Below are 55,927 nucleotides of genomic sequence, written 5' to 3' on the forward strand. Positions count from 1 at the left end.
GGGAACCTGTGCGGCCGCGGACAAGCCGTCCACGAGCCGATCCAGGTCACCGTCGGCGACCACCTCCTCCGGAATGAGGACGGTGCCGCCGTCCACGCTGAGCAGCGACAGCGCGCGGCCGCCGCAGCCGCGGGCCAGCTCGGTCTGCAGCCGCCGAAGTTTACGGCGGGCAACGACCTTGGGGTCGATACCCGGATGCGTTTCGTCCGGATGGCGCGGCAGGTTCACGGCGAGAACGGCGTAGGCCGAGGCGATCTCGATTCCGCTCTCCCGGGCCATCGTCGAGGTGGGGTGCCCGGACAGCAGAGCCGACACCAGGGTGTGCACGGCCGTGTGATGTTCGGTGACCGCCGCCTGGTGCTCGCGGACGTAGGCCAGCGCGACCGCCGGGGTGATGGTGTCGAGCACCCGCAGCAGCAGCTGGGCGGGATCGTCGGGCCGCTGCTGCGGATCGGTGCCGTTCAGCAGCAGATCGAAGGCCAGTTTGAAGCCCTCGTGCACCGCGTGGTGCACGGTGTCGATGGGTATCCCCTCGCGCGCCCAGCCCGCGGCGGCCTGTTGCAGGAACTCGACCTTGTCGTCGGGCTGGCGGCCCTCGAGCACGTCTATCGTCAGCTCCAGGCAGATCCGGGTCACCGCGGTGATATCGCCGCGCAGTGCGTCACCGGGCAGCGTGGCACACGGGGCCACGTGTGCGGCGAAATGGCCGACCAACTGCCGCGACAGGTTCCGGACATCGTGCCGTGCGCGTCCGTTCATGAGGGCTCCGCAATCGGTGACTCAAGGAACTTGACGGTTCCCAGTAGCGGCCAACCCTATCGACCGGGTGCGGGGCGACGCAACACTGCGACCCGAAAGTACTAGGGGTCCAGTGCTTTCGGTTATCCGGGCTGTGGGTCGGGCGCCGGATGCAGCCGGTGCACGGTGAGTGCGGCGGCGAGCAGACGGGAACCGTTCGGGTCGCTCGGATCGATACCGGACAGTTCGGCGATGCGCCGCATCCGGTAACTGAAGGTATTCGGGTGCACGTGGATTTCGGCCGCCGCAGCCTTGCGGTCCGAACCGTGGCGCAGGTGCGCGTCGAGGGTTTCCACCAGATGCGGGCTGCGCAGCAGCGGTGCGATGCGTTCGGCCAAACGGTCGCGGGCCGGGCCGGGGCGGGTGAGCTGGTACTCCAGCAGGAGATCGTCGAGCCGGTACCCGCCGGTGGGCCGGCCCAGCAGCCGGGCCAGTTCGGCCAACTCGGTGGCCTGCTGCGCGGCCACGGGGACGGATTCGCGTGGAATGCCCGGATTTTCGGCGACGAAGACGTCGACCCCGTATTGGCTCGCGAGTTCGGTTGCCAGTTCCGAGGATTCGAAATGGTCGGATTCCGATCCGGTGGGCAGCAGCGCGATTCCATTGCAGCCGTCGAAGGTGTGCAGGGCGGTCGTGCCGCCGAGCCGGTCCAGGGTGCGCTGCAGCAGGCGGATGCGGCGGCGGGTGAGCAGATTCGCCACCAGCGGTGACTGATCCTCGGGATGCAATCGGATCGACAGCACCGTATAGCGTTCGGCTATCGCGGTATCGGCGCGGGCGGCGAGCTCCTCGGCGGGTTGCCCGCGCAGCAGGGCCGCGCACAGAGCCCGGCGGGCCTCGCGCTCGGCGTTGTAGATCGACTGCTCGACGTCGGCATACGCCTCGACCGTGACCGCGGTGATGTGCATGAGCAGATCCAGCAGCCGATCGCCGAAGGCGACCAGCTCGTCCAGCTCGGCCGGATCGGCGGAGGCGACCGCCTCGTGCAGCACCAGCCGGGCCGAGCCGTGCACCGCCTCCACCAGCAGGCGCAGCGGCAGCCGGTCTTCGGCATGGCGTTCGACCACCGGCACAACGTATTTCGCGACCTCTTCGCGGGGGAACTCGCGTCCCTGGCCGACGGCGTGCAGGAAGGCGTGTGCGCAACCGTAGATGGCGGGGAGGACCTCGACGAAGTGTCCCTCGGGGAGATCCGCGGCCGGTGGGGTGGCGCCCAGCCCGGAGGCGAGGATGCGTTCGGCGAGTTGGGGCAACCGGTCGAGGAGGCGCGCGACGAGTGCGCCTTCCGGCGGGGAGGGTTGAACAGCGACCGACATGGACCGATTGTCGTCAGTCACATGGGGCGGAGCAACTTATGGGTTTCATTGAGCTCCAATTTGTTTCCGGAGACAAATCTCCCGTTCGAAAATGTGACCGCAAGGGCAGTGACAGACCAGGTGGAACCGTCCTAGATTCTTATTCGGAGTCATTATGACTGGCGTCACAATTCGGTATGAGCGATGGCTGAAATCACAAACCGGCGGGTGTTTTCATAACTCGGTTCCGCTCGTGCCGTAGGGGAAGGTTGCAATGAGGCACAGTATTCGGCGCGATGTGGTCCGCCCGGCCGTCCTGGTCTGTACGGCGGTACTTTTCACCGTAATCGGCGCGGGCGCGGCCCACTCGGACGCGGGTATTTCGAGCACTCCGGAAGCGGTCGCCGAGTATGTGGCCGCAGGGCTGCATCCGACGGCGGACGGGCGGTGGGTGGAGCCCATCGTGGATTCCGGAAGCGGATCGGGTTCGGCCGCGAGCTTCGCTTCCGACGCTCGGGTGGAGGGGCCCGAAATGTCCACCTATCCTGCGGCTTTCGGATACGGGCTGACTCACCCGGATGCCGCGCCGCCGGGTGCGAACCGATGGGACTGCACGCCGGGGGCGGCGCATCCGCGCCCGGTGGTGCTGGTGCACGGCACCTGGCTCAATGCCTACGACGATTTCGCTTACCTGTCGCCGCGGCTGGCCCGCGCCGGATTCTGTGTATTCGCCTTCAATTACGGCCGCAGCTCGCTGCTGGACGGCGGCGGCGTCGGCCCGATCCTACCGGGCCGCTTCGGCGTCGGGCCCATCGCGGAATCGGCACGTCAGCTGGCGGATTTCGTGGAACGGGTGCGCGCGGCCACCCATACCGACCGGGTGGATGTGGTCGCCCATTCCCAGGGCGGGCCGGTGACCGACCAATACCTGAAATTTGAGGGTGGCGCCGACAAGGTGGATCGCTTCGTCTCGCTCGGCGCCACCCATCACGGCACCTCGCTGCTCGGTATTGCGACACTCGGCCGGGTCATCACCAATCTGGGCATCGATATGATGGGCTTCTATCGCCCGATCATCGGACCGGCGAATATCGAGCAGGCGGTCGGTTCGGAGTTCGTGACTCGGCTGAATGCGAACGGCGACACCGTGCCCGGCGTCTCCTACACCGTCGTAGCCACGCGCTACGACCAGGTGATGAATCCGCTGGAGTGGGCGTTCCTGCAGGCCGGCCCCGGTGCCACGGTCGAGAACATCACTCTGCAGGACGGTTGTGAGCAGGATATGTCCGACCACCTGTCGATGATGTATTCGCCGCGGGCGCTGTCGATTACGCTGCGCGCCCTGGATCCGGTCGGATATCCGGTGCTGGACTGTTCGTTCAACGCCTGGTTGATCGGCGGCGGTGGGCAGTGACCGTGTCGGCTCGACGGTCCACCCGGCCGCTGCGGCCCGATCTCGACCCGTTCCACCGGCCGCCCTCCGGGTTCGAAGAGCTACCTCCGGGCACGGTGCTGCGCAGCCGGGTGGTGGAGGTGGCGGCGTTCGGGATTGTGCCGCTGCGGGTTTCGGCGTGGCAGTTGCTGTATCGCAGCTGTGATCTGCACGGCGAGCCGGAGGCCGCGGTCACGACGGTGCTGCTGGCCCGCCGCGCCGACCCGGCACACCCGCGCCCGCTGGTCTCGTTCCAATGCGCCATCGATGCCGTTGCGCCGCATTGTTTTCCGTCGTACGCGCTGCGGCGGGGTGCGCGGGCGTTCGGGGCGATTCCGCAAGTGGAGCTACCGCTGATCACCGCCGCGCTGGCCCGCGGCTGGGCGGTGTCGGTACCGGATCACGGCGGCAGCGGCGGGCGGTTCGGGGTGCCGCGCGAACCCGGCTATCGGGCACTGGACGGGATCCGTGCCGCGTTGCGCTTCGGTCCGCTCGGCCTCGGTCCGGCGACACCCGTTGCGCTGTGGGGATATTCGGGTGGCGGGCTGGCGACGGTGTGGGCGGCGGAACTGGCCGCCGAGCACGCGCCGGAGCTGACTATCGTCGGCGCGGTCGCGGGTTCGCCGGTGGGCGATCCGGGTGCGGCCTTCGTGCGCTTGAACGGCACCATGTTCGCCGGGTTCGCCATGGTGTTCACCGCCGGGCTGCGCCGCGCCTATCCACAGCTGGATGCCATTCTGCGCGGCAATGTGCGGCGTCGATATCTGGATCTGCTCACCGAAGCCGAAGTGGCGGCGACCTTTCCGCTGCTGGCCCGGTTCGCGCTGCACAATGTGGACAACCATGCCCACGCCGGGCTGGCGGCCCTGGTCGCGCTGCCCGAACTGCAGGACATACTCGCCGATATCCGGCCCGGCTCGCGCACGCCGACCATGCCGCTGCTGGTGCTGCAGGGCGTCAACGACGAGGTGATCGCGGTCGCCGACGTGGACGCCCTGGTGGAGCGCTATGTCGCGGGCGGTGCCCGGGTGCGCTATCTGCGGGACCGGCTCAGCATGCATCTGCCGCTGCAGTTTCTGGGCATTCCGGTGATGGTGGACTGGATCGCCGACCGGTTCGCGGGTCTGCCCGCGCCCACCGGTACCGAGACGGTGTGGTCGGTCGCCCGCCGCGGGAAATATTGGGGTGGACGGTGATCAACCGCGAGAGATGATGGTGCGCATGGATGCGCACGAGGAACTGATCGATCTCGCCGAGCGGTATTGGGACAAGGTTCTGGAGGCGGCGCCGAGCGCGGCGACCCTGTGGGGGGACCGGCGCTTCGACGACCGGATCGAGGATCTGTCCGAAGAGGCCGAACAGCGGGTGGTGGCGGACTATCGGGATCTGCTGGGCCGGGTTGCGGCAATCGATCCCGGCCTGCTGAACGCGGAGGACAAGGTCACGCGCAGCGTGCTGCAGAACGAACTCGCCTCGGCCATCGGTCGTCTGTCCTGGCGCCCCGTCGAGATGGCCTCCGATCAGTTCAACGGGGTGCATGTCGGCGTGTTCACGCTGGCGCCACAGACCAACGCGCCGACGCCGGAGAATGCGTTCGCGCTGGTCCAACGCTACCGGCAGTTCGGAACCCTGTTCGAACAGGCCGCACAGCGGTTCCGGGCGGGCCTGGCCGCCGGTCGCACCCCGGCGCGTATCACCATCGAGCGCTCGCTGCATCAGCTGGACGGCTATCTGGCCTCCGATCCGACGACCGACCCGTTCGTCACGTTCCCCGGCCCGCCGGATTGGGACGGTGAAACCGAGTGGCGGGCAGCGCTGTCCGAGGTTGCGCGGGAGGTGATCCGCCCGGCGCTGCACAGTTATCGCAACGTACTGGCCGAAGAGCTACTGCCCGTCGCGCGTCCCGACGACAAGGCGGGCCTGTGCTGGCTCGGTGACGACGGCGAGGACATCTACCGCCGCCTGCTGCGCCAGCACACCACACTCGACGATCTGGGCGCCGAGCAGATCCACGAGATGGGTCTGGCCGCACTCGAGCAGCTGCGCGACGAATACGCCCGGCTCGGTGAGCGCCTGTTCGGCCTCGGTGACCAGGCCGAGATCTTCGCCCGCCTGCACGGGGACCCGGCCCTGCACTACACCGAGCCCGCGGAGATCATGGCCGATACGCGACGCGCGTTCGCCGCCGCGAGCGCGGAGATGCCGAACTGGTTCGGCCGCCTGCCCGAACAATCCTGCGATATCGTGCCCGTTCCGGAATTCCTGGCCGCCGACGTGCCGGGTGCCTACTACTTCGCGCCCGCCGCCGACGGCTCGCGGCCCGGCACCTACTTCGTGAACCTCCACGATCCACGGAGCCGGCCGCGCTACCAGACCCGTGCGATCGCCTTTCACGAAGGCATACCCGGACATCACCTGCAGCTGACCATCGCCAACGAGCTGGACCATCTGCCCCGTTTCCAGCGGCGGGAGTCGTTCGCCAACACCGCCTTCGTCGAGGGCTGGGCGCTCTACACCGAACGCCTGGCCGACGAGATGGGTTTGTACGTGGACGATCTGGCTCGGGTGGGCATGCTGGCCGCCGACTCGTTCCGGTCCTGCCGCCTGGTGGTCGACACCGGTCTGCACGCCATGGGGTGGAGCCGGCAGCAGGCCTTGGACTTCATGATCGCCAACGCGCCGATCGGCCGGACCGAGATCGAGACCGAGATCGACCGCTATATCGCGAGTCCCGGTCAAGCCGTCGCCTACAAGGTGGGTCAGCTGGAAATTCTCCGGCAGCGCGCCCGGGTGACCGAACGCCTCGGGGACCGGTTCGACATCAAGGCCTTCCACGATGTCGTGGTCGGCTCCGGCTCGGTGAGCCTGCCCGTCCTGCGGGAGCTGGTCGCCTCGTTGTGAGGGCGGTCCTGACCGGCTCACCGTGACCGGGGGCCTGACCGAGCTCTCTGTGACCGGTCCTGACCAGGAGGTGCATACCTCCCGGTACGGATGCGGTGTGTCCGGCTGCGGCAAATACTCGGCGTGCGGTTCAATGTACTGGTACGACGAGTTCTACCTGCATGCTCCCGCCATCTTTGTGCGTCATCCGGGCGGAGTGGTCATACCGGCATCACCCTCAGCATCCGAGAGGACAATGAACGTGAGCATGGTTCTCGCCGCGGCACACGATATGTATTCCACGGTGCTGGCCCAGGTCGGCAATCCCACGCCGGAGACCCCGCCGGCCGCCGACAAGCTGCTCAAACTGGTCCGGTACTTCACGTGGTTCGTCCTGCTGTCCGGCGTCACCGCCATCACCTACGGCGGCGGCAAGTTCGCCTGGGAGAAGTGGCAGGGCGGCAGCCTGGACTCCCCCAAGATAGTTGCCGGGGCCATGATCGGCGGCGCCACCGCCACCAGCGCCGGAACCATCATGAACGCCGTCATCGGCAGCTGATCCCGGCCAAAAGCAGGCCGGGATAACGAGGGGTCCGCAGGCCGGGGTAACGAACGGTCCGCAGGCCGGGATAACGAGGGGTCCGCAGGCCGGGATAACGAACGGTCCGCGGACCGGGATGGCAAAGGCCCGAAGGTCGGGATGGTGAAAGGGCCTGCGGGCCGGGACGACAAACGGGCCCCTGCGGCCGGGATGACAGGGGACACCCGTCATCCCGGGGAGGACAGGGGGACGCCCGTCATCCCGGCGCGCTCGAGGCCGGGATCAGCCGAGCATGCCCTGCATCTGCTGGATCTCCGCCTGCTGGGCGGTGATGATGCTCTGGGCCAGGGCCTTGGCGTCGGGGTTGGTGCCGTTCGCCAGTTCGGTGTTGCTCATGTCGATGGCGCCCTGGTGGTGCTGGATCATCATCTGCATCCACATGCGGTCGAAGTCCGGGCCCGTGGAGTTCTGCAGTTGGGTCATCTGGTCCTGCGACATCATGCCGGACATGTCGTGGTGCATCGTGGCCGACGGTGCGGGCTTGCCGAAGCGGCGCAGCAGGTCGGCGATCTGCTGCATCTCCGGGGCCTGTGCCTTCTCCACGTTCGCGGCCAGCGTGATCAGCTGTTGGTTCTGGGAGCGGCCCGGCACCAGCTTCGCCATATCGACCGCCTGCGCGTGATGCGGGTACATCATCTGCAGGAACGAGACGTCGGCATCGTTGAAATCGGTGCGGGGCGCGGTGCTGGTCCCGTGATTCATGCCGGACATGGGCGCCGACGAGGTGTTCGCCGACCCGTCGGAGCCGTCGTTGCCACAGCCCGCGACGAGCAGGGCGGCGGCGATTCCGGCGCCGGCCAGCGTGATTCGGGTACGAGAGCCGAACATGGTTGTCCTCCTGAGGAATTGCGAAGTCTGCGGAAAAAGGGCATGCGAAAACCCGCGTCCGCGTGGTTGATCCACGCCGGCGCGGCGGCCCATCAGATCCGCAGAATCGCCAACTCCGCCAGTGAGAGGACCGTCCACGGGGGCGGGCGGGCACGGTGGGACAGCCTGGAGCGCGCGGCCGGACCGTGCGGACGGTCCCGATTGGTGCCGACCCACGCCAGCGCGATGAGTCCGAGCATCAGGGCGAGCGCCGAGAACACGAATACGCACGGATGCATCCCGGCGTGGCCGTCGCCGCAGCCGTCACAGTCCGTCCCGGAGGAGGCCCGCACCGCCGTGTGATCTGCCGGCGCACCGGCCATCGCGTCGTGGGGCGCCGACATATGGTGAGCCGCCGCGCCCGGCAGCGCGCCCGGCTCGGCGGCCGTCGCGTGATGGGTGCCGCCGAACACCGCCGCGTGCATGATCAATACCCCCGCGACCAGCACGAACAGATTCAGCGCCCGCACCGCCGACGAACAGGAGGGGACGCGGCGCGCCCAGCCGACGCCGCCGGTGCGGCGCTGCGGCTGGGTCTGGTCGCTCACGCCGTCAGTCTAAGACCTCCGTTGTCGCACGCGGCAATACCCCCTGCCCGTATGGGAAAACCGGTGGACCCGTCATGGCTTTTCCGTATGGAATAAGCGCGGGGCGGGTGCGTTCGATCCGAATGTTGATCAGAGGGAGAGAGGATGCCGTTGACAGACGCGACCACCACGAAACCCTCGATCGGCTTCCGCTCCGAACGCGGCCCCATTCTCGGCGCCCTGATGCTGGCGACCTCGCTGGTCGCCCTCGATTCCACGATCATCGCCACGGCGGTGCTCACCATCACCGACAGTCTCGGCGGCTTCGCGCAGTTCCCCTGGTTGTTCTCCATCTACCTGCTGGCCCAGGCGGTGACGGTCCCCATCTACGGCAAGATCGCCGACACCGTCGGCCGAAAACCGGTCATGCTGTTCGGAATCGCCGTCTTCGCGCTCGGCTCCCTGCTGTGCGGGCTCGCCACGAGCATGGGGGCGCTGATCGCTTTTCGCGCGGTGCAGGGTATCGGCGCGGGTGCGGTGCAGCCGATGTCGATGACCATCGCGGGCGATATCTACACCATCGAGGAGCGGGCCAAGGCGCAGGGCTACCTGGCCAGCGTGTGGGCCATGTCGTCGGTGCTGGGCCCGCTGCTGGGTGGCCTGTTCTCCGATTATCTGAGCTGGCGCTGGATCTTCCTGATCAACCTGCCGCTGGCGGCGCTGGCGGGCTGGATGCTGATGCGGGCCTTCCGGGAGACGACCGCGCGGCAACGTCATCGCGTCGACTACCTGGGTGCCGGGTTGCTGACCCTGGGCGCCGGGGTGCTCATCCTCGCGCTGCTCGAGGGCGGGCATTCGTGGAGTTGGGGCTCGCCGACCAGCGTCGCCCTGTTTGCCGGTGGGGCCGTGGCGCTGGCGGTATTCGTCGTGGTGGAGCGCCGGGCCGCGAGTCCCATTCTGCCGCTGTGGATCTTCACCCGCCGGGTGATCGTGGCCAGCAGCCTGATCTCGGTCCTGGTGGGTGCGATCATGCTGGGGCTGACCTCCTATGTGCCCACCTTCACCCAGGGGGTGCTGGGCACCGGCGCGCTGGTCGCCGGGCTCACCGTGGGCGCGCTGACGCTGGGCTGGCCGTTGGCCGCCTCGCAGTCCGGCCGGGTGTATCTGCGCATCGGCTTCCGGATCACCGGGATGATCGGGGCGGGACTGGCCACCCTGGGCGCCGCCTCGCTGCTGCTGCTCGGTGAGCATTCGCCGCTGCTGCAGGTCGCGGCGGGTTGCTTCGTCGTCGGTGCCGGAATGGGTTTGATCGCCAGCCCCAGCCTGATTGCCGCGCAGGCCAGCGTCGACTGGTCCGGACGCGGGGTGGTGACCTCGTCGAATATGTTCGCCCGCTCGATCGGCAGCGCGGTCGGCGTCGCGGTGTTCGGGGCGCTGGTGAACGCGAAGGTCGGCGGCGTCGACCATCCCGCACCCGCCGTCCTGTCCCCGGCCGTCCACGGCGTCTTCATCGGCGTCGCCGCCATGGCCCTGATCATGGTGGCCGCCGCCGCGGCCATGCCCCGCCCGCGGGCGGCGACCTCGGCCACCCCGGCGGACTGACCCCGGCGCAGCCATCGTCGCGGTAGATTTGCCGTGAGCGAGCTTGCGAGATCAGTCCATGCCGTACCGAACCCGAAAGGGAACGTCGCAATGACCGATCAACTCGACCCCGTGGTGGCGAAATTCGTCGACGCCGTCAATGCCGGTGATCGCGCCGGCTTCGACCGGCTGCTCGCCGACGGCGCCACCATGTCCGACGACGGCAACGACCGCAACCTGCAGGACTGGGTGCAGAGCGAGATCTTCGGCAGCAACGCCCGCATGCGCATCGACTCCGTCTCCGCGGGCGGGCGCGCCTTCGTCGCCGACTACACCAACGATCGCTGGGGCACCATGCGCACCGCCTGGCGCTTCACCGTCGACGGCGACAAGATCTCCCGCTTCGATACCGGGCAGGCCTAACCCTTTCGGCCCACGTACACCGTCGGGGCGGCCAGGACGAAGATGTCGTCCCGGTTGCCGACGTAGGCGGTGTCGGTGGGGTCGAGCAGGCGGCGCAGGGCGTCGTGGTCGGCGGCGTCGAGCCGGGTTTCGGCGTGCTCGGCCAGGTGTGACAGCCATTCGAGGACGAACTCGCGCACCCGATCGGTCGGCGGTGCGGGGGCGTCGATCAGGTAACCGAACGAGCCGACCTCGGCCAGCCCCGCGTCGAGCAGCGCCCTGTTCCAGCCGATCGGAAGGCGCACCGCGCCTTCCATTCCGGCCCGCATGTCGGCGAACCAGGCCCGCTGCGCGGCCGTCAACCGATCGACGAGGCCGGGTGCGCCGATGCCGAGATCCCAAGGCAGACAGCGGGTTTCCAGCCCACCCTCCTCCACGGCGAGCCAACCCCGATCCCGCAGCAGGCGAACCAGTCCGTCGATTCCGCGCTGCTGGTCCGGCAGGTGGTGCACCACGCGACCGGCCCACACCAGATCCGCGGGCGGAACTCGCGCGGGCAGGTCCTCGGCGGCGGCGTCGCTCAACACCGGCACAACCTCCACAGGGGCTCCCGCATCGTCTGCCGCGGCCGCCGCGGTGGCCGCATCCAGGAGTTCGGGCACCGCCTCCACCAGCACCAGCCGACCACCCTCGCGGGCCCGCAACTCGCGTGCCAGGGCGGCGCTCATCCCGCCCGCGCCCGGACCGACATCGATCACCGTCGCGGGTCCGGAGAGGCGTTCGGCCAGCCGCCGCGCGACCTGTGCTCGTGCGGGTGCGGCGAGTTCGTCACTGCAGCGGAGCGCGGCGAGCCGCGCGGCCCAGTCGATGTGGTCGTGGGTAGCGGAGTGTGCCATGTCCGAACGGTAACAGCGCCGGTAGCGAGGGCGTTGCGTCCCAACGAGTTCGCCGATCCGAATGCGGGAACCGGTTCAGTCGGCCGCGATATCGATGACCAGGCGGGTCGGTTCGGTCAAGGCGGTCACCGAGAACGGCGGACGCTGCGCGTTCACCCCGATGAACGACTGTGTCGTGCCCTCGTAGACGTGGGTGCTGTACACCCCGGCGATACCGGGCGCGCTCGAATCGGTCGCCGGATCGGGTCCGGCGTATTCGGTCGCCCCGCTGTCCCACGGATACGCCGAGCCGAGGATCTGCACCTGCAGGATCGAACCTCCGGCCACATCCAGCGGTTTGCCGCTGCCGTCCTGTACGGCCCGGTCGGTGTACTGCACCCGCCAGCCGGGGCTCCCGATCCCGCCGAGTTCGTAGACCACACGGTCGAATCCGGCGTGATGGCCGATGCGGATGTCGGTCACCGTCAACCGCGCGTCCAGAGACGGCGTGCCCTGCGCGGGCGTGGTGGCGGTCGGTGGGGGCGTTGCGGTGGCTGCGGCCCGGTCGGACGAGTTGCGCGCCGCCGACTGCGGGGCCGGATCCGAATCGCCGTCCGAGCAACCCGCCAGCAGCGAAATCGCCGCGGTCACTGTCATGAGCAGCCTGTTACGCATGGGGCAGATGGTATGTGGAGTTACTGCCGGGGTGGGCGCGACGACACGGCAACGATCTAGCACACTGTAGATGTGCAGGAGGTCGACGACGTGCTGAGCCGGTTGCGGCGATACCCGGATGTGGAGGCGGTAAACCTGTATGCCGTCGACGCCGCCGACCGGCTGATCCTCGATGTCGCCGCCGAGGCCCTCGCCAAGGCGGGCAGCGGTCACGTTGCGGTGATCGACGACGGATACGGCGCCCTCACCCTCGGCGCCGTCGCCGCCCACGATCTGCGCGACATCCGCGTGCACCAGGATCTGCTGACCGGCGAACTGGCCCTGGCCAACAACGCCCGCGCGGTCGGCCTCGCCGACCGCTATGCCGCACATGCCCTGGGCCGCCGGCTGCTGGAGGATGTGAAGGTGGTGCTGCTGCGGCTGCCGCGGGCGCTGTCCGGGCTGGCCGAGATCGCCGATGCCATCGCGCGATACGCCGATCCGGACGTCGAGGTGTTCGCCGGGGCGCGCGACAAATACCTGACCCCCGCGATGAACGAGGTACTGGCCGAATCGTTCTCGTCGGTGCGGGCCAGCCGCGGTCGGCAGAAGTCGCGAATTCTGTTGGCGCAGGAGCCCAAACCGCTCGGCGACCCGCCCTATCCGGTGCGCAGGCAGATCGACGAGCTCGATCTGGAGGTGGTCGCGCACGGTGCGGCGTTCTCCGGGTCGAAGCTGGATATCGGCACCCGGTTCCTGCTCGGGCACCTGCGCCGCATGAAGCCGGACGCCCGCGACGCCATCGATCTGGGCTGCGGGACCGGCATACTCGCCGTCGCTCTGGCCAAGGCGCGGCCCCACGTTAGCGTGGTCGGCACGGATCAGTCCGCCGCCGCGGTCGCCTCCGCCCGCGCGACCGCCGATGCCAACGGGGTTGCCGACCGGGTGCAGGTGCTGCGCGACGACGCCATGGCCAGCGTCGCCGACCACAGCGCGGACCTGGTGGTGTGCAACCCCCCTTTCCATGTCGGGGCGGCCGTGCACACCGGATCGGCGATCAAAATGTTCGCCGAGACAGGCCGCGTGCTGCGGCCCGGCGGCGAGCTCTGGACGGTCTACAATTCGCACCTGAATTACCGCGGCGTGATGGAACGGCTGGTAGGCCGTACCGATGTGGTGGGCCGCAATCGCAAGTTCACGGTGACGCGGTCGGTGCGTGGTCTGCGGGACGCCCGGCGGGAGTAGGGTACGAGAGGTACAGTCCTCTTTGTCCGATTTTCCGCCGCCCTCGGGAACTCGTTCCGATCGCGGCACGTTGGATAGTCTGAACGGCCACGACAGACGTGGATCGCGACTTCGGAAAGGCACGAGAACGGTGCGCACCTCAAGCAACCCGATCTTCAAGAACCTGCCGCAACAACAGCAGGGCGGCGGATACGCGGGATTCGGTTCGGCGGCTGCGGGCGCCGGACAATTCGCTCAGTACGGCCAGCAGCCGTACGGCTATGAACAGCAGTATCAGCCCCCGCAGGCTCCCCCGGCCGCGCGGCCGATGACCATCGATGACGTCGTCACCAAGACCGGTATCACGCTGGGCGTGCTCACCGTCTCGGCGATCGTCTCCTACGGGCTGACCGCCGCCAACCATGCGCTGGCGCCGCTGTTCGTGCTGGTGGGTGGTCTGGTCGGCCTGGTCCTGGTGCTGGTCGCGACCTTCGGCCGCAAGCAGGACAATCCGGCGATCGTGCTCAGCTACGCCGTGGCCGAGGGCTTGTTCCTGGGCGCGCTGTCGTTCATGTTCACCAATGTCGCCTTCGGCGGGGTCGGTGGCTCGGGCCTGATCGCCCAGGCGGTACTCGGCACCTTCGGCGTGTTCTTCGGCATGCTGGTGGTCTACAAGACCGGTGCGATCCGCGTGACGCCGCGGTTCACCCGGATGATGTTCGCCGCCATGATCGGCGTGCTGGTCCTGATGCTGGGCAACCTGATCGCCGCGTTCTTCACCCCCGGCGGTTTCGGACTGCGTGACGGCGGCGCCATCGCCATCATCTTCAGCCTGGTCTGCATCGGCATCGCCGCGTTCAGCTTCCTGCTCGACTTCGACGCCGCGGATCAGCTCATCCGCGCGCAGGCGCCGGAGAAGGCGGCCTGGGGAGTGGCCCTGGGCCTGACCGTCACCCTGGTCTGGCTGTACGTGGAGATCCTGCGCCTGCTGAGCTACTTCCAAAACGACTAGTAGCTCGGGCAATTCATAGGGTGGCCACCGGAATTCCGGTGGCCACCGGCGTATCCGGGGTCGGTTGGTGCAGGATGAATATTGTGGGCGACGCCGTGAATGGCACCTGGCCGGTCGGACTTCCGAAATCGTTGGACTATCCGGACGTCCCGGTGGGCGCGATTGTGGCGGGTGCGGCGCGGCGTTTCGGCGATCGCCTCGCGGGGATCGCGTCGCGGTGTCGATACCGAACTGCGTGGAATTCCCGGTCGCCTATTACGGCATTCAGTTGGCCGGTGCAGCCTTCGTTCCGGTGAATCCGCTGTTGCCGGCCGATCGGATCGCCGCGCAAGTGGCCGACGCGGACGCAGCGCTGCGAGACCGGCTGCGGTGACCCCGCCGGTCGACGGTGACAATAGGTGTTGACACCAAGGGAGGAGTGGTCCCGCATGCCGTATGTCAAGGCCGTCGACGGTGCACGAATTGCCTATCAATGCGCGGGCGAGGGCTTCCCGTTGCTGTTGCTCGCCGGTCAGTCGAACAATCATCACTGGTGGGACGCCATTCGGGAGGACTTCCACGGCACGCATCGCACCATCACCTTCGACTATCGGGGCACCGGTGACAGCGACAAGCCCGATATCGTCTACAGCACAAAGGGTTTCGCGGATGATGTGATCGCGATCCTGGATGATCTCGGGATCGAGCGGGCCGACGTGTACGGCACGTCGATGGGCGGGCGGGTCGCGCAGTGGGTGGCGGCCGCGCATCCCGATCGGGTGCGGGCACTGGTCCTCGGTTGCACCTCGCCGGGGAGTAAGCACGGCGTGGATCGCGGCAACGAGATCCGTCACCGGCTCGCGGATCCGGCGACGGCCGAGCGGACGCTGCTCGATCTGATGTACACACCGCAGTGGCTGGCAAAGACCTCCGGGCCCTACAACACCCTCGGCGATCCGGCCATGCCGTACTACGCCCGCCGCCGCCACCTCATCGCCAGCCATCGTCACGATGCCTGGGATGTGTTGCCGGACATCGCGATTCCCACGCTGGTCGTGCACGGCGGTGACGACCGCTTCAATCCTGTCGAGAACGCGCCACTGCTGGCCCACCGCATTCCGGGCGCGCGGCTGGAGATCATTCCACGCGCCCGGCACGCCTATTTCGAGGAATTCCGTTCCGTGGCAAGCCCTTTGGTGTCGGAGTTCCTCACCTCGGTCAGCTGAGGCGCTCGACGATCATCGCCATGCCCTGACCGCCGCCGACGCACATGGTCTCCAGGCCGAACTGCTTGTCGTGGGTCTGCAGGTTGTTGAGCAGGGTGGCGGTGATGCGGGCGCCGGTCATGCCGAAGGGGTGGCCCAGGGCAATGGCGCCGCCGGAGACGTTCAGCTTGTCCAGATCCATGTTCAGCTCGCGCGCCGAGCCGAGCACCTGCACCGCGAAGGCCTCGTTGATCTCGTACAGGTCGAGATCGTCGATGGTCATGCCCGCGATCTTCAGGGCGCGGCGGGTCGCCTCGATCGGTCCCAGGCCCATGATCTCCGGCGACAGGCCGGACACGCCGGTCGAGACGATCCGCGCGAGCGGGGTCAGGCCCAGGTCGCGAGCCTTGGTGTCGCTCATGATCACCAGCGCCGCAGCGCCGTCGTTGAGCGGGCAGGCGTTACCGGCGGTGATCGTGCCGTCCGGGCGGAACACCGGCTTGAGCTGCGAGACCTTCTCGTAGGTGGTGCCCGGGCGCGGGCCGTCGTCGGTGGAGACCACGCTGCCGTCGGGCAGGGTCACCGGGGTGATCTCCCGCTCGAAGAAGCCGGACTTGATCGCCTCCTCCGCGCGGTTCTGCGACCGCACACCCCAGTGATCCTGGTCCTCACGGGAGATGCCGGTGAACTGGGCGACGTTCTCGGCGGTCTGGCCCATGGCGATGTAGATGTCGGGCAGCTGGTCGAATTCGCGCGGATCCTGCCAGTCGTTCGAGCCGCCTTCGGCGCGCTTGGCGGTGCGCGCCTCGGCCTCGGCGAACTTGATGTTGTGGGTGTCGGGCCAGCCGTCGGAGGTGCCCTTCGGGAACCGCGACACCGTCTCCACTCCGGCGGAGACGAAGACATCGCCCTCGCCGGCCTTGATGGCGTGGAAGGCCATGCGGGTGGTCTGCAGTGAGGAGGCGCAGTAGCGGTTGACGGTGGTGCCCGGCAGGTAGTCGTACCCCAGCTGAGTCGCCACCACCTTGGCCATGTTGAAGCCGCCCTCGCCGCCCGGCTGGCCGCAGCCCAGCATCAGATCGTCGATATCGGCGGCGGCCAAAGCCGGCACCTTGTCCAGTGCGGCACGCACCATCTGGGTGGCCAGGTCGTCCGGGCGCATGCTCACCAGGGAGCCCTTGCTCGCGCGGCCGATGGGGGAGCGCGCATAGGAAACGATGACGGCCTCGGGCATGAGGACTCCTTTGTCGATGGCGAACGACCAAGCGGCCGCTCGGTACAGCGGTGGGGAATTCTCCTTCGAATCTACGTCGCCGCGACCGACCGAGGAACACCCGGTATGCCCGAATCGCGCGCCTCGAGCAGGCGCAGCAGCGCCGGGAGCAGATGGTTGGCGGCCAGTTCGTAACCTGCGGCCGAGGGGTGAAATCCGTCGGCGGAGAACAACACCTCGGGTGTGGTGCGGAAATCGCGGCCGAGCAGATCGCCCATGGGCACCGGGCAACCGCCCGCCGACAGGGTCGCCGCCGCCTGCGCGCGGGCCAAGCGCACGCTCCAGCCGTGCACGATGGTGCGCAACGGTTGCGGAATCGCCGCCACGGTGCCCAGATCCGGGCAGGTGCCGACCACGACCACGCTGCCCGCCGCGTGCAGTCGCGAGACGGCCTGCCGCAGCCGCTGCGCCGACCGCAGCACCGAATGCTTCTTCGTGACGTCGTTGGCGCCGATCAGAATCACCGCGGCATCCGGCGGCGGACCGGCCACGAACATCGCATCGACCTGCCCCGCCAGCCCTTTCGAGGTGGCCCCCGATATCGCCTTGGTACTCAACCGAATTCGCCGCCCGGTCGCCTCGGCCAGCCCGCGCGCGATCCGCACCCCCGGAACCTCCTCGGCGGTGACACACCCGACTCCCGCCGCGGTGGAGTCGCCGAAGATCATCAGGTGCAGATCGAACGGCACACCGGCCCGCCACGGCTCGGGCGCGATACAGCGTGCCGTATAGACACCGTCCGCCTCCGGCGGTTTCGACGTATCCCGCCCGATCACCGTCCGCGCCGCCTGCGCCTGCGACATGAGCAACTTGTTCGTCGCCCACCACGCGGTGGTCGCCCCAGACCCCGCCATCACCGTCGCGGCCCCGGTGACCGCAAATGTGCGCCACGTTCTACCCACAGCGACCTGCTCCTCCGCCTCTCCGCGCTCTAGGCCATACGAGTCGAGTGCCGCTCGGGTTGCTCACAGGTCCTGCGTTGGGCGCGCGCTGGGATCTGGGCGTACCCGACGAGTTACCCATGTACTCGCGAAATCAGTCGTTCCGACTCGTGCTGCATATATCGTGCCCGATCCGACCACCGTGAGCACCCCCTTCACCGCGCACGTCCAGATGCCTGCTACTGAGGGGGTGGGGCGGGGACGTCGAAGGTGGCTCGGGCGGGGGCATTGAGGTTGGAGGTGGAGACGGTGGCCTCGATGCGGCCGGGGCCGGTGTCCTGGAATTGGGCATAGAGGATGCTGCCGTAGATGCCTGCTACCACGTTCAGGCGATATTCGCCGGTGGCGCCGGTGTTCAGGTTGCGCCAGGCGACGGTGGTGTCCACGTCGCAGAGGGGGGCGAGGGGGTATTGGCCGGGGCCGATGCCCTGGATCGGCAGGGCCTGCACATTGAGTACGGCGCGGCCGGGGAAGTCGGGACTGGTGTCGGCCCAGGTCCGGATGTTGCCCCAGCAGAGGCCGCCGTAGTACAGGCTCGGCGTCTGCGGGAATTCGACGGTCTGCGCGCTCACGACGGCAGACGAGGCGATCGCTGTCGCGGCCCCGAGGGATCCGAGCACGACAGCGGCTTTGCGAGCGGTCTTCGGCATCCTCACGCGGGCGATGATATTGGGAATTCAGACCCGCGTCGCGGTATGTGGGCGCGCCGCGCCGTGAACTGGACAACATTTCCCACCCCGTCGGGACGGCCGACCCTGTTCTGCGACGATAGGTGTATGCGCATCGCGAACCATGTCGTCGACCTGATCGGCAACACCCCACTCGTTCGGCTGAACTCCGTGGTGGGTCCGGACTCCGGCCTGGTGGCGGCGAAGATCGAATACCTGAACCCGGGCGGCAGCTCCAAGGACCGGATCGCGGTCAAGATGATCGATGCCGCCGAGGAGCAGGGCCTGCTGCAGCCGGGCGGCACCATCGTCGAACCCACCTCGGGCAATACCGGTGTGGGGCTGGCGCTGGTCGCCCAGCAGCGCGGGTACAAATGCGTCTTCGTCTGCCCCGACAAGGTGAGCGAGGACAAACGAAATGTCTTGCGCGCCTATGGTGCCGAGGTGGTGGTGTGCCCGACCGCGGTGCCGCCGGAACATCCGGACAGCTACTACAGCGTCTCCGATCGGCTGGTGCACGAGATCCCCGGCGCCTGGAAGCCGGACCAGTACTCCAACCCCGGAGGCCCGGCCAGCCACTACGAGACCACCGGGCCCGAGATCTGGCGCGACACCGACGGCAAGGTCACCCATTTCGTCGCCGGGGTCGGCACCGGCGGCACCATCACCGGCGCCGGCCGCTACCTCAAGGAGGTCTCCGGCGGCAAGGTCAAGGTGATCGGCGCCGATCCGGAGGGTTCGGTCTACTCCGGCGGCAGCGGCCGCCCCTACCTGGTCGAGGGTGTCGGCGAGGACTTCTGGCCCAGCGCCTACGACCCGAACGTGCCCGACGAGATCATTGCCGTCTCCGACGCCGACTCCTTCGATATGACTCGCCGCCTGGCCCGCGAGGAGGGCCTGCTGGTGGGCGGCTCCTGCGGTATGGCCGTGGTCGCGGCCCTGCAGGTGGCCGAGCGCGACCCCGACGCCGTGGTGGTCGTGCTGCTGCCCGACGGCGGGCGCGGCTACCTGTCGAAGATCTTCAACGACCAGTGGATGAGCTCCTACGGCTTCCTGCGCTCGCGCCTGGACGGCAGCATCACCGAGCCGACCGTGGGCGATGTGCTGCGCGGCAAGTCCGGCGCGCTGCCGGATCTGGTGCACACCCATCCGCAGGAGACCCTGCGCGACGCCATCGAGATCCTGCGCGAATACGGCGTCTCCCAGATGCCGGTGGTCGGCGCGGAGCCGCCGGTCATGGCGGGCGAGGTGGCCGGCAGCGTCAGCGAGCGGGATCTGCTGTCGGCGGTGTTCGAGGGCCGCGCGCACCTCACCGATCCGGTGTCGAAGCATATGAGCGAGTCGTTCCCGCTGATCGGTTCCGGCGAACCGGTCTCGGCCGCGACCAAATCGCTGGAGACCACCGACGCCCTGATGGTCGTCGAGGACGGTAAGCCGATCGGCGTGATCACCCGTCACGACCTCCTCGGATTCCTCAGCGTCCCAGGCTTGTCTGCGCGATAGCTGAACCGCCATCCGGAAGCTGAACCGAGATACTTCCGGATGGAATTAATCGAATTTCCCTCCTAATAAAGGGAAATCGCGGATGAGTGCCGAATCACGAGTCCCGACAGTCGAGATAACTGGTTTGTTACCAGAAGTTCATCGGCATTGGCGATCATGATGTAGATGACTCGGCGGCAGGCGTTGGTGTGGGTGTTGTTGTTGGCCGCGGTGCTCGGCACCGCGGAGGTCTTGGGGCGGATGGGTTTTCCCGCTCCGGCGATGATCGTGGCGCTGATCGTGGGTGCCGGGCTGGCATTGACCGGCCGGCTGCCCACACCGCTGCCGCGCAACGTGTCGGTGGGCGTGCAGGCCATGCTCGGGGTGCTGATGGGTAGCTACCTCGAGGTGGCGCTGCTGGGGTCCATCGGCTGGGCCCTGGTGCCGGTGCTGCTGGTCACCGTCGCCACCCTGGGTCTCAGCGTGCTGGTGGCGGTCCTGTTCGCCCGAATGGTGAAGATGGACCTGCCGACCGCGACGCTGGGGATGATGGCGGGCGGGTCGGCCGCCGTGGTGACGTGTGCCGACGAACTCGACGCCGATCCGCGCCGGGTGGCGTTCATGCAGTATCTGCGGGTCGGCTTCGTCGCGCTCACCGCGCCGATGCTGGCGACCGTCCTCGGCGACGGTGACGGTTCCGGCTCGGCCATCGTCGGCAGCGTGACCAATCCCGATCTCCCGGCCTGGATGATCGTGGGCCGCGGCGACCAGGTGGCCGGGCTGTCGATCGCAATCGTGTTGTGCCTGGTGGGAATTCGAGGCGGCCGGTGGCTGGGGCTGCCGAATGCGGCGCTGCTCGGTCCCATGTTGCTCACGATGGCGCTGACCGCGGCCGGGGTGAGTCACGGTTACGCGCCCACCCATCTGTTGAAGCAGTTGCTGTTCGTCTTCATCGGTTTCGAGGTCGGGACCCGCTTCACCCGATCGGTGGTGCGGGAGATGGCGCGGCTGATCCCCGGGATGACGGCCGCCGTCGTGGTGCTCTCCGGGCTGGTCGCCGCCGTCGCGCTGAGTCTGGCGCTGTTCCTGGATCTGGAACTGTCGGACCTGTATCTGGCCACCACGCCCGGCGGCATCAATGCCGTGCTGGCCGCCGCCGAGGGCATGAATGCGAATATGCCGCTGATCACCAGCGTGCAGAGCATTCGCTTGGTGCTGATGGTGCTGATGCTGCCGCTGGTCATGCGCATGCTGCGCCGGTGGGCGCCGCAGCCGGTCGAGTCCGTCCCGGCGGGCGATGCCGATGTCCTGGCCGACCTCGAGTTCGAGGCCGACGGCGCGCTGGCGAATGCGCCCGGCGATCGTGCCATGCTCCCCGCTGCCGGTTCTCGCTGACGCCTGCCCCGGGGAGGTCCTCGAACACCTGCCCGAGGAGTTCTAGAACACCTGCCCGAGGAGTTCTCGAACACATGCCCAGGGCTTGCCCCTGGGCCGTGTCCGAGCCGTTACCGAACAGGTGTCACAAGACCTGAAAATACGGGCAAACGACCCTGGTCCAGCGCGACACGGCGATTTTTTCCGTGATCCATGCCACTGTCCGGACCCTGCCGAATGCGCTGGTCAGCGGTTTATAGCCAGCGTGGACGGGCAAGGGGGCGGGGGTGAAACGCCGTTTGTTCACCTTCGGTTCAGTTTACGTTAACCTACCGCAATCATCCTGTGACCTCGTTGGAAACAGACCTCAGGTCTGAAAAGCACGAGGAGTAGTCAACGCTAATGCGGAACACGATCGCGTCGGCGGCGCCGCGGAGCGCCGCAGCCGCCGGGCCGTCCGGCCACTACTGAGTCGCGTCGTGTCGACGGGGAGTTCGTCTCTCCCCGGTCCCATACCCAATAGCAGCCAGCGCTTCGGGTGAGTCCAGAAAGGGGCCCGCCCTGGCTTCGCGCTGCCTGCTGCCGGCCGGCGACGGCCGACAGAGAGTAGGAACCACGTCGAATGTCGAAGTCTCCCAACAGCAGTAGAGCCAAGGCGGTCGCCCGGACCGCCGGATCCGCGGCCCTCGCCCTGACCGCCCTCGCGGCCGTGACCACCGCCGGTGGGCAGCGGACCGAGGCGGTGCAGCCGGTCGCGCTGGCGTCGACGATCGCCGACTCCGCCCAGCCGGCCGGACCCCAGGCCGTCCCGGCCGCAGCCCCGGCGCCGATGCCGGCCCCCAAGCCGCTGCCGATCCTGCCGCCGCCGCCCCCGCCGCCGCCGAGCTACCCCGACAACCTGGACGGCTGGATTCACCAGGCGCTCGACATCATGTCCGCCCATGGCATTCCGGGCAGTTACGACGGCATCTTCCGCAACATCATGCGGGAGTCCACGGGCAACCCCCGGGCCATCAACCTCTACGACTCGAACGCCGCCGCCGGCATCCCGTCCAAGGGGCTGCTGCAAGTCATCGATCCGACCTTCCGCGCCTATCACGTGGACGGGACTTCCTGGGATATCTACGATCCGGTCGCCAACATCGTGGCCGCGTGCAATTACGCGGCGTCGCGCTACGGTTCGATGGACAACGTCAGTTCGGCGTACTGACTGGCGCTCACAACAATATGGCAGCAAAATCGATGCAAACTACAGATTGGTGTGATCACCGCAGGGTATAACCGCCCTTGTAGCAGTTCTGGCAAACCGTCCGGAGTGGCTAGATAGCGAAGGGATGGGTCGTGTACACCTCCAGTTTGGCTATCGATTTCCAGCAGGGGATGTCCAACGCGTGGAGTTCCATCGCCACGTTCGTCCCCAAATTCGTCGGATTCGTGGTGATCCTGGCCGTCGGCTGGATCATCGCCAAGGCGGTCGCGAAAATCGCCGACCGCATACTGCGCCGAATCGGATTCGACCGGCTGGTCGAACGGGGCGGCATCCAGGACATGCTGTCGCGCAGCCGGTACGACGCCACCGATATCCTGGTGAAGCTGGTGTACTACGCGATCCTTCTGATCGCGCTGCAGATCGGCTTCGGCGCCTTCGGGCCCAATCCCGTCAGTGACATGCTCAATGGCGTCGTCGCCTGGCTGCCGCGGGCCGCGGTCGCCATCGTGATCGTCTGTATTGCGGGCGCCATCGCGCGGGCGGTCATGGATCTGGTCGCCAATATGCTCAGCGGCCTGTCCTACGGGCGGATGCTGGGTCGGATCGCGGCGGTGTTCATCTGGGGCGTCGGCATCATCGCCGCCCTCAACCAGATCGGTGTGGCCACGTCGGTCACCATGCCGATCCTGATCACCGTGCTGGCCACCATCGGCGGTGTCCTGGTGGTCGGTGTCGGCGGCGGTCTGATCCGTCCCATGCAGCAGCGCTGGGAGGGCTGGCTGGACACCGTCGAAGGTGAGATGCCGCAGCTGAAGGGGCACGCCGAGGCCTATCAGCGCGGGCGCGAGGACGCCGCCCGGCAACGCCAGATGCAGCGCGAGCAGTGGGCCAGGGGCGAGGGCAGGGGAGAGCCCGCCGGTCCCCGATGGGCGCCGCAGATGGCCGGTGCGAGCGGTTACGGCACCGAGCAGCAGCAGATGGGTGGCGGGGGAGGCTACGGCTCCGGTCAGCAGATGGGCGGCGGAGGCGGCTACGGCCCCGGCCAGCAAATGGGCGGCGGAATGGGGCACGGCCCCGAACATCGCGGGGAGCCCGATTACGGAATGCAACAGGGCCCCCGCGAACACCATCACGGCCATAGTGGCCCTCAGCAGGGGTACAACACCGGGCCGCAACAGGGCTACGGCGGTCCGGGCCGCGGCGACCGCGGTGACTCCGGCTACGGGGACCAGTCCGGCTACGGACACCCGCCACAGCGCCGGTGACCCCCTGTCGTCCCGGCAAAAAGCGCGCCGGGACGACAGGGAATGGGGAGGGAGAGGGAGTGTGGAGGGCCCGGGACGAGAGGGTGTGTGGACGGCCCGGGACGAGAGGGAGTGTGGACGGCCCGGGACGAGAGGGAGTGTGGACGGCCCGGGACGAGAGGGAATGGGGACGGCCCAGGACGAAGGGATTACGGACGCACGCCGGAACGACGGTTTACCAACGTCGTTCCGGCGTGCTTTTTGCCGGAATCAGGACTTTTGCGCGGCCAGCATGCATACTCCGGCGAGGCGGAGTTGGAGCCAGTCGGCGCTCAGCCAGCCGTCGGGGTCGCGGGGGGCGTGGAGGGCGGCTCGGCCGGAATGTTCCAGGAGGCCGCGGGCGTAACCGGCCAGCAGGACGCTGCCGGGGACGGTTGCCGAATTCTCCACGCCCAATTCGAGAATGTCGCGGACGGCCGCGGCGTGCTGGTCGAGGGCTGCCGACACCGCGGGGGCTTCCTGGGCGGCGGCTAGTGCCGGGGCTCCGTGGGAGGAGTGCAGGCGATTGAGGGTCTTGCGCGCCGACACTTCGAGCAACGCGGAGCCGAGCAAAAACACCTGGTCATACTAGCAATTCGGCAGCATCGCCAGCACTGTGATGTTTCACAAGGCCGCGTCAGCGAAATGCCTTGGACCCGGTGAGCGCCTCGCCCAGCACCAATTGGTGGACCTCCGCGGTGCCTTCGTAGGTGAGCACCGACTCCAGATTGTTGGCGTGCCGCAGCACCGGATAGTCCAGGGTGATGCCGTTGGCCCCCAGAATGGTCCGGCATTCCCGAGCGATCGCCAGCGCCTCGCGGGTGCTGTTGAGCTTGCCCGCACTGACCTGCTCCGGCCGCAGCGCGCCCCGGTCCTTGAGCCGGCCCAGGTGCAATGCCAGCAGCTGCCCCTTACCGAGTTCGACGGCCATATCGGCCAGCTTGGCCTGGGTCAGCTGGTAGGCGGCGAGCGGTTTGTCGAACACCTCGCGGGTGCGGGCGTAGTCGATCGCGGCGCTCAGACAGTCGCGGGCCGCGCCCAGCGCGCCGAACACGATTCCGAAGCGCGCCTCCGACAGGCACGCCAGCGGTCCGGCCAGTCCCTCGGCGCCCGGCAGCATCGCATCCTCGGGCAGCCGCACCCCGTCCATATCCAGTTCCGCGGTGATCGAGGCCCGCAGCGACAGCTTGTGGTGCATCTCGCGGGCGGTGAAACCCGGCGAATCGGCGGGCACCAGGAAGCCGCGGATGCCGTCCTCGGTCCGCGCCCACACCACGGCCACATCGGCCACCGACCCATTGGTGATCCACATCTTGGATCCGTCCAGCACCCAGTCCGAGCCGTCACGCTTCGCGCGGGTGCGCATGCCGCCGGGATTGGAACCGAAGTCGGGCTCGGTCAGCCCGAAGCAGCCCAGCGCCTGTCCGGCCGCCATCTCCGGCAGCCACCGCTGCTTCTGCTCCTCCGAGCCGTACTTGTGGATGGCGGTCATGGCCAGCGATCCCTGCACCGAAACCATGCTGCGCACACCGGAATCCACCGCCTCGAGCTCCAGGCAGGCCAGGCCGTACTCGGTGGCCGAGGTGCCCGCGCAGCCGTAGCCCTCGAGATGCATGCCGAGCAGCCCGAGCTTGCCCAGCTCCGGCGCCAGCTCGCGGGCCGGGAACGTGCCCTGCTCGAACCATTCGGCCACATGCGGGCGCAGCCGCTGCTCCCCGAACACCCGCACGGTCTCGCGGATCTGACGTTCGGTGTCGGTGAGCAAGGAGTCGATGGCGAAGAGCTCGTCTAGGGTGACCATGACCCCACACTATCGGGCGACCGACCCGGACGATGCCCAGTTCATCGCCCGATCCGGCATCCACTGGTCACGCACGGTTCACGGGCCGGAGGGATCGCAATCGGACGCAGCCCATAAACTCAGCCCGCATGACCGACGATCAGCTGGGGTTCTCCACACGGGCCGTGCATGCCGGATTCGATCCCGATCCGCAGACCGGCGCGGTGAACGTGCCGATCTACGCGAGCTCGACCTTCGCCCAGGACGGCGTGGGCGGGCTGCGCGGCGGCTACGAGTACGCGCGCACCGGCAACCCGACCCGCACCGCGCTGGAGGCCAATCTGGCCGCCCTCGAATCGGGGCGGCACGGGCGGGCCTTCGCCTCGGGCATGGCGGCCTCGGACTGTCTGCTGCGCGCGACGCTGCGGCCCGGCGACCACCTGGTGATCCCCAACGACGCCTACGGCGGCACGTTCCGGCTGATCGACAAGGTGTTCACGCAGTGGGGCATCGAGTATTCGGTCGCGCCGGTGTCGGATCCGGATGCGGTGCGCGCGGCGCTGCGGCCGACGACGAAATTGGTGTGGCTCGAGACGCCGACCAACCCGCTGCTCAATATCGGCGATATCGCCGCGCTGGCCGATATCGCGCACGGTGGCGGCGCGAAGCTGGTGGTGGACAACACCTTCGCCTCGCCGTATCTGCAGCAGCCGCTGCTGCTCGGCGCGGACGTGGTGCTGCATTCGACCACCAAATATCTGGGCGGCCACTCCGATGTCGTCGGCGGCGCCCTGATCACCGACGATCCGGAACTGGACGCGGCCTTCGGCTTCCTGCAGAACGGTGCGGGCGCGGTGCCCGGCCCCACCGATGCCTTCCTGACCATGCGCGGGGTGAAAACCCTTGCGGTGCGGATGGATCGGCACTGCGACAACGCCGAGACGATCGCCGGTTTCCTCGCCGATCACCCGGCCGTCTCGCAGGTGATCTACCCGGGCCTGCCCGAGCATCCCGGATATGCGGTGGCGCAGAAGCAGATGCGGCGTTTCGGCGGCATGATCTCGGTGCGTCTGCACGGCGGTGACCGGGCCGCTCGCGATTTCTGCGCGCGCACCCGGATCTTCACGCTCGCCGAATCGCTGGGCGGGGTGGAATCGCTGATCGAACACCCGGGTGCGATGACCCACGCATCGACCGCGGGTTCGGAACTGGAGGTGCCCGCGGATCTGGTGCGGCTGTCGGTCGGCATCGAGGACATCGGCGATCTGCTGGCCGATATCGAGCAAGCCCTCGGGTGACGCCTCGGGCGGCGCAATGGCCGGAAATGTGACGAGGCGGCCGCACCCTAGGGGATGCGGCCGCCTGGTCCGGTCGGTCGGGCTCGGGTCGGCGACGGTGCTGCATCCGCCGCCGGAGGGCCCGAGCGCCCTGCCGGAGACGTCAGCTGTGGTAGGGCTCCGCGCTCACCAGGGTCACCTTCATGGTGTTGCCGTTGGGCAGCGTGTACTCGCGGGTCTCGCCGACCTTGGCGTCGATCAGCGCGCCACCGAGCGGCGAGTTGGGCGAGTAGGTCTCCAGGTCGGAGCTGCCCAGGCCCTCCTCGCGGGTACCGATGAGGAACGTCTCGGTGTCGGTCTCGTCGCCGTCGTAGTAGACCTTGACGACCGAACCCGGCAGTGCGACACCGGAAACCGAGGGTGCCACGCCCACCTTGGCATTGTTCAGCAGCTCCTGCAGCTGGCGAATGCGAGCCTCCTGCTGGCCCTGCTCCTCGCGCGCCGCGTGGTAGCCCCCGTTCTCCTTCAGGTCGCCTTCTTCGCGGCGTTCGTTGATCTCGGCCGCGATGACCGGACGGTTGGCAATGAGCGCGTCGAGTTCGCCCTTGAGCCTTGCATGCGACTCCGGTGTGAGCCAGGTCACGTTCGTCTCAGTCATCTCGATCACTCCCTAGTAGTTGTTCCCGGCAAGCCGGGATTCCCTGATTCCGCCGCCGTACACCTCCTGCCGGAGGCGCACGACAGCAGTGGACGGCTAGAGCGATCCCTGGGGGATGTCCTCTCGAACCCCGACAGGCCCTGTTCCGCAGGCACCTGAATGCCCGGAACCGTCAGCGCTGGCCGCCAATGCAGCAAACACGGCTCCGAACTCCGGAACCGTGTATCGGCCCATTTTAGCACGATTTACAAATTCGCAGGTCAGGGCCGCCTCCCTGCACTTCAGGCCATACCCGTTGGGTGCCGCGGTAGTCGCGTAGAGGCCTGCGTCAGGCGGGTGGCCGGATTCCGGGCGTACCCGACAAGTTACCTATGTGCTCGCAAGATCAGGCGTTCTGTCGGCGTGTCTTCAGTCGGCGCGCAGATAGGGCGGGACCTTGCCGCTGCAGCCGTAGATGTTGCCGTTGGCGGGGCGGGCGGTGCTGCGGACGGTCGTGGTCAGCTCGACCGTACCGCTGGTCGAGGCCGGGATCAGCACTTCGCGGCGGCCGACCTCGGCGCCGTCGGTGTCCATCGCGCGCACGAAACAGACCACGGGCCGGTCGGGATGTTTGCGGGTGAGCTTGAAGTGGACCTCGACGGTGGAGTCGTTCACCAGCGTGTAGCCGAGTTGGTCCGGCTCGATATCCTTCGGGCCGTACTGGCGATATCCGACATAGGCGACGACCACTCCGAGCACGATCACCACCGCGCCCAGCGCGAACGCCGTCCAGCGGCGGTTGCGGCGGGGTCGCTGTCCGTAGCGGTCGGCTACCCGGCGGGCGGCCTCGGGACCCTCGAGACCGGACCGGTCGGTCGCCTCGCTCATGATCTGGTCGCTCCCGGGGGGTAGGTCGGAACAAATGAAGGTCGAATGGAACTATAGGGAGTGGAGATCGGCGCGAGCGGTCGGGCCCGCGCCGCCTGACTCGACACCCGCGGCCGAGAGCGATGAGGTGAATACGGTGAGCGACGAGGTGAGTTGGACGTGAGTGGACTTCGCCTCATGGCGGTACATGCCCACCCCGACGACGAATCCAGCAAGGGCGCCGCGACGACCGCGAAATACGCCGCGGAGGGCAACGACGTTCTCGTCGTCACCCTGACCGGCGGCGAACGCGGCTCGATCCTCAATCCGGCGATGGATGTGCCCGGCATCCTCGACCGCATCGAGGAGGTGCGGCGCGAGGAGATGGCCGAGGCCGCCAAGGCACTCGGCGTGCGCCAGCACTGGCTGGGGTTCGTCGATTCCGGCCTGCCCGAGGGCGATCCGCTACCGCCGCTGCCGGAGGGCTGCTTCGCGCTGGTGCCGCTGGAGGAGGCCACCGAGGCTCTGGTGCGCGTGGTGCGCGAATTCAAACCGCACGTCATGACCACCTACGACGAGAACGGTGGCTATCCGCACCCGGACCACATCATGTGCCACAAGGTGTCGGTGGCCGCGTTCGAGGCGGCCGGGGATCCGGAGAAGTTCCCGGATGCCGGTGAGCCGTGGACGCCGCTGAAGCTGTACTACGACCACGGCTTCAGCATGCAGCGGTTGGAGGTGTTCGCCGCCGAGTACGAGCGGATCGGCGAACCGTTCCCGATGCAGGACTGGCTCGACCGCATCCGCAGCGTCGCCGCCGAGCGCGGTGACGTCATGTCCCGGGTGACCACCCAGATCGAGTGCGCGAAGTACTTCCCGCAGCGCGACGACGCCCTGCGCGCGCACGCCACCCAGATCGACCCCAACGGCGCGTTCTTCGCCATCCCCCTGGAGATGCAGCAGCGGCTGTGGCCCACCGAGGAATTCGAGCTGGCCCGGACCCGGGTGCGCACCGAGATCCCGGAGACCGATCTGTTCGCCGGTATCCGCGAGGCCGAGGACGCCGATGCCCTCGCCGAGGACGCTCGCGCGATCGAGGACCCTGCCCGATGACCTTCGCCCTGCTCGCTCAGAGCACCACCAACCCGACCGGCCCGGAATTCGGCAAGGCCTCCCCGCTGGGCCTGGTCATCATCCTGGTCCTGCTCGCGGGCACCGTCTTGCTGATCCGCTCGATGAACAAGCACATCAAGGGCCTGCCCGCGGAATTCTCCCCCGAACACCCGGAACCGGACCAGGAGGCCGACGAGGGCACGGAACCGGGGATCACCCACCGCGACGAGGAGACTCCGGAAGACTCGTCGGACGAAAAGCCAACGAAACCATCGGCATCCGCGAAACCCGATAGTCCCGCCTGACTTCCCAGATCCCGGCACGTACCCGACTTCCTTGTTCCCGGCACGTACCCAACTTTTTGTTCCCGGCACGCTTTCGGCCGGGATCAGAAGCGGGGGTCGTGGGTGCGGTGGCGGCAGATGTCGCAATCGCAGTCGAAGTAGCCGATGCCGGCGCTGCCGTGGGCGCCGCGGCGTTCGGCCTCCTCGAGGTCGGCGTACCACGGCCGGCGTACCGGTGCGGGTCGAGGGGTAATGGTGTCCTTCATGTCTCTGACATACCCAGTCGGCGGGGTATCGATTGGTTACGGTTCGGTACGCGCGAATGTGCAAGGCTGGATGTGTGAACCTTCTCGGTGATGCGACCTCCCCGTACCTTCGTCAGCACGCGGACAACCCGGTGCACTGGCGGCCGTGGGATGCGGCCGCGCTGGCCGAGGCGCGCGCCCGGGACGTGCCGATCCTGCTCTCGGTGGGTTATGCGTCCTGCCACTGGTGCCATGTGATGGCCCACGAGTCGTTCGAGGACGAGGCGACCGCGGCGCTGATGAACGACAACTTCGTCTGCGTGAAGGTGGATCGGGAGGAGCGGCCGGATCTGGATGCGGTCTACATGACCGCCACGGTCGCCATGACCGGTCAGGGCGGCTGGCCCATGACCTGTTTTCTCACCCCGGACGGGGAGCCGTTCTACTGCGGCACCTACTACCCGAAGGTGCCGCGCGGGGGTATGCCGTCGTTCACGCAGCTGCTCAGCGCCGTCACCGACACCTGGCGCAACCGCCGCGACGAGGTGGATCAGGCGGCCGGGCAGGTGGCCGAGGCGCTGCGCTCCCAGTACGACGGGCTGCCCGACAGCGCATTGACCGTCACCGCCGAACTGCTGGGACATGCGGTGGCCACCGTGCTGCGCGATGTCGATGAGCGCTATGCCGGATTCGGTGGCGCCCCGAAGTTTCCGCCGTCGGCACTGCTGGAGGCGTTGCTGCGCCACTACGAACGCACCGGTGACGACCAGGTGCTGCAGGTGGTGTCGCGGACCACCGAGGCGATGGCCCGGGGCGGCATCTACGACCAGCTGCGCGGCGGCTTCGCCCGGTATTCCGTCGACGCCGCCTGGGTGGTGCCGCATTTCGAGAAGATGCTCTACGACAATGCCCAATTGCTGCGCGCCTACGCGCATTTGGCGCGCCGGGCCTCCGATACGCCCGGTGCGCAATCGGTTTCGTCGCTGCCGTGGCGGATCACCGAGGAGACCGCGCAGTTCCTGCTCGACGACCTCGGCACGGCCTACGGCGGATTCGCCTCCGCCCTGGACGCCGACACCCAGGTGGAGCCGCACGGTCCGGGCGTGGAGGGCGCCACCTATGTCTGGACACCCGCGGAGCTGACCGCCGAACTCGGCCCGATCGACGGCGCCTGGGCCGCGGAGGTTTTCGGCGTCACCACGGCCGGCACCTTCGAACACGGCACCTCGGTGCTCACCCGATATCGCGATCCGGAGGACACCGCACGGCTCGAGCAGGCCCGTAAGAGGTTGCGCGAGGCCCGCGCCCGCCGACCCCAGCCGGATCGCGACGACAAGGTGGTCACGGCCTGGAACGGGATGGCGATCACCGCCCTCGCGGAGGCCGGTGCCGCGCACGGCCGCCCCGACTGGGTGGACGCGGCGGCCCGTTGTGCGCGGTTCCTGGTGGACCGGCACATCGTCGACGGCCGCCTGGTCCGTGCCTCGCTCGACGGCGCCGCCGGTGCGGCCGCCGGTGTGCTCGAGGACTACGCCTGGCTGGCCACCGGCCTGCTGGCGCTGTATCAGGCCACCGCCGAGGCCGAGTGGCTGGAGCGGGCGCAGCATCTGATCGACGCCGCCGTCGAGCATTTCGCCAATCCCACCGAGCCAGGCACCTGGTTCGATACCGCCGACGATGCCGAAACCCTCGTCACTCGCCCGCGCGATCCGCTCGACGGCGCCACGCCCTGCGGGGCGTCCGCCTTCGCCGAGGCGCTGCTGACGGCCTCGGTGCTCAGCGATCCGGCGCGGGCGTCGCGGTATCGGGAGCTGGCCGAGCAGACCCTGGCGCGCGGTGCGATCGTGCTCGCACGGGCGCCGCGCTCGGGCGGGCACTGGCTCGCGGTGGCCGAGGCCGCCCTGCGCGGACCCCTGCAGGTCGCAATCGCGGTGCCCGACGGGGGCGATGCCACCGAATTGAGTGCTGCCGCCCGCTGGTTCGCGCCCGGTGGATCGGTGGTGGTTGCGGGGCCGCGGGATTCGGCGCCGCTGCTGGCCGCGCGCCCGCCGGTGTCCGGGCGGACCGCCGCCTACGTGTGCCGCGGCTCGGTCTGCGATCTGCCCGTCACCAGTGCCGACGAGCTGCGGGTATCGCTCACCTCACGGCCATAGCGGAAGGGTATGGCAGTAGGGGTCGCTCGGCCCGGTCGCTTGCCGACCCGCTGTTCGCCCGGCAGGATGACCTCGCCAACAGCAATTCCCAGGTCATCGATACCGCATGCGCAGGGAGCCCTCGTGAGTAAGCCACGTCGTCAGAACCGTTCCGTCCTGCTGTCGCCGCGCGCCGCAGTGGCGACGGTCGCCGCCGCGGCGGCGGTGGCATCGATCACAGCCGTGGGCGCCACCACGGCCGCCGCGCGGCCGATCGGCGCCTTCGATGTGGGCGGTGCGATCGAGGCCGAGTACGACCGGGCCGGGGGTTTCGCGACCTTCGGCAATCCGATCTCGCCGGAGTCCGATGCCGCCCGCGGCGGCAAATTCCAGGTCTTCGAGAAGAATATCTCGATCTACTGGTCGGTCGGCACGGACGCGCATTATGTCGGCGGGTTCATCCGCGACAAGTGGGGGTCGCTGGGCTGGGAGAACAGCCCGCTCGGCTATCCGATCACCGACGAACAGAAGGCGCGCAAGGGCGACGGACGCTACAACCTGTTCGACGGCGGCTCGGTCTACTGGTCGCCGAAGACCGGCGCGCACGCGGTCTGGGGTGCCATCCGCGACACCTGGGTCAGCAACGTGGCCGAGGCGGGCCGCTACGGCTACCCGACCAGCGACGAATACGACTACCAGGGCGGTAAGGCCCAGGACTTCCAGGGCGGCCGGATCACCTGGCATCCGTGACGCGCTCGGTCGGCGGGATATCGGTCCAGCAGTCGGTGGGTTCCTTGCGGCCGCGCAGCTGAATCGTCTCGTACAGCACCCATTTCCCGCGTTCGTGTTCGGCGGCGGCGTCGATCACGGCCCGGCTCACCAGGATTCGCCGTGACACGTGTTTGGCCTCGGCGGTCAGGCGCGCGGCCTCGTTGACGGCATCGCCGATCACCGTGTACTCGAGGCGGGTGTCGGTGCCGACGTCACCGGCGAACACCAGCCCGCGCGCCACCCCGATGCCGATATCCAGTTCCCCGACGGCGGCCACCTCGTCGCGGATGCGCCGGGCCGCGCGCAGTGCGGGAGTGGCGTTGTCGCGCAGGGCGATCGGCGCGCCGAAGATGCACAGCGCCGCATCGCCCTCGAACTTGTTGACCAGCCCGCCGTTGTCCTCCGTCGCCGAGACCACCGTGGCCAGCAGGCGATTCAGTTTGGCCACGAATTCCCGCGGTGCGAGTTCGGTGGACAGTTCCACCGAACCCACGACATCGACGAACAGCGCGGTGACGATCCGGACGTCGCCGGTGAGGTCCAGCCCGCCCGCCAGGGCGCGCTCGGCCACCTCGGTGCCGACGTGGCGGCCGAACACATCGCGCATCCGTTCCCGCTCGCTCAGGTTGGTGGCCAGCTCGTTCACCGAATGTTCCAGCCGCCCGATCTCGCTGGCGCTGCCGACCGGCACCCGGACGTCCAGGTCGCCGCGGGCGATGCGGTCCAGCGCCCGGCGCAGGGTGCGCAGCGGCGCGGCGACCGCGCGGGCCAGGGTGGCGGTGGCCAGCGCGCCCACGGCGAGCCCCACCAGGGACATGTAGATCGCCGTCCGGATGCGGTCCTCGGCGTCGACAGCCGGGTCGGCGAGCACGACGATGAGCATGAGCAGTGGCATCGCACCGGCCACCGCCCACGACACCACCAGCCGGTTGAGCACTGTGGAACTCCAGTGCATCGTGCCGCCGAGCACCGCCGAGACGATCGGGATGACAGGGCGGGTCAGCCGGTCGACGACGAGGAAGGTGAATCCGGCCGATTCGAGTGCGCCCAGGGTGAACATCGCGGCGATCACCGCCGTCGCACGGGCAGGGACGACGTGGGAGAAGATGGCGGTCACGATGGCCACGCCGGGTAGCCAGATGGCCAGCGCGCGGGCGGTGATCGCGATGGGCACGTTCAGCAGCCGGCGGGCCTCCGCATCGCTGGGCCGCCGCCCCTGATCGAGCCAGCCGAAGTAGCGGAAACGGTCTCGAACGGCGAGCACGATGCCGACCACCGCGCCCAGCGTGGGATAGATCGCGGCCTGCCCCAGCGCGGTGACCCAATCCGGACCGAGGCGGCCGAGAAACCCGCTGAGCCACAGCTCGGTCACGATCACCCCGAGCCCGCCGAGATTGCAGGCCAGCACCACCGCCGACAGCCCCCACGGCGCCCGCAGCGCCCACAGAATCAGGCGGGCGATCATGTCGACCAACGGGTCGCTAGGGCGTCAGGCAGCACGAATCAGCAGCATAGAACCCGAATGCCGACCACCGGCCTTTTCCCGTGATCTTGCGCGCCCTCGTGCCCGGCACGCCCTTCACAGGAGCACGACCAACCAGACGGCGATGTAGTGGCACAGCGCGGCCACAACCGTTGCCGCATGGAAGAACTCGTGATGGCCGAAGGTGCTCGGCCACGGATTGGGCCATTTGGCGGCATACAGGATCGCGCCACCGCTGTAGGCGAGCCCACCTATGAGCAGCAGCACCATCGGCGCCACCCCCACGTTGTGCGTCATCGTCGCCGCAACCGGCACGATCGCCCACCCCAACAGCAGATACAACGGCACCCCCACCCACCGCGGCGCCGTCGGCCACAACAACTTCAACCCCACCCCACCCACCGCCCCCGCCCACACCACGGCCAGCAGCGTCGCCCCTGTCCGCCCCGGCAACCCCAGCAGCGCGAACGGCGTATAACTACCCGCAATGAACAAGAAGATCATCGAGTGATCGATGCATCAGTCAAGCTACCTATCTGTCTTGCCTGATCAGACGGCATTTCTACCACTTCAACCCCCATTGACGCTTTTCGCTACGGGCCGCTGAAGACCCCCAAGACTCGGTTGTGACCAATACACCCGAAGCTTGGGGGTCTTCGCACCCTACCGCTCAGGCGGCATCCGTCGTACGGTCCAGCGCCTCGTGCGGCCCAATGGCAGGGGGCGCGGCATTCGGTCTGGCTGCCTCCATTTCAACGGCCCGGAGCGTTCTTCGCTGCATCGAGCACGATCGGGCGCGTGATGATCGCATCTTGCCGTGCCCGTCTTCCTACACGCTCAGACGTTGCCCAGACCCGCGGCGTTGGGGCCTTGTATCAGCAGCGCGACGACGTGGATGACGAGCTGATGCAGTTGGCGGAGTCTGAGGACTTCACGATGAAGCAGAAAGCGGTGATGAGTGCGAAGCTGAAGGCGAAGCGCGAACGCCTGGATGCGGGATCCAGCATGCACAGGAGAAGGACGTGATTCCGCACCTGATGGCGTCCGATAACGTTGTCGCCGAGTGGGAGTCGCCAAGTGTGTCGGTGAAGGCGAAGATCATCGCCCCATCCATGATGGTGACGGTGTTGCCGATCCAGGGGCGGAGGAACGGCGCACCATTCGACCTGAAGTTCGTTCGGATCGAATGGAAACCGGCCGCCTGGGCTGTCGTGAGATCGTTGGAGGCGTGAAACCCCCAAGTTTCGGAAACTTGGGGGTTTTCGCATTCTACTTCTGTGTCTGCGATATGGACCGTTACCCGGTGACGGCTTGCCACAACGCTAACTCAAGACATCACCAACGGACCGGGAGCCGATGATCGACCTTCACATTATCCTCGGCGACTCCCAGCCGAGCCTCGGCCACCTCCACGAAGATGTCTTTCTTCACCCGGAATATATCCTCGTCGAACCAGACCACGGTGAAACCGACCGTGCCACTGCCGTCCTCGTCGATATCGACCTTCACCAGCCGGATCTCGCACGGCACCGCCGCTCCGCGGCGGGCTGCCGCGCGCCTGCATGTGTCGTGGGTGGCTTCGATCTCGCTCAGGCAGGTACCGACACCGCCGATACTGGCCAGGGCGAACTCGACGGCCGATTCGGCGACGACGTCCCGGTCCGACGGCAGTTCGTCCGAGAGCCCGACCGAGACACCGGACAGATCCTCGAACGGGTCGGTCACATGCATACCCACCATGCGGCCCAGCGATTCGAACGACGGTGTTGCAACGGTCTGTGACAAGACAGTCTCCTCCACGGTAGTAATCGGACACTTCCGGAACTTCCCGCTCATACTGCCAGCACAGCCCGCAGGCCGCATCGCTGGGGGTGCCACTCAAATAGTGCTTACGACAACCAAATTCAGCACTCAGGCATCACGCCCGGATCCTTCACCATGATACCGAGGCGCTCGGTCAGGGTTGCGTGACAACAAGATTTGCTGGCTGAGGTTTCGATAAATACTGGTAACGAGACTCGCGATGAATGAGACGAAGATCACGCGGTGGCTGGGTGTGCAGCCAGAACCTTTGCCCTCTTCGTGTCGCGCCAATGGGCGCGGTTTGGATAGCGGAGGCCCCGAGCTTGAGGGTAGGGCATCCACCGAAGGGCGATGCTGACTGTTAGACGGCGGAGATCGGCTTGCGTTGTGTGCCTGTGGTTTTGACGTGGTTGACGATGTCGGACAGCCCATCAGGAAGATGGTTGCCATTCCTAGCAACTGCCCGATTGCTCGCTTGCCTCATTGCTTTGAACTAAGGGTCGAAGACATCGTTGACATCTTGAGTCGGGCGATATTTCCAGTGTTCACAAGGTCTTTGCTTGCGGTTGGTGGGTGTGCTGGTGGGTGATTGCGGCCCATCCGTAGCAGGTGATGCCGACGCAGGCGATCACCCAGGTGGTCTGGTGGCTGTCTGGGTATCCGATCCCGGGGTGGGTGTAGTTGAGAATGCCGACGATGACGACGGAGAACCCGCCAAGCCCGAGAAGGATCAATGACAGCTGACTGCCTGCTGGTCGTGGGTAGACGAGGATCGCCGATGCGAGCGTGACGAAGCCTGTGATCAGGATGGTCGTCGCGATGAATGCCGGGTAGATGCTGGGGATCAGGTCTGTGGTGGTGCCCAGTCCCAGGCCCAGGTAGATGGTGATCGACATGGCAGCGAGAACCGCTGTGGCTGCCTTGATCCATGGTGTGACGTGATTGACCGACCATATGAGGGAGATGTGGACGCAGACCCCGCACATGGCGACTATCCCTGCGATCTCGCCGCACCATGCCATGACCGCATTTGCTCGACCGATGGTCGTTGCGGTGATCATGAACAGCAGACGGAGGGCCTCTATCGCGGTGTACACGCTGAGCGCCGCCTGAGCGAAGGTCATCGACCTGCTTTGTGTGCGTTCCGGAGTGCCGCGCCGCCCGTAGGCGCCCGCAGCAGTGGATGCACTGGCCACGATGGCGGCTACCAATCCCACGATCAACCGAGTAAACCCTTTCTCGCCTTTTCCCGTCGGCTGCGCCACGAGGACGCCTCCCGCTCCGCATCCTTGTTAGTTCCGGACGGAATCTTATTCGTATCCATCGGTTTGGATGTTTCAGTCGAATCCCATTGTGCTGGACCGGGTTCACCAACCCGACCCTTGAGTTCCTGGACAGTGTTCTCGATGAGGTCGAGGAGGTGGGTCGTTGCTGCGGGTCGGACGTCCAGCGATCTCGCTGCCTCGATGATCTCCCCTGGCGTCACATGCCCTGACCAGATCAGGGCGAGTACGGGGTTCTGTTCGAACGCATGTGCGAATGCTATCACGGCGTCGGACGGGGGCTCGTCAATTTTGACGTGGCGCCGGACGTAGTTCGCATCGCGACCCATTCGAGCGCCTACTGCCCGCTCGGAGCCGCCTTCTGAGATCGTTTTGAACCAGTCGCGCCAGTTCTGGGGTGTGTTCATCAACCTCAGTGTGCCTCACTTTTGATACATACGCAATCCCTCTGAACTGCGCATATGCGCAGTCGCGACTCGAATCGGCGACTCAGATTTGATGCATCGTGGTTGCGCCTTCATCGTTCCCGGTGGTTAGCTCGTTGCCAGATCGGACGGGCCGGACACCGGCCGACGACAGAGAGGGGACGAGGGATGCGGATCGGGGCGACAACGGTTCGGCTCGATGTCGACCTGTTAGACGTGTTGAAGGCGTTGCACGGCTATACATCTGACGAGGAGCTGGCCAGGGTTCTCGGGGTCAGCCGGGCGACGTTGCACAGAGTTCGAGGGGGCGCGGAACCGAGCGGATTGCTGATCGCGAGCATGGCGCTGGCGACGGGGAAGCGGGTTGATGAGGTTGTTCAGCTCGTTCCGATAGGACCGAAACGACCGGCAGCGTAATGAAGGGAGCCCCAGTGGCACACATCCCGGTTCGAGTCCGGGAGGGGCGCGACGAAAACCCTGATCAGGGTTAGTCATCTCTTTTGATCCTTTGGAATTTCATTATGGCTACTCCCTTGCCGAAAACGGCTCTGAAAGACGGAGGGTCTTACGCCACTGTCAAGCGCTCGCCGGGCCGCGATCTGGCCGGTCAGAGGCAGTTTCGCGCCAGATCGCCCACCGTAACGCACAACCCGCGAGAGGACCCGCCGCATGCACAACCGCGAACCACAGGTTTCCTGCCTCAAAGACAGCGAACGCCGATCCAAGCCGCTAACCGACGAACAGCGGGAACGTATCCTCACAATCCTGCGAAGTTCTCCCACGTACCCACACCGGGTAACTAAATCCAATTAAAGACCAAGCCCTAACGCGGTGTTTTAGCCGGTGTTCGACTCCCGGCTAGGGCGCAACCCTATTTCTTCACTCCCTGCAACCCGTCCTTGGCGGAGCTATGTCCGGAGCAGGTGAGCGTGTTCTTTCATAACTCCACAGTGTGACGCCTACTAACACTGCTTATTCAAGCTTTGAGAGGCCAGAGTATGGGACGGCAAATAATGCAACCCTCGCCGGTCCTAGACCGCTCCTTATGCAGTGGGAGCGAGGGAAACGGTTCTCTCGAAGGAAATTCGTACGGTGAACTGTGCGGATTCTCCCTTTGGCACTCGGGAAAGACCGAGGAGCCTTATCCACTCTCGGTAGTGCTGCCCGTTCGCAGTCGGGCCTAAGGCGCTTCCAATAATAGGAGGGAAAGAGTGAGATTCGCTCAAGAACAAATTGAGGCATTGGACAGTGCGGCCGCCATCGCGGCGAACTATTATGCCGCTACCGGTGACCTCTCCGCATGGCGGCTAGTTACCGACTTGGCTGACTTCCGAATCGTGGCGATCAACGCTCGTGCAGTCGAGGCGGTTTGAATGACCGACTACAGCGTCTTGCGTGACCGCTGGGGGAGACCATTGCTCTACCCACGGGATGACCTCAGCTACGAGCTTTACCGCCAGCACAAGGCCGCTGGCGTCATCGAGCGAGAGCCCTACACACGGGCGAGCACCATGGCCAAAGCCTTGGATGATCAGTCCGGCCTTATCGGCTGGGCAAAGGCCATGGTTGCTATCGGCCTGGTCAAGGAACGGTCTCTAGGTGCTCGTGTGGCGTCCCTGCTGTCCCGAGACGGGGCCAACGCCTATGCCAACAACAAGACCGCCTTGCGGGACATTACGGAGAAGGCTATGACGGCCGCGGGTTCGGGCCGGGCGGCAGACAGCGGTACAGCGTTCCATGAGTTCACAGAGATCATTGATGATGGCGGCTGGCCTGAGTACATGCCTTATGAGGCTGAGGGCCCCATGCGGGCCTACGCCGATCTCATGCAGAAGGCTCGCGCTCGGGTTCTCGACAAAGAGCCCTTCCTTACGGTTGATGAAATTCGGGTAGCTGGTTCCATGGACAAGCTCCTGAATGTCGACGGTATGGTCATGGGCGGTGATGTGAAATCCGGCGTAAACAACAGCAAATACCCGCTAGGTGTGACGTGTCAGTGCGCTATCTATGCCCATGGCGAACGCTATAACCCTGAGACGGATGAGCGCTCACCGCTCCATCCTGATATCGACCTGAAGCAGGCTGTTCTTATCGAGATTCCTCGTGAGAAGAACAAGTACGGCAAGTTCGAGGCCGCTATGTACCTGCTGGATATTGATTACGGCTGGGATGCCGTTCAGCTTGCCCTTGATGTGAGGGAAGCTCGCAAGATTCCGAAGCTGAAGCGAATCGCCTGATGTTCGAGCTATCGCTCATGGTCCTCATTCTCTTCATGTTGTTCGTTGTCTGGATCGCTACGAAGGATCAATATCTACGATGAACGTTTATCAGACTGTCGCCGAGGTTATGCGCGAGGTTGGCGCGGTCCGCAAGGATCAAAAGAACCTGGCGCAGAAATTCAGTTTTAGAGGCGTCGACCAGGTAGTGAACGCCTGTGCTGGCCCTATGCGTAACCATGGCCTGATCGTCGCGCCCATCGGTACGAACTTGGACGTTCGGGAGATCACCAGCGGCGGCGGCAAGCGTCAGGCTTGGGTGACGGGCACAGTTCAGTACGGGGTGTACGGCCCCGAGGGCGATCGTATGGCCGACCCGATCGAAGCGGGAACCGAGGCAACCGATTTCGCCGACAAGGCCACAGCCAAGGCCATGAGCGTTGCCTACCGCATCGCGCTGTTGCAGCTATTCAACTTGCCGACCGACGACCCGGACCCGGATAGCGAGTACGTCGAGCGGTCTGCGACCAAGAAGGAACCTCAGCCCGGTAGCCCTGCCGCTAAGGCACGTGAGATCGACGCCAAGAAGAAGGCCGCGGCCAAGGCCAAACCGAATGATACACAGGTTATTCGAGACAACATCTTTGCTGAGTGCAAGGCGCGGAACCTAAGCCCTGATGACCTGCGCGCCAAGTGGGCAGAAGTCGGCGGTACCGGCAAGATCACCGAATGCACCGATGAAAGCCAGCTTGCCGCGCTGTTGTCGGCAATCATCCTCAACGGTGACGAGTGATGCGGTACGAGCACATCGCAGATGTCCCGGACGGAATGACCGTCTTCAGCGGGCCCGCACCGATGCACATCTATCGACGGTGGCCCAAGGCCGTGGCCGGCAAAGAGTACGAGTTCGAGCGCCTAGACCGCGCCAAAGGGCCAGTTCAGCTTGTCACTGAGCACCAGGTGCAAGCGTTCGCGCCGTTCCATCAATACAAGGATTGACCATTGAGCCACATGGAGGATTGGCGAAAACGCGGCGTATGCGCCAATGACAACCCGCACCTATGGGACGTGGACTATCTCCCGCCCGCAACCAGTGAGGCAGCGAAGCGGGAACGGGCCCGGATCGCTCGCGACCGCTGCGCAGGCTGCACGGTGTTCCGTGAATGCGCTGAGGATGCCGTTAGGCCGATGCGTTCGGTTGACGGGTTCCCTTTGCATACAACGGGAGTGATTCGCGCGGGGGTGATCACGTGAGCGCGCTTGCCGAGTTGGCGGCAATCGCTGGCGTGGAAGCGCCGCGGATTCGCAAGTACAAGCCACTGAACCCGTGCCTTGACTGCAAAAGGCCGATGATCTCGCGTGCCCGCTGGCGGGCCGGTGAGCGTGACATTAGACCGCATGCGGGGCGTGGCCTGTGCCAGCCGTGCTACGACAAGCGCAAGAGCAAGGGTCTTGAGCTGCCCCCGAAGGTTTTGCCGACCTATCGCAATTGCGTGAAGTGCGCGATACCGCTACACAGCAGCGCCAAGCGCCAGGTCGCAGGTACGCGACGCCACGCTGCTAGGGGCCTGTGCAGCGTCTGCCACACCAGCGATTCCGGCAAGCCCGCGATCGAGCGCAAAGAAGAGTCCATGGCCAGAGCTGAGGCTCGGCTACTTGCGTGCTCCGACTGTGAGCGTGCCTATGGCACTCCGACTGTAAGCGCCTGCGCGAGGCCGGGTGTCGTACGGATCGGAAACATCGGTTTGAACTTGTGCCGTCGTTGCGACTCGCGGCGCATCACCAGAGAAGGAAAGAGGAAACGTAAGCATGCTGAAGCGACTCAAGGCAGTAATTGACTCCGGCGCAACAGCTGTCGCCGAAGGCGGAGTGATCGAAGATGCATCGGACTTCGAACCGTTCACGGTCAAGGTTCCTACCGTCGTGTTCGGCTACGGCCTGAGCCGCCAGGCTCTCGCCCTGTACGTCGAACTGCTGTGGGACATGGAGGAGATGAGCACCGACGGCGAATCGGTGAAGCTGTACAAGCAGGCCCTTGCCAAGCGTGCAGGAGTCCGGAACGGCAAGAGCGCCTATCGCTACCTCGACGAGCTGAAATCTGCCGGATGGGTGAAGCGGTGGGAGAACCACCAGGGCTACGTCCGTGTCTGGGTGCGTACCTCCGAGACTGACAGCCCATTCTAGGGAACGTCACTGTCAGACAGAGCGATACGATAGGCCGCGGTTACCTGCGGTAGCCACCTAAGGAACACATTGGATGCCTTCGAGAAAGTCATAGAGGCATTCGAGTCTCAGGGTCTAATAGTTCATCGGAAGTCCGATAACCAAGCAGATGCGCAAGCACCCGGTCATTCGGGTAGTGATCGCTCGGTGTCTATCCGGAAGATCACCGGTCAAGTTCTGCTGCATTCATTCTCGGACCCAACAGACCGAGTGCTAGAGCTAGTGGGGCTATCCCCTAAAGACTTGTTTGACTCCCCGGCAGGGGTTCAATACAAGTATTCAGACGGTCGGATAGTCAAACGTAAACCAGGCAAAGAGTTTTCGCAGTCGGGCAACGTCCAGGGTACAGCTCTCTACAACGTGGAAGCTGTTGAAGACCACGTGATCACGGTCTACGTGTGTGAGGGCGAAAAGGACGTAGAAGTACTGCGATCCGTTGGGGCTGTAGCAGTCTCGGGCGCTATGGGCGCTGGCAAGTACGCCAAGTTCGATTGGTCGCCCTTATCCGGCAAAGCCGTAATCATCATCGCCGATAAGGACGACAAGGGATTAGAGCATGCTATCGGTGTGGCCCGCGAATGTCGACAGGCTTACGCCCGGTCGGTCCAGATTGTGGAAGCTGTAGAGGGCAAGGACGCCGCAGACCACATCATGAGCGGTCATAGCCTCACTGATTTCCGGCCGGTCAAGGTCAAGCCGCAACTGCTGGCCGGATACAGCGACATGGGTAGCGTCCTCCAGTCCGGGAAGTTCGTTCGGCCTAAGCCAACAATCCTGTCCCGCGAAGACGGCGCATCCCTGTTGTACCCCAATGCTGTTAACACGATCTTCGGCCTACCCGAGGGCGGCAAATCGTGGATTGTGTTAGCGGCCATGGCTGAAGTACTGAAACAGAAAGATGGAAGGTGTCTCTACATTGATGCAGACCATAACAGCGCTCCGGCTCTGGCTTCCCGCCTGTCGATGCTGGGCGTGCCTCAAAGCGTGGTTACGGATAACTCTCGGTTTCTCCACGTAGAACCGGACTCCGGCGATCATCTGATGGAGATCGTTGCGGACATGCACGAGTGGGGTGCCTCCCTGATATGCATTGACTCGGTGGGCGAGATCATGCCGCTACTCGGCGCGTCGAGTATCGACAATGACGACTACACACGTTGTCACGCAACGGTTTTCAAGCCTCTGGCCAAGACTGGCGCGACTGTCGCCCTGATCGACCACATCGGCAAGGGTGAGGCTGCGGCTAAGGGTGGCCCTATCGGCGGCTCGGCGAAGCTGCGGGCTATCGACGGCACAGCGATCAAGGTTGCAGTCCGGCGCGCATTCGCGCCCGGCAAGGGTGGCGCTGCCTGCCTGTCCATCGTCAAGGATCGCCACGGCGAGATCAGGCGCCGCTGCGAGAACGACTACATAGGCGATTTCGTCATGCGCCAGGACGCAAATCGCATCGAATGGAATATCACCGCGCCTACTGTGCGGTGGAACGTTTAGAAAGGGCTCACGCCTCATGGGAACTCTGAACATCGGCCCCTCCAAGGGCTTCATCATTAATACCCCGGAGCTTGCTTTCAGCGCTTCCGGTACCGCGTACATCCGTCTTGCAATCGCCCACTCCTTCAACAAGAAGGTGAGCGAAAGCGAGTGGGAGAAGCAGGACGAAATCATCGTCAACGCAACCGCTTTCGGATCTCTTGCCGAGTACATCGCTGAGCAGTTCGACGGCGGTAAGTGCGAGATCGAATGGTCCGGGACGCTGAAAGAAGAAGAATACGAGCACAACGGCGAGACCCGTAAGAGCAACAAGGGCAAGATCCGTACGGTGTCGGGCCCGCTGCCGAAGCGTGGCGGCAACAGTGGCGGTAACGGAGGTGGCTGGGATGTCTAAGCCTGACAAGTTGGATGAGGCCCTGAACAACCTCGCCGAGATCATCGAAAGCCCCGGCGTGAGCGAGGACGCAGCGTTGCATGCCGCTGCAATGTCCATGGTCGCCAATGAGATTCGGGAGCTGCGCCATGCGGTGAACGACATCAGTGCAGCGATCACCTACACCAATTTCTGATTAGACGTCATCCGACGTTGCGGAGGGCATCTGTCAATCAGGTGCCCTCCCTTTTCATGCCTGAAAAGGGGTTTCACCATGGCAACAGTGCTGTTCGTTGACGGCACGTGGCATGTCGATACCAGTCGACCGGACAAGCTCGGCATGCTCCGATCGGTGGCTGACGCTCTACTGCCAGACATCGAGCGCGAGACTGTTCTCTACCCGGCTGTCTACGGCTGGCCCACCTCATATCGGGACTCGGTGAACGAGGGAACGGCGAACTTGCGCCGGGCTATCGACCTCGCTGAGGGTCCGGTCTACCTGGTCGGCTACAGCCAAGGCGCGACGATCGCGGGGGAGCTGGCGGAGCATACCAAGGTGTCGCGGACCTACCTGTTCGCCGACCCGCACCGCCCGGCCCGCCGCTACGTCGGCGACGTTGACCCCGGAGGGTGCGGCCTCGCCGGGCCCCGGTGGCGAGACGCAACCGTGCACTACTTCGCGCTTCCCGGCGACCCGATCACCGCAGCCCCCATGGATAGCCCGTTGCGGGACCTCGCAGATTTCACGGATGCGATGGGGCCCAACGCAATCGAGTGGTTCAGCGTCGCGGCCAGCAAGTTGCTTACCGGCGATTGGCAGAACTCCATCCATCGGCCAGAACGGTTCGGAACCGAGATCGAACGCTATCGGAAGGCAGCCGCAGACGCTCAGCGCTACCTGAACGGCTGGCACGCCGAGTACTGGAGGCAGATCGTTCCAGGAACAAACGTCACGTTCTGCCAGTGGGCCGCTAACAGCATCAATTTCTTGGAGGGCTGATGCCAGACCCGATCAACCCGAGCCATTACAAAGGCAAGAATGGCGCACAGCTTATCGACTTGATCGAACACCTTCCCGGCAATCGCTACAACGCTGCGAAATACGTTGTGCGCGCGGGAGACAAGAACCCTAGCAAGCTGGTTGAGGACTTAGAAAAGGGGTTGTGGGCTTACCTCCGCGAGTTCTACCGCCTAGGAGTCACCAAGTTCAATCCGGCAGAGCGCGGGAGCGATAAGCGGCTACGAGCCTTTCTGGAATGGCAGGGCCCGGAACCGAGCGGGAGCGAGGAGCGGAACAAGTGAGCAGAGCTAGGACTGTCGCCGAGTTCCATAAGGCGTTCGAGCATCCCGTGAACACGCGGGTTGACTTCCCGGACGAGGCGACCGAAAAGCTTCGAATCAAGCTCTTGCGCGAGGAGTTCAGGGAGTACCGGGACGCTGTTGCAGCCGGAGACATGGTTGAGATCGCAGACGCGCTAGCCGATATGGCTGTGATCATCGAGGGCACAGCCCTTGCCTACGGCATCCCGCTTGAAGCTGCGTTCCGAGAAGTCATGTGGTCGAACATGACCAAGCTCGGTGAGAACGGTAGACCGATCTATCGCCGAGACGGCAAGATCGCGAAGGGCCCCGCCTATCAGCCTCCGGATATCGAAACCGTTCTCCGCTTGCATGGTTGGGAAGGCTAACCCTTTCGAGGGTTGGACCTGCGAAGGGCAGTTAGGGCTATTTGATGGCACCGAGAACGAACGGCGGCGAACGAGTGCCGCCGAAACCCTCAGGCGCGCCATTGGTAAGCACGCCGAACAGGCAGCCGGACCAATGGCTACGTAGTGGGAAGTTCCTTCACCCGCGGACGCCTGATCTCATTAACGCTCTGCGTTGGGAAGGGAAGATGTGAACTGATGCCAAACGCTATGAAGCGCAAGGGCAGCGCTTTCGAGCGTTCCCAACGCGACTACGCGAGAGCGAACGGGTTCCCGCACTGCGAGGGCACAAGGGCGGGCTATCAGCGCGACGCCGGAGACAACCACCTAGACCCGGTGAACGGCCTCGGTGTGGGAGTTATCCAGCAGTGCAAGAACGTCCGCGCTCCGCAGTGGAGTAAATGGGCTGAAGACCTGGAGGCGCAGAAGCGAGAAGCTAGGGCGGACTTCGCATTTCTCACATGGAAACGCCAAGGCGTCGCCGATCCAGGAGAGCAGTTCGCCCTTATGCCCGTTCGGGAGATTCTGAAGCTATTCCGGCTTGCCGGATATGGGGAGGGCTTGCCACACGATGAGCGACCTTGACGAACTCATGGAGCTGGTCCTAGACACTCCGGATGTTGTGTACTTTCTGCGTGCGCAGATGTACGCCAACGGCAAAGCTTCGGCCGGCGCCGACTGGAGCGACAAGGAGCGGGAGGCGGCCGACAAGGTGACGGCTCACCGAGACCCGCGTAAGGCACCGTGCAACCTCGGTGCGATGGATGCCGCAGACCTTGAGTTCTCGACACTGGCCAACTGGGCAGTAGCGCTACAGCTCCCGTTTACGGGCCCTGTGTGGCGTTCTGGGGGCCGAATCGTCGGGCTCGCAGGTGACAGCACCGTAGCTCTGTGGGAGATCGTTCGCGGCGTGCAGCTCCTAGCACGCGAGGGATGGCCCGGGGAGACAAGGATGCTGGACGATATGCGGCGCGTCCGCAACGCGAACCGTAAGCAGTGGGGAGACCTTGACCTACTGCTGATGTGCGATCGCGGTAAGGCTCCTGAGTCCTACTCTGAGCCCGGATTGTTCTGATAGGCAGATGGACGAAGACCCCCTAGGGATTAGCTCCTTAGGGGGTCTTCTATTTCTAGTGACTAGTTCACTAGAACACTCGGCCATCTGAACACACTGGAGGATAAAGGAGGCTGGCACGCGTTTATGTGGCTCAATCAGCATGAAGCCATGCGCCTAACCCGCCGATCACTAGCCACGCTCTACGCTTGGAGAGCGAAAGGTTGGGTCAAGACAGCAAAGACAGTCAGCGGACGCAGGGTGTTCGACAAAGCAACTCTATTGAAGGCGTTAGAGCTGGCCGCGGAGGCGAAAGCCAACCAGAGGATTACCGCTGGCGCTGGGCGTGGAAATCGTGGCAAGTGGATAACATCGAAAAGTGCACTAGAGAACGGAACCCTACCTTTGCTTTCGTACGATTGATTCAGGCCCTTAACCGGTACCCACGAATACAAATATGATGCGACCGCAGTTGGACCGTCAGTCGTGGAGGCTTCGATAGCGTCATCCGGGAACCTTACGCGGTTAGCGTAGCCCAACAGTCCGAGAATGACGCGGCAGAGGAGTAGTGCCAACCCTGTCCTCTTGCAGGGCAGGGTCTTTCTTACCCTCGATACCCGTACTAGCCCAAAGGAAACCGATATGCCCTTGTTCCTACAGCTGATTCTTTGGCTGTATTCGGTCACCCAGCTTGCAACCGGGTCAGCTAACGCCTGAATCGACAGCTAAGACAATCCTAGCTCAACGGGTAGAGCGGTGGTCTCCAAGGCCATTGGCCGGGTTCAAGTCCTCGGGAGCCTGCAAATGAAAAGACCCCTAGTCGCCTGGGTCTTCTTGTTCCCGCTGGTCGCTACATATGGGAATGTAAACCATCCGACCCGGATGCTAACCTAGGCCGCGGTTACCTGCGGTAGCCACGAAGAGAAACATTCTCTTCAAACAACCTCCTAGGTCCACTTCTCAGGGGGTTTCTCCATATAGGTGGTGGTTTGCATAGGGAAACCATCACGACTACGCTTATCAATCGAATCAGGCGATAGAGTCGGAATCATCCATAGCGCAAGAGCGCTAACAATCAAGGATGACAACGGATGCCACATATGGAGTAGGGAACTACGCAAAGGATATCCCGTATATCGCTACCGCAGTCAAGGTCGATCCGTATCAGTATCCGTCCATAGGATCGTATTAGAAGCGCGGTTAGGCTATGAGCTAGATTCCAACGCCTGTCATCATCGCTGCGGCAAATCGGCATGTATCAATCCTGATCACTTACAGCTAGTCACCAATGCCGACAACAACGCTGAAATGCTGGCACGCAAGTACTACGTATCCAGGATCAGGGAACTAGAGCATGCGCTATCGGTGGTCTCACCCGAGCATTGCCTACTGAGGGCAGCATAGTCCCTTCCAAATAGATCCCCTCTGTATGGCGCCTTCTATGCAAGCGCAATCTCTATCCATTCGCATTCGAATGAAATACATGTGCATATAAGTAGGTGATATCAAATCAATGAGCAATAAGAGCAACAAAGGTTTGAATCATCGAGCATACGTGAGAGCAACAAAGAAACTCCGCAAAGAATCGCAAGTGTGTTGGATATGTGGCCAGCCGATTGACGTCACACTGCCACACACAGACCGCATGTCCTGGACTGCGGACCACGTGACGCCAAGGTCACTAGGTGGTCACCTACTCGGCGAACTGAGAGCCGCACACAGAGCATGCAATGCCAGTCGAGGCAATCGAGCTAACACGCTCGCTGATCGCATGCCAACATCACGCGCTTGGTAGCTGCGTGCCTTTATAGGCCACGCTCTTAGCTTTGCCCTAGACCTCTATAAGTTGAACCGCGATAGGCGCGCAGCGTTGATCTGAGCCTGTGCTCTCGGTGTGCCTGGGCAATGAGTCGAAAGGGTAGGGGAGTGACCCCCTAACCGCGCTCACGCGCGCACCCTCAGGCACAGTCGCCAATATCGCTCGCAACAGGGGGAGGGGGGCATTCTAAGCCTCCCTTCTTCTCTTCCTGGCGTTAGCTACCCGAGCGGGCAGAAAGGGCGCGAGGAGCGCGAACAGCGGCCATAACAATGGCCTCTCGCTGCTTCGACCCACTGTTTCCCATAGTTCGAAGATAGCAGGTCATAGGGGGTTGTCGCAACGTGGAAAAGCCCCGCCTACTTGATCTCTTCAGCAAGCAAGGCGGCGCTGGACTTGGCTACCATCTCGCCGGATATGAAGTGGTCGGCGTCGATATAGAGCCTCAGCCCAAATATCCGTTTGAGTTCCATCAGGCCGACGCTATCGAGTTCCTAGAGGACCATCACGCGGAGTTCGATGCCTTCCACGCTTCACCGCCCTGCCAGGCATTCTCGAAGACCAAGAACCTCGGTGGACACGAATATGACGACGTATTGGAGTCTGTCCGCTACGCATTCCGGCGCTTAGCCGGCACTAGGCCATGGATAATCGAGAATGTCCCTGGTGCTGACCTGCGTAACCCGGTCATGGTGTGCGGTTCCATGTTCTACGGGGTGCAGGTCTATCGACATCGGCTGTTTGAGTCGAGCTTCCCTATTACGGTGCCAGCTCACCGCGGACATCATTTGCCGGTTACCAAGATGGGCCGGACCTCCAAGCCGGGGGAAATCATCCAGCCCGTAGGCAACTTCATCGGCACCGAGCGAGCTAAGGCCGCTATGGGTATCGACTGGATGACTCGCGAAGGGCTACGAGAGGCAATCCCGCCCGCGTACACGCACCTTATCGGCGAACAGATGCTCAGCCACACCAACACGGAAGCGCCACAGCAGGCGGCCCTGTTCGCAGCGTAGGGAAAGAAATCTCATGACCAACCCTCACCTACAGACCATCGTCGCTTTGCGCGACCGACTTATTGAAGCCATGGAAACGGCGTCGCCCGGTGTCCTGCCGCAATACGCGAAGCAGATTCGGGACCTCTCGAAAGAGATTGATGAGATGACGCCGAAGGAAAAGGAGGCTACCGAGATTGATAGCTTCCGAGATGAGTTCAACAGCGCATAGCGTCTATGGTCGGCAAGAGCCGCTATGGTCGGTGGCGAATCTGGAGAACACTAAGAAGGCCGAAGCGGCTATCAGGTTCGTTGCAAGGTACGGGCTTGATCTAGATCCTTGGCAAAGGCTTGTCTTCACCGCGTGGCTATCGTTCCGCCCTAACGGCAAGTACTCGCACACATCGTGTGGTCTATCAGTTAGCCGTCAGTCAGGAAAGAGCGCCCTACTCGAGGCTCGTGCGCTTGTCGGCATGGTGCTTCTGGGTGAGCGGATTCTCTTCACCGCGCATTCTACTAAGACCGCCCGAACATACTTCGCTCGGCTTAAATCCTTCTTTGAGGATGAAGAGAACTATCCCGACCTAGCGAAGATGGTTCACCCGATCCTTGGTATCAAGACCGCTACCGGGTTCGAGGCTATCTGGCTGAAGAATGGCGGGAGCCTCCAGGTAATCGCCCGCTCTAAGGGCGGCGGACGTGGTTTTACCGTTGATGTTGTCCTGTTCGATGAGGCGCAGGAATGTTCCGATGAGGCATTCGAGAGCATTGGCCCTACCACGTCCGCGGCTCCACTCGGGAACTATCAACATATCTTCTGCGGCACGCCTCCGAACGAGGTCATGAACTCGGAGGTCTTCACCAACTTCCGGGACAAGGTTCGTTCAGGGTCAGCTGTTCGGGCGTGCTTCCACGAGTGGGCTGCGCCGGAAGGCGCTGACCTGGACGACCCGCAGAGCTGGGCTCAGGCCAATCCCGCGCTCGGCTATCGCCTGGACTGGGAAGTTCTCGCCGAAGACCGGGCGAAGTACAGCAATGAGGGTTTCGCGCGTGAGCGGCTTGGCATGTGGTCGGCTGCGGTTACCGCGTCGGTCATTGACGCTGATTCTTGGGGGCGTGTCGCTGATGGCGCGTCGCTGGTGCTTGATCCTGTGGCGTTCGCCGTCGATATCAGCCCGGACCGGTCTCAGGCGTCTATCGCTGTGGCAGGAGTTCGTGAGGATGGGCTCTATCACGTTGAGCTTGTGGACAATCGGGCCGGTACAGCGTGGATTGCGCCGACGCTAGCGCGGTTGGTTGCGCAGTGGTCGCCATGCGCGGTTGTGGTTGATGGGCCTGCCGCAACGGTGGTGCCAGAGCTGGACGCGCTTCGCGTACCGGTCATCAAGACTGCGGTATCTGAGTTCGCGGTCGCGTGTGGCCTGTTCTTTGACTACGTGATGACGGGCGCTGTCCGTCACCCCAATCAGCCGCTTCTGAATGCGGCTATCGACGCTGCCCGTAAGCGGCCTATCGGCGACTTGTGGGCGTGGTCCCGCAAGGACGCGGCCTCGGACATCACGCCTGTAGTCGCGTGCACGCTGGCGCTCTTTGGCTATATGAATGGTCGCCCTCTCCGGAAGAAGAAGCGTAGCGGCCGGGGAAAGGTATTGGTGTTGTGAATGGCTGAACTTCTGCGGCTAGGGCGTCTGTCCAACGATGAAGAGGTCTCGTTCAATCGGAACCTGAATCTGATTGATAAGCACCTGTCTTCGAACGCGACGGCTCAGGCTTACTACGAGGGTCGGCAGCGTGTTCTGAATCTGCGTATCGCTGTCCCGCCTGAGCTTGAGGCCAAGCTCATGACTGCGGTCGGTTGGGCCGGTACTGCGGTTGACGTGCTGGAGGAGCGCCTAGATTTCCTCGGTTGGGTTGCGACCCAAGGCGATTACCACTTGGACGAAGTCTATCAGGCGAACGACTTGGACGCGGAAGCAAGCAAGGCTCACCTGGATTCGCTGATGTTCGGGACCGGGTTCATCGCCGTGGGGTCGGGTGACGTGACGGAGTTGGAGCCTCACCCGCTGGTGTCGGTGCTCTCGCCACGGACTACGGCCGGGGTGCGCGATGTTCGTACGCGTCGGCTGCGGTCGGCGGTCACGCGGTTCTGGGATGACGAGCTAGAGGACTTCACGTCCGCTCGGCTGTATGTGCCGGGGCAGACGATCTACCTGTGGCGCGGCGAGTCGGGGCAGGAGCCTTGGCAGGTCTACTACCGCGACGAACACCACATGGACCGGCTCCCGGTTGTGCAGATGCCGAATCGTCCTACCGCGTCACGGCCCTATGGCCGTTCGGAAATCACTCGGGCTGTCCGCGGAATCACTGACAACGCCGTGCGAACGATCATGGCAATGGAGATGAATCGCGAATTCAATTGGGCTCCAAGGCTTTGGGCTACCGACGTGTCGGAAGAGCAGTTCACTCGGGCCGATGGTTCGACGGTGACCGGGTGGGAAGCCGTAATCGGCCGGATGCTCGCGGTTCGGCACGATGAAGACAATCCGGAAGCTCAGCCCAAGGTCGGGCAGTTCGACCAGGGGAAGCCCGCGCCGTACCTGGAATACCTCCAGGGCCTCGCTCAGCTACTCTCGGCTGAATGTGCCATCCCACCAATGTATTTGGGCTTTGCGACCGATCAGGCTGCGTCAGCGGACGCTATCCGCGCTATGGAGGTGCGGTTGCTGAAGCGGGCGGAGCGCCGTCAGCTCACGTTCGGCAAGGCGTGGCTGGAAGTGGCCCGCCTGGCGCTGCTGGTGCGTGACGGGGCGATCCCGAAGACTTTCGACACGGACGTGTATTTGGATTGGCGCGATGCTGCCACACCTACGCGCTCGGCTGCGGCCGCCGAGGCGGTGAGCCTTGTTCAGGCGCAGATCCTTCCGCCCGATTCCGCGGTGACCTATAAGCGCATCGGCCTCACTGCGATGGAACAGAAGCAGGTTGAGCAAGACCGACGCCGCATGGTGGCTGTTCAGATGATGCAGACCGCACGGGAGCAGGCGAACGCCAGTCGGCAGGCCGATCCTGGGCTGTCGGCCAAGGCGGACAGCAATAAGCCCATGCAGGCGGCAGCGTGATCACTGCCGACGACGTACAGGAGTTCCGGCAGACGCTGAACGATCTCAACGTGATGCTCGCGCGGGATATCCGCGATGCCTGGAATGTGTCCATGGCGTTGAGTGAGGGCCGATCGGCTCGGCGACAGTTCTGGGAGATGTACCCGGATGTCGTGGGGCCGCATCTGGCTTCGGTCGGTGAGGTCACTGCGGCTTGGTATGACTCGCTGGGTGCGCCGGGGGCGAAGTATCACGCCTCTGTGCCTGCCCTGCCGAGTGATGCTCAGCTTCGGTCGGGCGCGGCCTGGGCGATGAATCAGGGCGGCAGCGGCGGCCAGCTCGGCGACGCGAAAGCTCCTGGCGCCGGCCGAGGCAGGGCCGCTGATGCCGGTGTGGACTCGGCGATTGCACGTCAGGCCGTGATGGAGGCCGCTATTGCTGCGGGCGCTACCGCTGAAGAAGCCGTAGCCGAAGCGATGGCCGCTGAAGCCGCTACGACCGGCGTTGCCACCGAGCAGGCGCTAACAGAAGCGATGTTCAACGCCATGCTTGGGGTCGCTCAACGGCAGATGTTCAATCAGTCCCGAAACACGGTGCGGTGGAACGCGAAGCATGAGCCCGGTACGCGCTGGGCCCGGTACGCGTCGGCGAATGCGTGTGCGTTCTGCCGGATGCTCAGCACGCTCGGGACCTGGGAAGGTGAAGGCTACTACCGATCCGAGAGCACGGCCTTGTTCCGACGCCGTGACGGCGAGCGCTACCACGACTATTGCCGCTGTATCGCTGTCCCTGTCCGGTCCGGGCAGACCTACGCGGAACCTCCTTGGATGGATGCCTGGCGTCAGGAGTACAAGGACGCGTCAACGCTCGCGGACTCGACGGATCGCAAGGACCTTATGAAGGCGTACCGGGAGTTGGCGGCTGCTGCGAAGCAGGCGTAATCGGTTGCGGCTGTTGCGGGTTGTAGGGCTGCGGTGCCTGTGCGTAGTAGTTGCGCGCCATGTCGCGAAGCTGCTTGGTCTCGTTGTTCGAGCGCTTCACAACAACCGTGATTACCGCCCCGACCACGACCACGAACAGCAGGAACGCTAGTCCGAGTGGTCCGATATGCACGCTTCCGATTGTCATGCGGCGACAGTATCAGCCGCTTCTTAGCGTCGGCAACTAGATAGTAACGCTGGTTGACGCTTACAGACTTCCGCCTCACGCCCGGCGGAGATAACTCACTCATAGGGCGGTCATTACGAGCAGGGCTCGGGAAAGAAGAATAGAACTCGAATGTCTGACACTACTGTCGATGTCACTCCGGTCGATGAGGGTAAGAACGATTCGTTTACGCCCATCACTTCGCAGGCTGATCTGAATCGCATCATTCAGGAGCGCGTCAAGCGGTACGCCGATTACGGCGACCTGAAGAAGAAGGCGGCGCAGTTCGATGCGTATCAGGCTGAGCAGAAGACCGAGCTTGAGAAGGCTAACGATCGCGCGACGGCGGCTGAGGCTCGGATTGCTGAGCTGGAGGTGTCTTCGACGCGTGCGCAGGTTGCAGCGGCTAAGGGTGTGCCTGCTGAACTGCTGACCGGTCGCACGGTGGAGGAGTTCGAGTCTGCCGCCGACGCGATTCTTGCGTTTCGAGATGATGGCCGCGCCCCTCGCGCTCCTATGCCGGACCCGATGCAGGGTGCCGGTACTGAGGATGCAGGTACGGGCGGCGATTGGCTGTCCAGCATGATTCGCGGCTAATTCAACTAATTACCTAAACCAACCCGGTTCCCGATTGGGGCCGGGTTTTTTCATGCCCAAATTCAGGAGTTAGAAACCCAATGGCTTTCGATAAGATCATTTCTCGTCCGGGCGCTGGCACCGGCACTATGCCATCGGATCGGTTCACCGTTGTTCCGGAGCAGGTTGTCAACGAGGTTGTGCAGCTGGCTACTCAGTCGAGTGCACTTATGCAGCGCGCCAAGCAGATTCGCATGTCTAGCAAGACCTACACTCAGCCGGTCCTTTCGTCGCTGCCTGAGGCTCAGTTCATCAATGGCGAACCTACTGAGCCGCTGGCCGCTACTGGTCAGGACAAGCGCGGTCTGAAGCCGACCACGTCGATTAAGTGGGAGCCGCTGACCATGACCGCCGAGGAGATCGCGGTTATCGCCCCGATCCCGGATGCGCTGGTCGATGACGCGTCTATCCCGCTGTGGGAGCAGGTCCGCCCGCTGATCGCTGAGGCTGTGGCCAAGAAGCTGGATGAGGCGGCCATCTTCGGTATCGGTGCCCCGGCGTCGTGGGATAAGACGCTGCTGTCGGCGAATGTTGCTGACACCGTTGATGCTTCGCAGTTCACCGACTACGCGGCGGCTGTCGCCGAGGCAGGCCGCCGTCTGGGTGTTCAGGGTCTCGGCATGACCGGCTTCATCTCTGAGCCGGGCTTGCAGTGGAAGCTTGCGACCGCGCGGGACAACGTGGGTCAGCCGCTGTACGTGCCTTCGATCAACCAGGGTGCGCCGGGCACACTGTACGGCCTGCCGCTGAACGAGACCAACAACGGCGCGTGGCTGAACGGCGCGAGCAATCAGCGGATCATCGCGGCCGACTGGTCGAAGGTTTATCTCGGCGTCCGCCAGGACGTGACTTTCAAGCTGTTCGACCAGGGCGTGATCTCTGACGACCAGGGCAACGTGCTGTTGAACCTGATGCAGAACGATGCCAAGGCGCTGCGTTGTGTCTTCCGCGTCGGTTTCACTGTGGCGCAGCCGATTTCGCGCAAGCTGGACAAGAACGGCAGCCCGATCAAGGTCAAGCCGGTCGTTTCGATCAACGGTGATCCCAAGGCGCAGGTCACCAACGTTACGGGCAGCGTGAACACTGCCGCCAAGGCGTAAGGGTTCCTCGATGGCGGTGACGATTGATCCCGCCGAACTGTCGCCATTCGCGCCGGACCTTGACAAGGCGAAAGCCGCTCTCATGATTCAGGACGCTATCGCAATGGCATCCGTTGTCGCGCCTTGTATTTCGGAGATGACCAATCGGGATTCTGTGGAGTACAAGGCCGCGGTCGCCATCATTCGCGGTGCGATCATCCGATGGCATGAGGCAGGGTCCGGCGCGGCGGTGCAGCAAGGTGCGGGCCCGTATCAGCAGACGATTGACACCAGGCAGCCCAGGCGCGGAATGTTCTGGCCGTCCGAGATCAGCGACCTACAGAAACTCTGCAAAACCTCGCGTGCCCGCGCGTTCACTATCGACATGACGCCTATGTCGGCTAAGACCAGCAGGCACCCGCTAGAGGGCG

63 protein-coding genes, 1 tRNA gene and 1 pseudogene (2 of these 65 cut by a window edge) are annotated in these 55,927 nt (G+C 64.9%); 45 read left to right on the plus strand and 20 right to left on the minus strand.

All coding sequences use genetic code 11. From position 1 onward, the window contains the following. Positions 1–759, minus strand: partial view of a PucR family transcriptional regulator gene (locus tag IU452_RS20050; RefSeq protein ID WP_195110619.1) — the 5' portion only. 429 nt of this gene lie to the left of the window's left edge; only the first 759 of its 1,188 coding nucleotides appear in the window; the start codon lies at positions 757–759; its stop codon lies beyond the left edge, outside the window. Positions 760–881: 122 nt separating this feature from the next. Then, positions 882–2,114, minus strand: a complete 1,233-nt coding sequence (locus IU452_RS20055; RefSeq protein WP_195110620.1) for a PucR family transcriptional regulator — start codon at positions 2,112–2,114, stop codon at positions 882–884. A gap of 253 nt (positions 2,115–2,367) precedes the next feature. Between IU452_RS20055 and IU452_RS20060 the strand changes: the two genes are divergently transcribed. From IU452_RS20060 to IU452_RS20075, 4 genes are all read left to right on the plus strand, one after another. Continuing rightward, a complete protein-coding gene (locus IU452_RS20060; RefSeq protein ID WP_195110621.1) occupies positions 2,368–3,507 on the plus strand; it encodes an esterase/lipase family protein in 1,140 nt (379 codons plus the stop codon). Next, positions 3,504–4,721 (plus strand): lipase family protein, encoded by a 1,218-nt coding sequence (locus IU452_RS20065; RefSeq protein ID WP_324192712.1) that lies wholly within the window; start codon positions 3,504–3,506, stop codon positions 4,719–4,721. Before IU452_RS20060 ends, IU452_RS20065 begins: the two co-directional genes overlap by 4 nt. Before the next feature lie 25 nt (positions 4,722–4,746). Further along, the gene (locus tag IU452_RS20070; protein ID WP_228818274.1) at positions 4,747–6,426 is read left to right on the plus strand and encodes a DUF885 domain-containing protein; all 1,680 of its coding nucleotides are present in this window, start codon (positions 4,747–4,749) and stop codon (positions 6,424–6,426) included. 247 nt (positions 6,427–6,673) lie between these two features. Then, positions 6,674–6,964 (plus strand): hypothetical protein, encoded by a 291-nt coding sequence (locus IU452_RS20075; RefSeq protein WP_195110798.1) that lies wholly within the window; start codon positions 6,674–6,676, stop codon positions 6,962–6,964. Positions 6,965–7,228: 264 nt separating this feature from the next. Here the strand turns inward: IU452_RS20075 and IU452_RS20080 are convergent, their stop codons facing one another. Further along, on the minus strand, positions 7,229–7,834 hold the full coding sequence (locus tag IU452_RS20080; RefSeq protein ID WP_195110622.1) for a DUF305 domain-containing protein: 606 nt from the start codon (positions 7,832–7,834) through the stop codon (positions 7,229–7,231). A 92-nt stretch (positions 7,835–7,926) separates the two neighbouring features. Then, complete coding sequence (locus IU452_RS20085) at positions 7,927–8,421, minus strand: DUF6153 family protein (protein ID WP_195110816.1); 495 nt, start codon at positions 8,419–8,421, stop codon at positions 7,927–7,929. Between the two features lie 144 nt (positions 8,422–8,565). Here IU452_RS20085 and IU452_RS20090 point away from each other — a divergent pair, with 144 nt between their 5' ends. Both IU452_RS20090 and IU452_RS20095 read left to right on the plus strand, forming a co-directional pair. Further along, on the plus strand, positions 8,566–10,002 hold the full coding sequence (locus tag IU452_RS20090) for an MFS transporter (RefSeq protein WP_195110623.1): 1,437 nt from the start codon (positions 8,566–8,568) through the stop codon (positions 10,000–10,002). A gap of 90 nt (positions 10,003–10,092) precedes the next feature. Then, complete coding sequence (locus IU452_RS20095; protein WP_195110624.1) at positions 10,093–10,404, plus strand: nuclear transport factor 2 family protein; 312 nt, start codon at positions 10,093–10,095, stop codon at positions 10,402–10,404. Here the strand turns inward: IU452_RS20095 and IU452_RS20100 are convergent. Together IU452_RS20100 and IU452_RS20105 are read right to left on the minus strand one after the other, a co-directional pair. Continuing rightward, positions 10,401–11,279, minus strand: coding sequence for a class I SAM-dependent methyltransferase (locus IU452_RS20100; protein ID WP_195110625.1), 879 nt, complete (start codon positions 11,277–11,279; stop codon positions 10,401–10,403). The two genes, IU452_RS20095 and IU452_RS20100, sit on opposite strands and share 4 nt — an antisense overlap. 75 nt (positions 11,280–11,354) lie before the next feature. Continuing rightward, positions 11,355–11,933, minus strand: a complete 579-nt coding sequence (locus IU452_RS20105; RefSeq protein WP_195110626.1) for a hypothetical protein — start codon at positions 11,931–11,933, stop codon at positions 11,355–11,357. 72 nt (positions 11,934–12,005) lie between these two features. On the opposite strand from IU452_RS20105, the gene IU452_RS20110 reads away from it, so the two are divergent. The 4 genes from IU452_RS20110 (at position 12,006) to IU452_RS20125 (ending at position 15,353) form a co-directional block, all read left to right on the plus strand. Further along, positions 12,006–13,157: a class I SAM-dependent methyltransferase gene (locus IU452_RS20110; RefSeq protein WP_195110627.1), complete on the plus strand. Its 1,152-nt coding sequence runs from the start codon at positions 12,006–12,008 to the stop codon at positions 13,155–13,157. Positions 13,158–13,287: 130 nt separating this feature from the next. Beyond that, positions 13,288–14,148, plus strand: a complete 861-nt coding sequence (locus tag IU452_RS20115) for a Bax inhibitor-1/YccA family membrane protein (RefSeq protein ID WP_195110628.1) — start codon at positions 13,288–13,290, stop codon at positions 14,146–14,148. A gap of 67 nt (positions 14,149–14,215) precedes the next feature. After that, the gene (locus IU452_RS20120; protein ID WP_324192713.1) at positions 14,216–14,521 is read left to right on the plus strand and encodes an AMP-binding protein; all 306 of its coding nucleotides are present in this window, start codon (positions 14,216–14,218) and stop codon (positions 14,519–14,521) included. Positions 14,522–14,576: 55 nt separating this feature from the next. Further along, positions 14,577–15,353 carry an alpha/beta fold hydrolase gene (locus IU452_RS20125; RefSeq protein WP_195110629.1) on the plus strand — a complete coding sequence of 259 codons (777 nt, stop codon included), beginning with the start codon at positions 14,577–14,579 and terminating at the stop codon, positions 15,351–15,353. Here the strand turns inward: IU452_RS20125 and IU452_RS20130 are convergent. The 3 genes from IU452_RS20130 to IU452_RS20140 all read right to left on the minus strand — a co-directional run bounded on the left by IU452_RS20130 (position 15,346) and on the right by IU452_RS20140 (position 18,196). Beyond that, positions 15,346–16,566, minus strand: a complete 1,221-nt coding sequence (locus IU452_RS20130; RefSeq protein ID WP_195110630.1) for an acetyl-CoA C-acetyltransferase — start codon at positions 16,564–16,566, stop codon at positions 15,346–15,348. The two genes, IU452_RS20125 and IU452_RS20130, sit on opposite strands and share 8 nt — an antisense overlap. A gap of 71 nt (positions 16,567–16,637) precedes the next feature. Next, positions 16,638–17,507, minus strand: a complete 870-nt coding sequence (locus tag IU452_RS20135; protein WP_324192714.1) for an SGNH/GDSL hydrolase family protein — start codon at positions 17,505–17,507, stop codon at positions 16,638–16,640. A 218-nt stretch (positions 17,508–17,725) separates the two neighbouring features. Further along, positions 17,726–18,196 carry a hypothetical protein gene (locus tag IU452_RS20140; protein WP_228818450.1) on the minus strand — a complete coding sequence of 157 codons (471 nt, stop codon included), beginning with the start codon at positions 18,194–18,196 and terminating at the stop codon, positions 17,726–17,728. 126 nt (positions 18,197–18,322) lie between these two features. Between IU452_RS20140 and IU452_RS20145 the strand changes: the two genes are divergently transcribed. From IU452_RS20145 to IU452_RS20160, 4 genes are all read left to right on the plus strand, one after another. Continuing rightward, positions 18,323–19,717: a cystathionine beta-synthase gene (locus IU452_RS20145; RefSeq protein WP_195110632.1), complete on the plus strand. Its 1,395-nt coding sequence runs from the start codon at positions 18,323–18,325 to the stop codon at positions 19,715–19,717. Between the two features lie 165 nt (positions 19,718–19,882). After that, entirely contained in the window at positions 19,883–21,091 is a 1,209-nt protein-coding gene (locus tag IU452_RS20150) for an AbrB family transcriptional regulator (RefSeq protein ID WP_195110633.1), read from the plus strand. Positions 21,092–21,692: 601 nt separating this feature from the next. Next, positions 21,693–22,280, plus strand: coding sequence for a transglycosylase SLT domain-containing protein (locus IU452_RS20155; protein ID WP_195110634.1), 588 nt, complete (start codon positions 21,693–21,695; stop codon positions 22,278–22,280). Positions 22,281–22,411: 131 nt separating this feature from the next. Continuing rightward, complete coding sequence (locus IU452_RS20160) at positions 22,412–23,545, plus strand: mechanosensitive ion channel family protein (protein WP_195110635.1); 1,134 nt, start codon at positions 22,412–22,414, stop codon at positions 23,543–23,545. Between the two features lie 249 nt (positions 23,546–23,794). Here IU452_RS20160 and IU452_RS20165 read toward each other — a convergent pair whose 3' ends face one another. Continuing rightward, positions 23,795–24,142, minus strand: a complete 348-nt coding sequence (locus IU452_RS20165) for a DUF6401 family natural product biosynthesis protein (RefSeq protein WP_195110636.1) — start codon at positions 24,140–24,142, stop codon at positions 23,795–23,797. 58 nt (positions 24,143–24,200) lie between these two features. Beyond that, entirely contained in the window at positions 24,201–25,364 is a 1,164-nt protein-coding gene (locus IU452_RS20170) for an acyl-CoA dehydrogenase family protein (RefSeq protein WP_195110637.1), read from the minus strand. Between the two features lie 128 nt (positions 25,365–25,492). Here IU452_RS20170 and IU452_RS20175 point away from each other — a divergent pair, with 128 nt between their 5' ends. Then, entirely contained in the window at positions 25,493–26,641 is a 1,149-nt protein-coding gene (locus tag IU452_RS20175) for a cystathionine gamma-synthase (RefSeq protein ID WP_195110638.1), read from the plus strand. Between the two features lie 142 nt (positions 26,642–26,783). Here IU452_RS20175 and greA read toward each other — a convergent pair whose 3' ends face one another. Both greA and IU452_RS20185 read right to left on the minus strand, forming a co-directional pair. Then, complete coding sequence (greA, locus tag IU452_RS20180; RefSeq protein ID WP_195110639.1) at positions 26,784–27,278, minus strand: transcription elongation factor GreA; 495 nt, start codon at positions 27,276–27,278, stop codon at positions 26,784–26,786. Positions 27,279–27,686: 408 nt separating this feature from the next. Beyond that, positions 27,687–28,145, minus strand: a complete 459-nt coding sequence (locus IU452_RS20185; protein ID WP_195110640.1) for a DUF4307 domain-containing protein — start codon at positions 28,143–28,145, stop codon at positions 27,687–27,689. A gap of 159 nt (positions 28,146–28,304) precedes the next feature. Between IU452_RS20185 and mca the strand changes: the two genes are divergently transcribed. Then, complete coding sequence (mca, locus tag IU452_RS20190) at positions 28,305–29,237, plus strand: mycothiol conjugate amidase Mca (protein ID WP_324192715.1); 933 nt, start codon at positions 28,305–28,307, stop codon at positions 29,235–29,237. Further along, positions 29,234–29,542: a hypothetical protein gene (locus IU452_RS20195; RefSeq protein WP_228818278.1), complete on the plus strand. Its 309-nt coding sequence runs from the start codon at positions 29,234–29,236 to the stop codon at positions 29,540–29,542. Before mca ends, IU452_RS20195 begins: the two co-directional genes overlap by 4 nt. A gap of 83 nt (positions 29,543–29,625) precedes the next feature. Here IU452_RS20195 and IU452_RS20200 read toward each other — a convergent pair whose 3' ends face one another. After that, a complete protein-coding gene (locus IU452_RS20200) occupies positions 29,626–29,787 on the minus strand; it encodes a hypothetical protein (protein WP_195110641.1) in 162 nt (53 codons plus the stop codon). Positions 29,788–29,843: 56 nt separating this feature from the next. On the opposite strand from IU452_RS20200, the gene IU452_RS20205 reads away from it, so the two are divergent. After that, positions 29,844–31,919, plus strand: coding sequence for a thioredoxin domain-containing protein (locus tag IU452_RS20205; protein WP_195110642.1), 2,076 nt, complete (start codon positions 29,844–29,846; stop codon positions 31,917–31,919). Positions 31,920–32,042: 123 nt separating this feature from the next. Further along, entirely contained in the window at positions 32,043–32,648 is a 606-nt protein-coding gene (locus IU452_RS20210; protein ID WP_324192716.1) for a hypothetical protein, read from the plus strand. Here IU452_RS20210 and IU452_RS20215 read toward each other — a convergent pair. Both IU452_RS20215 and trhA read right to left on the minus strand, forming a co-directional pair. Beyond that, a complete protein-coding gene (locus IU452_RS20215; RefSeq protein ID WP_195110644.1) occupies positions 32,632–34,134 on the minus strand; it encodes an adenylate/guanylate cyclase domain-containing protein in 1,503 nt (500 codons plus the stop codon). The two genes, IU452_RS20210 and IU452_RS20215, sit on opposite strands and share 17 nt — an antisense overlap. Before the next feature lie 114 nt (positions 34,135–34,248). Then, a pseudogene (gene trhA / locus IU452_RS20220) lies at positions 34,249–34,665 on the minus strand (PAQR family membrane homeostasis protein TrhA); the annotation flags it as partial. A gap of 285 nt (positions 34,666–34,950) precedes the next feature. Here trhA and IU452_RS20225 point away from each other — a divergent pair. Both IU452_RS20225 and IU452_RS20230 read left to right on the plus strand, forming a co-directional pair. Further along, positions 34,951–35,178 carry a hypothetical protein gene (locus IU452_RS20225; RefSeq protein ID WP_195110645.1) on the plus strand — a complete coding sequence of 76 codons (228 nt, stop codon included), beginning with the start codon at positions 34,951–34,953 and terminating at the stop codon, positions 35,176–35,178. After that, positions 35,175–35,384 (plus strand): hypothetical protein, encoded by a 210-nt coding sequence (locus IU452_RS20230; protein ID WP_195110646.1) that lies wholly within the window; start codon positions 35,175–35,177, stop codon positions 35,382–35,384. Before IU452_RS20225 ends, IU452_RS20230 begins: the two co-directional genes overlap by 4 nt. Positions 35,385–35,487: 103 nt before the next feature. On the opposite strand, the gene IU452_RS20235 is transcribed toward IU452_RS20230, so the two are convergent. The 3 genes from IU452_RS20235 to IU452_RS20245 form a co-directional block, all read right to left on the minus strand. Then, the gene (locus IU452_RS20235; RefSeq protein WP_195110647.1) at positions 35,488–35,937 is read right to left on the minus strand and encodes a hypothetical protein; all 450 of its coding nucleotides are present in this window, start codon (positions 35,935–35,937) and stop codon (positions 35,488–35,490) included. A 563-nt stretch (positions 35,938–36,500) separates the two neighbouring features. Then, positions 36,501–37,220, minus strand: a complete 720-nt coding sequence (locus IU452_RS20240) for a hypothetical protein (RefSeq protein WP_195110648.1) — start codon at positions 37,218–37,220, stop codon at positions 36,501–36,503. Beyond that, entirely contained in the window at positions 37,175–37,645 is a 471-nt protein-coding gene (locus IU452_RS20245) for a hypothetical protein (RefSeq protein ID WP_195110649.1), read from the minus strand. The genes IU452_RS20240 and IU452_RS20245 overlap by 46 nt, the downstream gene beginning before the upstream one ends. Before the next feature lie 1,229 nt (positions 37,646–38,874). Between IU452_RS20245 and IU452_RS20250 the strand changes: the two genes are divergently transcribed. From IU452_RS20250 to IU452_RS20350, 21 genes are all read left to right on the plus strand, one after another. After that, a complete protein-coding gene (locus IU452_RS20250; protein WP_195110650.1) occupies positions 38,875–39,036 on the plus strand; it encodes a hypothetical protein in 162 nt (53 codons plus the stop codon). Next, positions 39,037–39,900: a hypothetical protein gene (locus IU452_RS20255; RefSeq protein WP_195110651.1), complete on the plus strand. Its 864-nt coding sequence runs from the start codon at positions 39,037–39,039 to the stop codon at positions 39,898–39,900. It abuts the gene before it with no gap. Positions 39,901–39,979: 79 nt separating this feature from the next. Then, positions 39,980–40,672: an ERF family protein gene (locus IU452_RS20260; RefSeq protein ID WP_195110652.1), complete on the plus strand. Its 693-nt coding sequence runs from the start codon at positions 39,980–39,982 to the stop codon at positions 40,670–40,672. Continuing rightward, positions 40,672–40,878 carry a hypothetical protein gene (locus IU452_RS20265; RefSeq protein WP_195110653.1) on the plus strand — a complete coding sequence of 69 codons (207 nt, stop codon included), beginning with the start codon at positions 40,672–40,674 and terminating at the stop codon, positions 40,876–40,878. Before IU452_RS20260 ends, IU452_RS20265 begins: the two co-directional genes overlap by 1 nt. 12 nt (positions 40,879–40,890) lie before the next feature. Then, positions 40,891–41,133 (plus strand): WhiB family transcriptional regulator, encoded by a 243-nt coding sequence (locus tag IU452_RS39535; RefSeq protein ID WP_416382341.1) that lies wholly within the window; start codon positions 40,891–40,893, stop codon positions 41,131–41,133. Positions 41,134–41,688: 555 nt separating this feature from the next. Continuing rightward, entirely contained in the window at positions 41,689–42,063 is a 375-nt protein-coding gene (locus IU452_RS20275) for a hypothetical protein (protein ID WP_195110655.1), read from the plus strand. A 69-nt stretch (positions 42,064–42,132) separates the two neighbouring features. Beyond that, the gene (locus IU452_RS20280) at positions 42,133–43,593 is read left to right on the plus strand and encodes an AAA family ATPase (RefSeq protein ID WP_195110656.1); all 1,461 of its coding nucleotides are present in this window, start codon (positions 42,133–42,135) and stop codon (positions 43,591–43,593) included. A 16-nt stretch (positions 43,594–43,609) separates the two neighbouring features. Further along, positions 43,610–43,987 (plus strand): single-stranded DNA-binding protein, encoded by a 378-nt coding sequence (locus IU452_RS20285; protein WP_195110657.1) that lies wholly within the window; start codon positions 43,610–43,612, stop codon positions 43,985–43,987. Next, positions 43,980–44,162, plus strand: coding sequence for a hypothetical protein (locus IU452_RS20290; protein WP_195110658.1), 183 nt, complete (start codon positions 43,980–43,982; stop codon positions 44,160–44,162). Before IU452_RS20285 ends, IU452_RS20290 begins: the two co-directional genes overlap by 8 nt. Before the next feature lie 78 nt (positions 44,163–44,240). After that, positions 44,241–44,966, plus strand: coding sequence for an alpha/beta hydrolase family protein (locus tag IU452_RS20295; RefSeq protein ID WP_195110659.1), 726 nt, complete (start codon positions 44,241–44,243; stop codon positions 44,964–44,966). Then, a complete protein-coding gene (locus IU452_RS20300; RefSeq protein ID WP_195110660.1) occupies positions 44,966–45,268 on the plus strand; it encodes a DUF3310 domain-containing protein in 303 nt (100 codons plus the stop codon). The genes IU452_RS20295 and IU452_RS20300 overlap by 1 nt, the downstream gene beginning before the upstream one ends. Beyond that, positions 45,265–45,654, plus strand: coding sequence for a nucleoside triphosphate pyrophosphohydrolase family protein (locus IU452_RS20305; RefSeq protein ID WP_324192717.1), 390 nt, complete (start codon positions 45,265–45,267; stop codon positions 45,652–45,654). Before IU452_RS20300 ends, IU452_RS20305 begins: the two co-directional genes overlap by 4 nt. A gap of 589 nt (positions 45,655–46,243) precedes the next feature. Further along, a complete protein-coding gene (locus tag IU452_RS20310) occupies positions 46,244–46,747 on the plus strand; it encodes a hypothetical protein (protein WP_195110662.1) in 504 nt (167 codons plus the stop codon). 717 nt (positions 46,748–47,464) lie between these two features. Continuing rightward, positions 47,465–47,526 (plus strand) — tRNA-Trp (locus IU452_RS20315). A gap of 184 nt (positions 47,527–47,710) precedes the next feature. Continuing rightward, a complete protein-coding gene (locus tag IU452_RS39540; protein ID WP_416382342.1) occupies positions 47,711–48,130 on the plus strand; it encodes an HNH endonuclease in 420 nt (139 codons plus the stop codon). Between the two features lie 109 nt (positions 48,131–48,239). After that, positions 48,240–48,521 carry an HNH endonuclease gene (locus IU452_RS39545; RefSeq protein WP_416382337.1) on the plus strand — a complete coding sequence of 94 codons (282 nt, stop codon included), beginning with the start codon at positions 48,240–48,242 and terminating at the stop codon, positions 48,519–48,521. 365 nt (positions 48,522–48,886) lie between these two features. Then, positions 48,887–49,558, plus strand: a complete 672-nt coding sequence (locus IU452_RS20330) for a DNA cytosine methyltransferase (RefSeq protein ID WP_324192718.1) — start codon at positions 48,887–48,889, stop codon at positions 49,556–49,558. A gap of 13 nt (positions 49,559–49,571) precedes the next feature. After that, positions 49,572–49,769, plus strand: a complete 198-nt coding sequence (locus IU452_RS20335; RefSeq protein WP_195110664.1) for a hypothetical protein — start codon at positions 49,572–49,574, stop codon at positions 49,767–49,769. Between the two features lie 31 nt (positions 49,770–49,800). Further along, positions 49,801–51,198, plus strand: a complete 1,398-nt coding sequence (locus IU452_RS20340) for a terminase large subunit domain-containing protein (RefSeq protein ID WP_195110665.1) — start codon at positions 49,801–49,803, stop codon at positions 51,196–51,198. Further along, on the plus strand, positions 51,199–52,656 hold the full coding sequence (locus tag IU452_RS20345) for a phage portal protein (protein ID WP_195110666.1): 1,458 nt from the start codon (positions 51,199–51,201) through the stop codon (positions 52,654–52,656). After that, a complete protein-coding gene (locus IU452_RS20350; protein WP_195110667.1) occupies positions 52,653–53,576 on the plus strand; it encodes a hypothetical protein in 924 nt (307 codons plus the stop codon). The genes IU452_RS20345 and IU452_RS20350 overlap by 4 nt, the downstream gene beginning before the upstream one ends. On the opposite strand, the gene IU452_RS38260 is transcribed toward IU452_RS20350, so the two are convergent. Next, complete coding sequence (locus tag IU452_RS38260; protein WP_228818280.1) at positions 53,530–53,763, minus strand: hypothetical protein; 234 nt, start codon at positions 53,761–53,763, stop codon at positions 53,530–53,532. The two genes, IU452_RS20350 and IU452_RS38260, sit on opposite strands and share 47 nt — an antisense overlap. Positions 53,764–53,913: 150 nt before the next feature. Here IU452_RS38260 and IU452_RS20355 point away from each other — a divergent pair, with 150 nt between their 5' ends. The 3 genes from IU452_RS20355 to IU452_RS20365 form a co-directional block, all read left to right on the plus strand. Beyond that, positions 53,914–54,378, plus strand: coding sequence for a hypothetical protein (locus IU452_RS20355; protein ID WP_195110668.1), 465 nt, complete (start codon positions 53,914–53,916; stop codon positions 54,376–54,378). A gap of 80 nt (positions 54,379–54,458) precedes the next feature. Continuing rightward, positions 54,459–55,517 carry a phage major capsid protein gene (locus tag IU452_RS20360; RefSeq protein WP_195110669.1) on the plus strand — a complete coding sequence of 353 codons (1,059 nt, stop codon included), beginning with the start codon at positions 54,459–54,461 and terminating at the stop codon, positions 55,515–55,517. 10 nt (positions 55,518–55,527) lie between these two features. After that, positions 55,528–55,927: the 5' portion of a hypothetical protein gene (locus IU452_RS20365; protein WP_195110670.1), read on the plus strand. Its footprint extends 50 nt past the window's final position; 400 of the gene's 450 nt are visible here — the first part of the coding sequence; the start codon lies at positions 55,528–55,530; its stop codon lies off the right edge, out of view.

The organism is Nocardia transvalensis (assembly GCF_015477765.1).
GTDB classification, from domain to species: domain Bacteria; phylum Actinomycetota; class Actinomycetes; order Mycobacteriales; family Mycobacteriaceae; genus Nocardia; species Nocardia transvalensis_A.

Bases quoted from the DNA above. Each gene is read 5' to 3' on its own strand.
- IU452_RS20130 (WP_195110630.1), bottom strand. From the start codon at position 16,566: ATGCCCGAGGCCGTCATCGTTTCCTATGCGCGCTCCCCCATCGGCCGC.
- IU452_RS20200 (WP_195110641.1), bottom strand. From the start codon at position 29,787: ATGAAGGACACCATTACCCCTCGACCCGCACCGGTACGCCGGCCGTGG.
- IU452_RS20245 (WP_195110649.1), bottom strand. From the start codon at position 37,645: ATGAACACACCCCAGAACTGGCGCGACTGGTTCAAAACGATCTCAGAA.
- IU452_RS20155 (WP_195110634.1), top strand. From the start codon at position 21,693: ATGTCGAAGTCTCCCAACAGCAGTAGAGCCAAGGCGGTCGCCCGGACC.
- IU452_RS20055 (WP_195110620.1), bottom strand. From the start codon at position 2,114: ATGTCGGTCGCTGTTCAACCCTCCCCGCCGGAAGGCGCACTCGTCGCG.
- IU452_RS20275 (WP_195110655.1), top strand. From the start codon at position 41,689: ATGCTGAAGCGACTCAAGGCAGTAATTGACTCCGGCGCAACAGCTGTC.
- IU452_RS20205 (WP_195110642.1), top strand. From the start codon at position 29,844: ATGTGCAAGGCTGGATGTGTGAACCTTCTCGGTGATGCGACCTCCCCG.
- IU452_RS20295 (WP_195110659.1), top strand. From the start codon at position 44,241: ATGGCAACAGTGCTGTTCGTTGACGGCACGTGGCATGTCGATACCAGT.
- IU452_RS38260 (WP_228818280.1), bottom strand. From the start codon at position 53,763: ATGACAATCGGAAGCGTGCATATCGGACCACTCGGACTAGCGTTCCTG.
- IU452_RS39535 (WP_416382341.1), top strand. From the start codon at position 40,891: ATGGAGGATTGGCGAAAACGCGGCGTATGCGCCAATGACAACCCGCAC.
- IU452_RS20125 (WP_195110629.1), top strand. From the start codon at position 14,577: ATGCCGTATGTCAAGGCCGTCGACGGTGCACGAATTGCCTATCAATGC.
- IU452_RS20185 (WP_195110640.1), bottom strand. From the start codon at position 28,145: ATGAGCGAGGCGACCGACCGGTCCGGTCTCGAGGGTCCCGAGGCCGCC.
- IU452_RS20355 (WP_195110668.1), top strand. From the start codon at position 53,914: ATGTCTGACACTACTGTCGATGTCACTCCGGTCGATGAGGGTAAGAAC.
- IU452_RS20060 (WP_195110621.1), top strand. From the start codon at position 2,368: ATGAGGCACAGTATTCGGCGCGATGTGGTCCGCCCGGCCGTCCTGGTC.
- IU452_RS20215 (WP_195110644.1), bottom strand. From the start codon at position 34,134: ATGATCGCCCGCCTGATTCTGTGGGCGCTGCGGGCGCCGTGGGGGCTG.
- IU452_RS20080 (WP_195110622.1), bottom strand. From the start codon at position 7,834: ATGTTCGGCTCTCGTACCCGAATCACGCTGGCCGGCGCCGGAATCGCC.
- IU452_RS20090 (WP_195110623.1), top strand. From the start codon at position 8,566: ATGCCGTTGACAGACGCGACCACCACGAAACCCTCGATCGGCTTCCGC.
- IU452_RS20290 (WP_195110658.1), top strand. From the start codon at position 43,980: ATGTCTAAGCCTGACAAGTTGGATGAGGCCCTGAACAACCTCGCCGAG.
- IU452_RS20105 (WP_195110626.1), bottom strand. From the start codon at position 11,933: ATGCGTAACAGGCTGCTCATGACAGTGACCGCGGCGATTTCGCTGCTG.
- IU452_RS20100 (WP_195110625.1), bottom strand. From the start codon at position 11,279: ATGGCACACTCCGCTACCCACGACCACATCGACTGGGCCGCGCGGCTC.
- IU452_RS39545 (WP_416382337.1), top strand. From the start codon at position 48,240: ATGAGCAATAAGAGCAACAAAGGTTTGAATCATCGAGCATACGTGAGA.
- IU452_RS20095 (WP_195110624.1), top strand. From the start codon at position 10,093: ATGACCGATCAACTCGACCCCGTGGTGGCGAAATTCGTCGACGCCGTC.
- IU452_RS20175 (WP_195110638.1), top strand. From the start codon at position 25,493: ATGACCGACGATCAGCTGGGGTTCTCCACACGGGCCGTGCATGCCGGA.
- IU452_RS20285 (WP_195110657.1), top strand. From the start codon at position 43,610: ATGGGAACTCTGAACATCGGCCCCTCCAAGGGCTTCATCATTAATACC.
- IU452_RS20195 (WP_228818278.1), top strand. From the start codon at position 29,234: ATGACCTTCGCCCTGCTCGCTCAGAGCACCACCAACCCGACCGGCCCG.
- IU452_RS20150 (WP_195110633.1), top strand. From the start codon at position 19,883: ATGACTCGGCGGCAGGCGTTGGTGTGGGTGTTGTTGTTGGCCGCGGTG.
- IU452_RS20360 (WP_195110669.1), top strand. From the start codon at position 54,459: ATGGCTTTCGATAAGATCATTTCTCGTCCGGGCGCTGGCACCGGCACT.
- IU452_RS20140 (WP_228818450.1), bottom strand. From the start codon at position 18,196: ATGCCGAAGACCGCTCGCAAAGCCGCTGTCGTGCTCGGATCCCTCGGG.
- IU452_RS20265 (WP_195110653.1), top strand. From the start codon at position 40,672: ATGCGGTACGAGCACATCGCAGATGTCCCGGACGGAATGACCGTCTTC.
- greA (WP_195110639.1), bottom strand. From the start codon at position 27,278: ATGACTGAGACGAACGTGACCTGGCTCACACCGGAGTCGCATGCAAGG.
- IU452_RS20070 (WP_228818274.1), top strand. From the start codon at position 4,747: ATGGATGCGCACGAGGAACTGATCGATCTCGCCGAGCGGTATTGGGAC.
- IU452_RS20260 (WP_195110652.1), top strand. From the start codon at position 39,980: ATGAACGTTTATCAGACTGTCGCCGAGGTTATGCGCGAGGTTGGCGCG.
- IU452_RS20310 (WP_195110662.1), top strand. From the start codon at position 46,244: ATGAGCGACCTTGACGAACTCATGGAGCTGGTCCTAGACACTCCGGAT.
- IU452_RS20335 (WP_195110664.1), top strand. From the start codon at position 49,572: ATGACCAACCCTCACCTACAGACCATCGTCGCTTTGCGCGACCGACTT.
- IU452_RS20170 (WP_195110637.1), bottom strand. From the start codon at position 25,364: ATGGTCACCCTAGACGAGCTCTTCGCCATCGACTCCTTGCTCACCGAC.
- IU452_RS20145 (WP_195110632.1), top strand. From the start codon at position 18,323: ATGCGCATCGCGAACCATGTCGTCGACCTGATCGGCAACACCCCACTC.
- IU452_RS20075 (WP_195110798.1), top strand. From the start codon at position 6,674: ATGGTTCTCGCCGCGGCACACGATATGTATTCCACGGTGCTGGCCCAG.
- IU452_RS20300 (WP_195110660.1), top strand. From the start codon at position 44,966: ATGCCAGACCCGATCAACCCGAGCCATTACAAAGGCAAGAATGGCGCA.
- IU452_RS20345 (WP_195110666.1), top strand. From the start codon at position 51,199: ATGGCTGAACTTCTGCGGCTAGGGCGTCTGTCCAACGATGAAGAGGTC.
- IU452_RS20255 (WP_195110651.1), top strand. From the start codon at position 39,037: ATGACCGACTACAGCGTCTTGCGTGACCGCTGGGGGAGACCATTGCTC.